This is a genomic window from Rhizobium sp. WW22 (assembly GCF_047041135.1).
Taxonomy (GTDB): Bacteria; Pseudomonadota; Alphaproteobacteria; order Rhizobiales; family Rhizobiaceae; genus Rhizobium.
This window is the reverse complement of the sequence record NZ_CP178198.1, coordinates 2,795,330-2,853,000: the sequence shown is the minus strand read 5'-3', so window position 1 is coordinate 2,853,000 and position 57,671 is coordinate 2,795,330. Positions and strand designations below refer to the sequence as shown.

45 protein-coding genes (1 of these 45 cut by a window edge) are annotated in these 57,671 nt (G+C 57.6%); 24 read left to right on the top strand and 21 right to left on the bottom strand.

The window, feature by feature from the left end:
- Nucleotides 1-52 precede the first annotated feature (52 nt).
- Entirely contained in the window at nucleotides 53-319 is a 267-nt protein-coding gene (locus tag ACK83U_RS14045) for a BON domain-containing protein (protein WP_015341356.1), read from the top strand.
- A gap of 350 nt (nucleotides 320-669) precedes the next feature.
- Here ACK83U_RS14045 and ACK83U_RS14040 read toward each other — a convergent pair whose 3' ends face one another.
- Entirely contained in the window at nucleotides 670-2,502 is a 1,833-nt protein-coding gene (locus ACK83U_RS14040; protein WP_112607739.1) for an AAA family ATPase, read from the bottom strand.
- Between the two features lie 1,597 nt (nucleotides 2,503-4,099).
- Here ACK83U_RS14040 and ACK83U_RS14035 point away from each other — a divergent pair.
- The 4 genes from ACK83U_RS14035 (at nucleotide 4,100) to ACK83U_RS14020 (ending at nucleotide 12,004) form a co-directional block, all read left to right on the top strand.
- Complete coding sequence (locus ACK83U_RS14035; protein WP_412474649.1) at nucleotides 4,100-5,968, top strand: AAA family ATPase; 1,869 nt, start codon at nucleotides 4,100-4,102, stop codon at nucleotides 5,966-5,968.
- 821 nt (nucleotides 5,969-6,789) lie between these two features.
- Entirely contained in the window at nucleotides 6,790-8,331 is a 1,542-nt protein-coding gene (locus ACK83U_RS14030) for a hypothetical protein (protein WP_412474648.1), read from the top strand.
- Entirely contained in the window at nucleotides 8,328-11,306 is a 2,979-nt protein-coding gene (locus tag ACK83U_RS14025; protein ID WP_412474647.1) for a VPA1269 family protein, read from the top strand. The genes ACK83U_RS14030 and ACK83U_RS14025 overlap by 4 nt, the downstream gene beginning before the upstream one ends.
- Before the next feature lie 266 nt (nucleotides 11,307-11,572).
- Nucleotides 11,573-12,004, top strand: a complete 432-nt coding sequence (locus ACK83U_RS14020) for a hypothetical protein (RefSeq protein WP_412474646.1) — start codon at nucleotides 11,573-11,575, stop codon at nucleotides 12,002-12,004.
- A gap of 689 nt (nucleotides 12,005-12,693) precedes the next feature.
- On the opposite strand, the gene ACK83U_RS14015 is transcribed toward ACK83U_RS14020, so the two are convergent.
- Genes ACK83U_RS14015 through ACK83U_RS14005 form a run of 3 tightly spaced genes read right to left on the bottom strand, consistent with a single transcriptional unit; the run spans nucleotide 12,694 to nucleotide 15,400 of the window.
- Complete coding sequence (locus tag ACK83U_RS14015) at nucleotides 12,694-13,869, bottom strand: restriction endonuclease (RefSeq protein ID WP_412474645.1); 1,176 nt, start codon at nucleotides 13,867-13,869, stop codon at nucleotides 12,694-12,696.
- 12 nt (nucleotides 13,870-13,881) lie between these two features.
- Nucleotides 13,882-14,895, bottom strand: coding sequence for a DNA cytosine methyltransferase (locus ACK83U_RS14010; RefSeq protein ID WP_412474644.1), 1,014 nt, complete (start codon nucleotides 14,893-14,895; stop codon nucleotides 13,882-13,884).
- A gap of 7 nt (nucleotides 14,896-14,902) precedes the next feature.
- Entirely contained in the window at nucleotides 14,903-15,400 is a 498-nt protein-coding gene (locus ACK83U_RS14005) for a very short patch repair endonuclease (RefSeq protein ID WP_412474643.1), read from the bottom strand.
- A gap of 109 nt (nucleotides 15,401-15,509) precedes the next feature.
- Between ACK83U_RS14005 and ACK83U_RS14000 the strand changes: the two genes are divergently transcribed.
- Both ACK83U_RS14000 and ACK83U_RS13995 read left to right on the top strand, forming a co-directional pair.
- A complete protein-coding gene (locus ACK83U_RS14000; protein WP_412474642.1) occupies nucleotides 15,510-16,802 on the top strand; it encodes a DNA double-strand break repair nuclease NurA in 1,293 nt (430 codons plus the stop codon).
- Between the two features lie 12 nt (nucleotides 16,803-16,814).
- On the top strand, nucleotides 16,815-18,647 hold the full coding sequence (locus ACK83U_RS13995) for an ATP-binding protein (RefSeq protein WP_412474641.1): 1,833 nt from the start codon (nucleotides 16,815-16,817) through the stop codon (nucleotides 18,645-18,647).
- 8 nt (nucleotides 18,648-18,655) lie between these two features.
- On the opposite strand, the gene ACK83U_RS13990 is transcribed toward ACK83U_RS13995, so the two are convergent.
- The gene (locus ACK83U_RS13990) at nucleotides 18,656-20,695 is read right to left on the bottom strand and encodes an AIPR family protein (protein ID WP_412474640.1); all 2,040 of its coding nucleotides are present in this window, start codon (nucleotides 20,693-20,695) and stop codon (nucleotides 18,656-18,658) included.
- Nucleotides 20,696-21,018: 323 nt separating this feature from the next.
- On the opposite strand from ACK83U_RS13990, the gene ACK83U_RS13985 reads away from it, so the two are divergent.
- Both ACK83U_RS13985 and ACK83U_RS13980 read left to right on the top strand, forming a co-directional pair.
- The gene (locus tag ACK83U_RS13985) at nucleotides 21,019-26,025 is read left to right on the top strand and encodes an AAA domain-containing protein (RefSeq protein ID WP_412474639.1); all 5,007 of its coding nucleotides are present in this window, start codon (nucleotides 21,019-21,021) and stop codon (nucleotides 26,023-26,025) included.
- Nucleotides 26,025-27,449 (top strand): hypothetical protein, encoded by a 1,425-nt coding sequence (locus tag ACK83U_RS13980; RefSeq protein WP_412474638.1) that lies wholly within the window; start codon nucleotides 26,025-26,027, stop codon nucleotides 27,447-27,449. Before ACK83U_RS13985 ends, ACK83U_RS13980 begins: the two co-directional genes overlap by 1 nt.
- A gap of 512 nt (nucleotides 27,450-27,961) precedes the next feature.
- Here ACK83U_RS13980 and ACK83U_RS13975 read toward each other — a convergent pair.
- Nucleotides 27,962-29,122 (bottom strand): M20 aminoacylase family protein, encoded by a 1,161-nt coding sequence (locus tag ACK83U_RS13975; RefSeq protein WP_112607737.1) that lies wholly within the window; start codon nucleotides 29,120-29,122, stop codon nucleotides 27,962-27,964.
- A 195-nt stretch (nucleotides 29,123-29,317) separates the two neighbouring features.
- Between ACK83U_RS13975 and ACK83U_RS13970 the strand changes: the two genes are divergently transcribed.
- A complete protein-coding gene (locus tag ACK83U_RS13970) occupies nucleotides 29,318-30,484 on the top strand; it encodes a D-alanyl-D-alanine carboxypeptidase family protein (RefSeq protein ID WP_112336419.1) in 1,167 nt (388 codons plus the stop codon).
- A 15-nt stretch (nucleotides 30,485-30,499) separates the two neighbouring features.
- Nucleotides 30,500-31,696 (top strand): CobW family GTP-binding protein, encoded by a 1,197-nt coding sequence (locus ACK83U_RS13965; protein WP_112607735.1) that lies wholly within the window; start codon nucleotides 30,500-30,502, stop codon nucleotides 31,694-31,696.
- A gap of 278 nt (nucleotides 31,697-31,974) precedes the next feature.
- Here ACK83U_RS13965 and ACK83U_RS13960 read toward each other — a convergent pair whose 3' ends face one another.
- The 5 genes from ACK83U_RS13960 to ACK83U_RS13940 form a co-directional block, all read right to left on the bottom strand.
- On the bottom strand, nucleotides 31,975-32,208 hold the full coding sequence (locus ACK83U_RS13960; protein ID WP_112607733.1) for a sulfurtransferase TusA family protein: 234 nt from the start codon (nucleotides 32,206-32,208) through the stop codon (nucleotides 31,975-31,977).
- A complete protein-coding gene (locus ACK83U_RS13955; RefSeq protein ID WP_112607955.1) occupies nucleotides 32,201-33,514 on the bottom strand; it encodes a L,D-transpeptidase family protein in 1,314 nt (437 codons plus the stop codon). Before ACK83U_RS13955 ends, ACK83U_RS13960 begins: the two co-directional genes overlap by 8 nt.
- 230 nt (nucleotides 33,515-33,744) lie before the next feature.
- Entirely contained in the window at nucleotides 33,745-34,698 is a 954-nt protein-coding gene (locus tag ACK83U_RS13950; protein ID WP_112336422.1) for an acetyl-CoA carboxylase carboxyltransferase subunit alpha, read from the bottom strand.
- A gap of 63 nt (nucleotides 34,699-34,761) precedes the next feature.
- On the bottom strand, nucleotides 34,762-35,676 hold the full coding sequence (locus ACK83U_RS13945) for a site-specific tyrosine recombinase XerD (RefSeq protein WP_412474853.1): 915 nt from the start codon (nucleotides 35,674-35,676) through the stop codon (nucleotides 34,762-34,764).
- 70 nt (nucleotides 35,677-35,746) lie between these two features.
- Complete coding sequence (locus tag ACK83U_RS13940; protein WP_015341347.1) at nucleotides 35,747-35,914, bottom strand: hypothetical protein; 168 nt, start codon at nucleotides 35,912-35,914, stop codon at nucleotides 35,747-35,749.
- Between the two features lie 161 nt (nucleotides 35,915-36,075).
- Between ACK83U_RS13940 and ACK83U_RS13935 the strand changes: the two genes are divergently transcribed.
- From ACK83U_RS13935 to ACK83U_RS13925, 3 genes are read left to right on the top strand one after another with little or no spacing between them, the layout of a single operon-like run.
- Nucleotides 36,076-36,669: a shikimate kinase gene (locus tag ACK83U_RS13935; RefSeq protein ID WP_112336424.1), complete on the top strand. Its 594-nt coding sequence runs from the start codon at nucleotides 36,076-36,078 to the stop codon at nucleotides 36,667-36,669.
- Nucleotides 36,666-37,796: a 3-dehydroquinate synthase gene (aroB, locus tag ACK83U_RS13930; protein WP_112607729.1), complete on the top strand. Its 1,131-nt coding sequence runs from the start codon at nucleotides 36,666-36,668 to the stop codon at nucleotides 37,794-37,796. The genes ACK83U_RS13935 and aroB overlap by 4 nt, the downstream gene beginning before the upstream one ends.
- Nucleotides 37,796-39,106, top strand: coding sequence for an HlyC/CorC family transporter (locus tag ACK83U_RS13925; RefSeq protein ID WP_015341344.1), 1,311 nt, complete (start codon nucleotides 37,796-37,798; stop codon nucleotides 39,104-39,106). The genes aroB and ACK83U_RS13925 overlap by 1 nt, the downstream gene beginning before the upstream one ends.
- Before the next feature lie 18 nt (nucleotides 39,107-39,124).
- Here ACK83U_RS13925 and ACK83U_RS13920 read toward each other — a convergent pair whose 3' ends face one another.
- Complete coding sequence (locus ACK83U_RS13920) at nucleotides 39,125-39,412, bottom strand: BolA family protein (protein WP_015341343.1); 288 nt, start codon at nucleotides 39,410-39,412, stop codon at nucleotides 39,125-39,127.
- A gap of 107 nt (nucleotides 39,413-39,519) precedes the next feature.
- On the opposite strand from ACK83U_RS13920, the gene ACK83U_RS13915 reads away from it, so the two are divergent.
- From ACK83U_RS13915 to ACK83U_RS13900, 4 genes are all read left to right on the top strand, one after another.
- A complete protein-coding gene (locus ACK83U_RS13915) occupies nucleotides 39,520-40,140 on the top strand; it encodes a J domain-containing protein (protein ID WP_015341342.1) in 621 nt (206 codons plus the stop codon).
- 308 nt (nucleotides 40,141-40,448) lie between these two features.
- A complete protein-coding gene (gene cobS, locus ACK83U_RS13910; protein ID WP_015341341.1) occupies nucleotides 40,449-41,438 on the top strand; it encodes a cobaltochelatase subunit CobS in 990 nt (329 codons plus the stop codon).
- 119 nt (nucleotides 41,439-41,557) lie between these two features.
- Nucleotides 41,558-43,459, top strand: coding sequence for a cobaltochelatase subunit CobT (cobT, locus tag ACK83U_RS13905; protein ID WP_112400538.1), 1,902 nt, complete (start codon nucleotides 41,558-41,560; stop codon nucleotides 43,457-43,459).
- Nucleotides 43,460-43,563: 104 nt separating this feature from the next.
- Nucleotides 43,564-44,568, top strand: a complete 1,005-nt coding sequence (locus tag ACK83U_RS13900; RefSeq protein ID WP_412474637.1) for an esterase-like activity of phytase family protein — start codon at nucleotides 43,564-43,566, stop codon at nucleotides 44,566-44,568.
- A gap of 97 nt (nucleotides 44,569-44,665) precedes the next feature.
- On the opposite strand, the gene ACK83U_RS13895 is transcribed toward ACK83U_RS13900, so the two are convergent.
- Complete coding sequence (locus tag ACK83U_RS13895; protein WP_112607727.1) at nucleotides 44,666-45,301, bottom strand: queuosine precursor transporter; 636 nt, start codon at nucleotides 45,299-45,301, stop codon at nucleotides 44,666-44,668.
- A 117-nt stretch (nucleotides 45,302-45,418) separates the two neighbouring features.
- Nucleotides 45,419-45,718, bottom strand: a complete 300-nt coding sequence (gene rpmB, locus ACK83U_RS13890; protein WP_004107717.1) for a 50S ribosomal protein L28 — start codon at nucleotides 45,716-45,718, stop codon at nucleotides 45,419-45,421.
- A gap of 237 nt (nucleotides 45,719-45,955) precedes the next feature.
- Here rpmB and ACK83U_RS13885 point away from each other — a divergent pair, with 237 nt between their 5' ends.
- Together ACK83U_RS13885 and ACK83U_RS13880 are read left to right on the top strand one after the other, a co-directional pair.
- A complete protein-coding gene (locus tag ACK83U_RS13885; RefSeq protein ID WP_112607725.1) occupies nucleotides 45,956-46,732 on the top strand; it encodes a DUF3108 domain-containing protein in 777 nt (258 codons plus the stop codon).
- 138 nt (nucleotides 46,733-46,870) lie between these two features.
- Nucleotides 46,871-47,770 carry an EamA family transporter gene (locus tag ACK83U_RS13880; RefSeq protein WP_112607723.1) on the top strand — a complete coding sequence of 300 codons (900 nt, stop codon included), beginning with the start codon at nucleotides 46,871-46,873 and terminating at the stop codon, nucleotides 47,768-47,770.
- A gap of 21 nt (nucleotides 47,771-47,791) precedes the next feature.
- On the opposite strand, the gene ACK83U_RS13875 is transcribed toward ACK83U_RS13880, so the two are convergent.
- The 3 genes from ACK83U_RS13875 to gloB form a co-directional block, all read right to left on the bottom strand.
- Nucleotides 47,792-48,949 carry an esterase gene (locus ACK83U_RS13875; RefSeq protein WP_112607721.1) on the bottom strand — a complete coding sequence of 386 codons (1,158 nt, stop codon included), beginning with the start codon at nucleotides 48,947-48,949 and terminating at the stop codon, nucleotides 47,792-47,794.
- A gap of 135 nt (nucleotides 48,950-49,084) precedes the next feature.
- On the bottom strand, nucleotides 49,085-49,510 hold the full coding sequence (locus ACK83U_RS13870; RefSeq protein ID WP_112400543.1) for a cupin domain-containing protein: 426 nt from the start codon (nucleotides 49,508-49,510) through the stop codon (nucleotides 49,085-49,087).
- Nucleotides 49,510-50,280 (bottom strand): hydroxyacylglutathione hydrolase, encoded by a 771-nt coding sequence (gloB, locus tag ACK83U_RS13865; RefSeq protein WP_112607951.1) that lies wholly within the window; start codon nucleotides 50,278-50,280, stop codon nucleotides 49,510-49,512. The genes ACK83U_RS13870 and gloB overlap by 1 nt, the downstream gene beginning before the upstream one ends.
- Nucleotides 50,281-50,333: 53 nt before the next feature.
- Here gloB and ACK83U_RS13860 point away from each other — a divergent pair, with 53 nt between their 5' ends.
- From ACK83U_RS13860 to ACK83U_RS13850, 3 genes are all read left to right on the top strand, one after another.
- Complete coding sequence (locus tag ACK83U_RS13860) at nucleotides 50,334-51,113, top strand: class I SAM-dependent methyltransferase (protein ID WP_112336433.1); 780 nt, start codon at nucleotides 50,334-50,336, stop codon at nucleotides 51,111-51,113.
- A 102-nt stretch (nucleotides 51,114-51,215) separates the two neighbouring features.
- On the top strand, nucleotides 51,216-52,325 hold the full coding sequence (gene hisC, locus ACK83U_RS13855) for a histidinol-phosphate transaminase (protein WP_112607719.1): 1,110 nt from the start codon (nucleotides 51,216-51,218) through the stop codon (nucleotides 52,323-52,325).
- The gene (locus tag ACK83U_RS13850; protein ID WP_246712197.1) at nucleotides 52,322-53,251 is read left to right on the top strand and encodes a prephenate/arogenate dehydrogenase family protein; all 930 of its coding nucleotides are present in this window, start codon (nucleotides 52,322-52,324) and stop codon (nucleotides 53,249-53,251) included. Before hisC ends, ACK83U_RS13850 begins: the two co-directional genes overlap by 4 nt.
- A 64-nt stretch (nucleotides 53,252-53,315) precedes the next feature.
- Here the strand turns inward: ACK83U_RS13850 and ACK83U_RS13845 are convergent, their stop codons facing one another.
- Nucleotides 53,316-54,329, bottom strand: coding sequence for a DUF2125 domain-containing protein (locus ACK83U_RS13845; RefSeq protein ID WP_112413836.1), 1,014 nt, complete (start codon nucleotides 54,327-54,329; stop codon nucleotides 53,316-53,318).
- Between the two features lie 11 nt (nucleotides 54,330-54,340).
- On the opposite strand from ACK83U_RS13845, the gene ACK83U_RS13840 reads away from it, so the two are divergent.
- Nucleotides 54,341-54,913 carry a gamma-glutamylcyclotransferase gene (locus tag ACK83U_RS13840; RefSeq protein ID WP_112400548.1) on the top strand — a complete coding sequence of 191 codons (573 nt, stop codon included), beginning with the start codon at nucleotides 54,341-54,343 and terminating at the stop codon, nucleotides 54,911-54,913.
- A 27-nt stretch (nucleotides 54,914-54,940) separates the two neighbouring features.
- On the opposite strand, the gene ACK83U_RS13835 is transcribed toward ACK83U_RS13840, so the two are convergent.
- The 3 genes from ACK83U_RS13835 to ACK83U_RS13825 all read right to left on the bottom strand — a co-directional run.
- Entirely contained in the window at nucleotides 54,941-55,744 is an 804-nt protein-coding gene (locus tag ACK83U_RS13835; protein ID WP_112607715.1) for a lysophospholipid acyltransferase family protein, read from the bottom strand.
- Nucleotides 55,745-55,886: 142 nt separating this feature from the next.
- Nucleotides 55,887-56,609 carry a YdcF family protein gene (locus ACK83U_RS13830; RefSeq protein WP_183714832.1) on the bottom strand — a complete coding sequence of 241 codons (723 nt, stop codon included), beginning with the start codon at nucleotides 56,607-56,609 and terminating at the stop codon, nucleotides 55,887-55,889.
- A 69-nt stretch (nucleotides 56,610-56,678) separates the two neighbouring features.
- Nucleotides 56,679-57,671, bottom strand: partial view of a cell division protein FtsX gene (locus ACK83U_RS13825; protein ID WP_412474636.1) — the 3' portion only. Its footprint extends 54 nt past the window's final position; the window shows 993 of its 1,047 coding nt (coding positions 55-1,047); the start codon falls outside the window, past its right edge — the gene reads right to left on this strand; it ends in the stop codon at nucleotides 56,679-56,681.

Here is a 57,671-nt window from a genome sequence, read left to right as displayed (position 1 = left end):
ACCAAATGCAAACTGCCGCGTTTTCCGACCACCTGAGTGCGGAGGGCGACGAATGGTTTTCAAGGCGGCAACGTTTCACGGTATGGAGCTCTATCTGGAAAACGAGCAGGCCAGGCGCTCGGCGCTGGAATCCGCCGTTGCCAATGCGCTCGCCGTTGCCGGCGGAATCGATGCTTCCGATGTCACCGTGATCGCGGCAGGCCAGGAAATCCGCCTGCACGGTTCGGTCGCGACTTACCAGGAGGTGAAGCGGGCAACCGCAGTCGCGGAGTCCATTCCTGGCGTGCGGCTGGTGAGGAATAGGATTGCGGTGGGGTGAGCACAAGCCTCAATCATTGTTCGTCCTGCGTCCGGTAGGGATCCGACGCGCATTCCATTGTCGGGGATACAATGCCGCTGCATATTACTCTTGTTATGTTATAACGGACCATCGGGTCAATATCGTGGTCACGTCGCCAATATCGGAGCGCTCGCGGTTTTACACACGCATTGATGCTAAAAGGCTTTTTCCGGCGCGAACGGTTGAGTTTTACAGCTAAGTACTTGCACCGTAGGCATTAGATAGAGCTTCCCAAGCTGATGCTCCTCATTCAGACCTGATTCGCAGAAAGAGCCTTCATCGCCGAACAATAAGCAGCAGATAACCATCTCTGGCCCCTCTAAAAAATGCTAATGCTGGTTGGAAGATACAAGGCCGGCGACGTAGTCTCGAAGTGGCGAAAGCGCGTCGCTGTTGTGTTCAATTATATGCTGAAGAAGAAAAAGAGAGTCATCCTTCTTATTAAACGGTGCCCGATACTCGGACAGTACACCACAAGCATAATCAATGAGATTCGCGGCATCTACGTGTGTGAGCCAATCTACATCACCAATATCATCGGCCCACTCTTTAATTCGAAATTGTTGAGTCTTTGCGGCATCCTCCAAGCTCTGTCGAACGTGAGCAAGCGTCACCTTGCCTTCTGAAACGGGGTCCTTTCGGACTATGAACGCCGCGATTGCTGCGGGGTCGACAAGGTAGCATTCGAGGTGCCGCCTAGGCAGAAATTGTAATAAGCCGCCCGAGTCCCTGCGCATTTTCTCTTTCTCAGAAACTGTGAGCTTTTCCGTGTCGAAGCTAAATGCGACGGACACGATCAAATTGGCAGCCGCAGCGCTCAACCGTTTATATACTTCATACACGATGGCCGGATCGCGCTTATTTGAATTGAAGTCGCCTGTCGCCGCGACCGAGGTAAAGATCGTTCCGCGAGGAAGTGGACCGATGAGCTGCTGATAAAGGTAAGGAAAGCACAATTCTTCCGTTGGGCCCTCTACCCAAATCACCCGTTCGGCCGCAAATACATCAGCCATCGAGACGCCCAGATGCTCCGCTACCTCGCGGAATTTTCCAACTTCTGCAAGATTCAGCCGCTCAATCGACGACTCATACCCTACTCGCTTTACAAGCTGAATCGTCTTCGGATTGGCAAAGCCGATAACTTCCGGAGCATGGGTCGAGATGATATATTGATGATCTGCGTATCGCGCCTGTAGAATTCGAAGAAGGGCCTTAACGGCAGCTGGGTGCAGGAAGCTATTAATTTCGTCGATTATCACAACCGCATTATCCAAAGTCATTATAGCCGTTAGCAAGGCTATCACCTGGGAAACGCCGGTTCCGCTCGAATTGAGAGGGAAGCTTAATTCAACTCGTTCCATTGCCTCGGTTGGCCAAACGCGCACTTCAAGAAAATTATTTTCTGGTTTTGTTCGAGTGCTGATATTTCCGACGGTAGGAAATATCTCACGCAGGTGGTGGATGAGTTGACTAAATGTATCCCCTCGCTCAGCGGCTAGCATAAGCAAAATATTTGGCAGATTGCTCGCATTAGGAACTAGGCGATTTGAATACCCCTGAGGCGCTTCCCCTACGGTCATGCGCTCTGGCGCGAAATAGAACATGTCACGGCTCCAGGCGCTAAAAAGCAACCCTGGCAAAGTGTCAGCATCACTAACTTGGAGCGAGGTTTGGATATCTCCACCTACCGGCGTCGCTACTGCACACAGCCGCGTTCCCCCCGTATTTTGAAAAGCCTCAAAGAGGCCATGGGAGGGGTAGTCCGCTAAAAAGGATTGCTGCGGGCGGTGAGTTACACGCAGGAAAAGATTGTTGCTCTCGAAGATGCGCTTCAATAGGGCGGGTCCATCTGGTGGAGGCGCGCCCTGTCGCACGGGAAGGGGGAAATATTGGGGACCCCCAGAACGCAAGATCCAGTCTTTGATCTCAGGTCCGCTCACATCAAGCGTCAGATTGATCTCAGGGCTTGCTAAAGTGTGTGTCTCGAATCTCGCAGGTGTCCTGTGGCGATCATCAGCGAGGATAGGTAGCAATGCGCGAAGAAGCGCACTCTTACCCGCATTGTTTTGACCTATAATGAGATTGATGCCTCCTTCAAATTCAATATCCCCCGAATCGCTAAATGACTGGAATCCTTTAATCCGAGCTCTGACGAGACGCACGCTTTCCTCCGAACCCTCACGTTGACGTATTGGCAGCAGTTGAACATCGCCGACAATTAAAATCTACAATAACTTGTATCTTGATCGGACGTCTTCGCGGGACGATACCCCAACTTTTTCAAGTCGGTCGCAAATAGGATGCGTCACGCACGCATCCGCAATTGATTGCGGGAGCAGTTCGCTGACAACGCACCCGACATAGCTTAGAAATAACAGAGACCTACGTGAAGCGCACTCAAACGATCTCACGTGAAGGTCACCTCTCACGTTGCGGTTAATCCGCCAGTCTCTGGCAAACGCGACCGGCTGTCTTTAAAATCGCTTGGACACAATTCCAAAAAGCGCGGCGCGCTCTCCGGCAATAAGTCGATTTCATGCGCCAATCATGCGACATCGAATTCCCGCTAACCTCAGAAAATGCCTGAACTGCTGGAATGGCGCATGAAAAGCGGGTCAATAATAATGTAAGTTATTGAAAATAATGGTGATCTCGACGCGATTCGAACGCGTGACCCTCAGATTAGGAATCTGATGCTCTTTTGTTACCGGGAAGAGAGTTACCGCATATTACCGGTAACAATGTTTCCACTACTGAGTTTGCCGTTGTCATGCGGAGCGGCGCGCCCCAAACTAGCGCTGTAGCCGATCCGCATGACTTGCTCAGGCCGTTATTGTTTGGCGGATGTCTAGCGCGGCTTCATGCTTTTATCCACATGCATTGAGACTTGCTCCTAACCGCCCGCGGAAGCGGGCGGCTTTGAGGCGCCGATCGCGCGATCCCTCGCGAGGTAGTTGGTTTCTGTGGCCGAGGCCCAAGCCAACAGCTTGATTGAAAAGTCAGGCGCTACCCTGGCTCTTTCGTTTTTGAACCCTGGCGCGTGGGTGACGCGCAGTTGGCCTATCGTTAATGCTCGTGAAGCAAATACCCCATCCATACGCATCGGTAGGTGGTAGGAAGCGCACGCTCCGGGATTCAATATACTCGATCAAAAATTGGCGGGTTTCGGGTTCAACTGTAGGCTTATCAGCTTCGATTCGTCTGATCGTCATGGTGCCTAGGTTCGCGTCTTTGCCGAGCCCAGCTTGGGAGCGGTCGAGACCTACTCGTGCGGCTCGAATCAGCCGAGCCGGCAGCAACCCTTCAGGTGGCCTCAAGCATTCGATTACGCTCCATCCGGTCGTCAGCTCAGTGGGGGGGAGCAAAAGGATTCCGCGTGTTTGAAAGTGGTCCACGAGTAGCTCCTGCCGGTCTAAGCTGGATGATGGATCACTGGCCTCCACTCTCTGTATGGCGCGCGGGTCAAGACTTAGCTCAGACGCCAGCGCCTTCTGGCTTACGCCAAGAAGCTCCCTAGCAATCCTAAGCATCCGCGGCGGTATCCTCATAAGGACTGAATGTCATCCATGGCGCCCTGAATCAAATCGGTTGACGCCGGGATCGAAACGGCGTCTACAAAGATCGAAAAGACGACATAAAGGAGCGATCTAAAGCGAATCCTTGGCGCCCAATTTTCGAGAACTGCCTGGAGGGCGTGGATGGCGCCTCTGATTCGCTGCCAATCCGGTCGCTCATTTCGCCACTTCAACCGCAAGGGATGTGACAGTGCATCATCAGCTAGATGGCAGAATCTTCGCCGACGTGAAAAGCAATCCGCCAAAGTTCCTTATGCTTTGCGCGCTTCGTCATGCCCTTCGAGCGACCGAGCAGTTTAAGAGTGACGCGAAGGGGATCATCGTTTGCATCGTCGATAAGGCGTGGATTTGGCATGCGAAGGCCGCGGCCAATGTCCTTATGACGGGCGGAAAGGAGCAATCCCTCTACGACGACTTCCGTCGCCCCGTGCACATAATTGGGGAAACACACCGGCGTGCTTCGTCGAAAGGAATCGAAGATGTTGCTGTGTTTCGGCCGGAGCATCAGGTCATATACCTCGCGTCTTCTTTGGACGGCGTAAGACGCTCTCTCCAGCTAGCCGCTGATGTGATTGTTAGGATCGCCCCACCAACGGCGAGGCACATAATCGCCGCGCGTAAGCTGCTAGGGGTGCAGGACATCGATTTTTCTCTTGCAGAATCGATCGCAAACCAGCCGGCGGAAATCGTGATAGGGCTAGCAGTAAGGCACTCCTTGGAGGGGCTGGATGTTTCTACACTGGAAAAGCCTGCAACAGTAGCCTCTATTAATTCTCCCAGCCTTTCAGAACTGCCGGGATTCGGTCCTGCGCGAGCCTGGGTAAACTCGATCAAGCGAGATGTCGCCGATTGGCGAGAGGATGTGATTCCCTGGTCGGATGTCGATCGGGGGATTCTTCTCATGGGCCAACCCGGAACGGGGAAAACTCTATTCGCAACCGCGCTCGCTAACGAGCTGGGGTTCGATCTCGTTTCGACATCAGTAGGGGCATGGCAAGGTTCGAGGAACGGATACCTCGGCGATATGTTGGCCGCTATGTCAAAGTCTTTCGCCGATGCGACGTCGCGGCGCGGCGCCGTATTGTTCGTAGATGAGCTCGATGCAATCGGAGACCGTGCCACCATGCGCGGAGACCACGCCTTTTATGAAGGCAATGTAATCGGCAGATTTCTTGAGCTGACAACGTACGCGCTTGAACAGCCCGGAACAATTGTGGTCGGGGCGACGAACTATGGTCATTTGATCGACGACGCTGTGCTGAGATCTGGGCGCCTCGAAAAACACGTCTACCTCGAGCTGCCGGCGGATGAAGAACGTGCGGAGATTCTCTCTTATCATCTGAACCACAGCATTTCGGTCGAAGATTTACGCGAAGTTACAGACAAGTTGAGGTTGGCTACGCCGGCGGATCTGGAGAAACTCGCCCGTTCAGCAAAACGAGCGGCACGTATCCACAAGCGGCAGGTTACTCTTTCGGACATCGACGCGGCACTTCCAGCGAAGATTCCTCTTCCAGAGGACGTAGTTCTTCGGATCTGTGTGCATGAGGTCGGGCACGCGCTCATGGCAATTGAATCGGGCACTGCTGACATCATAAGCGTCAAGGTGGAGTCTCACATGATCCAGGGCGAGGAGGTGCAGGACGGCGGGCGGCTGCAGTACAAGATGCGCAATGAGGCACTGCCGACTGAAAAAGATTTGCTGGCGAAGATTCGTATCATGTTGGGCGGTACGGCTGCCGAAGAGGTTGTTTTCGGCAATCGATCGATTGGGGCCGGCGGTGTAGAAGGAAGCGACCTCGATCAGGCCACTCGACTGGCCTATCGCTTCGCTGGAAGCTACGGGCTGGGGAAATCGCTGCGGTATCATGTCGGTGCGAAGCGTATTGATGGCTCCTTCCTACCGGCCGTCGAGCTTCGATCCGAGGCCGATGCGATCCTGGCACGCGAGTACCGTGCTACAAAGGAGATCCTCAGTAAAAAACGCGTCCATCTAATGCAGTTGGCTGCGGAACTGGTCGTCGATCGTCAATTGCTCATCGAAAAAGTTTGAAGACGGGCGACGTCGGTTGTGACGAACCCATTCCGCCAACCGGAATACTAGCGACGTCAAAAATTGAGGGAGGTCTGTTTGGATTTCATCGTGTACTGCCATGAGATCATGCCAGGCTCCGAGGTGGGTCTACATTTCGCTCCGACGCTCGAGCAGTCAAAATCCGATTTAGAGGTATATAAGGCTGCCTTCCTGGGGATGAACCCCGAGGGAGAGCCGTTGGGCCACTTAGCGATCTATGAGATAGTTTTGCGGATACCTGACATCGGCCTGATGATTGACATTCTCAATTCCCCTCCGTCTGTCTTCGCGATGTGCCTAAAGAGCAAGAAGCTTGTAGCATAACGCAAAGAGTTGCTCGTGCGCCCCGGATTATCCTGTGGATAACGCCAAATGTTCGTCAACCGGGAGTCCTTCGAAGCCCCTCGGGGAATCCTGTGACAGGCAAGCTTGAGAGCGCCAAAGCTTACTGCGTCCTAGAAAGGACTCAGCGCTAAAACAATCGCGAGCGTTGTCTTCGCCTGCGCCCTGGTAACATGTTGAAATTTTGCTGGAAACGCGTCGCAGAGAAAGGATTCGAGCTGTCACCTACATCACTGCTCGCACTACCCAGTGGAAGCTGAAAATCGTCTTCACGGCTGACCGGCCAACGCTTCGCTCGCGCTCATCTTGACCGTTGAATGCCGCCCTGGTTCCCTCGCGTGCACGGATAGGCGCCAGCAACGCTTGATCCCGAGGACGGGACGAAGAGCGCTGAGGGGCAGTTAACGAAATTTCAGCGGCCACCATTTTCGGTCACGCTCTCAGTCAGGAGAAGACGCATGCGTCGGCGGTCAACGAGGTCAACGGTGGCAATAAGCAGTAAGGGCTTCGAACACACGAGACATCACATCGTGCTGTGGCAGCCGGTCCATTCGTCTTCGAAGAGACGGTATCCAGCGCTTATTATTCTCGAACCGCTCGTCCCAGGAACGCACCAGTTTATCTACGTCGACTTTCTGCTGTTGTATTTTGACGGGAATGACGACCGAAGCTCGGAATGGATGCTGCTCCGATCCAGGATATTGGGGCTACTGATAGATTTCACAATCGAGTTCGCCAGTAACTTGGAGAGGTACGTTCGGCGCTACCCCGATGGCGACGCTAAAAGGTATCTATTAAAGGCATTCGCGAAAGCGCTGGTTCGAGGCGTCAGGTTGCCAGGCCTGACTGATCATGGACCGCTCGTTTGGCGCGGCAAAGGGAAGACCGAAGCTAAGAAGCTCTTAGGCGCCTTGAGCGATTGTCTGAAATGGTCTGAGGGCAGAGGGCACCTCAACGGTTGGTCAGATGCACTAAAGAGTCAACGTTTCCGCGACCCATTGTACGGCGCCCAGTCTGCGCATCAACAAATCAAGAATAACGTCGACCTGCTCTCCTACATCGACAGAGTTCGCGACAAACCGATTGAGAGTTTGGCCGACGATATACCAGCCCAGAAACCGGCACCGAAGTTTAAAGCGTTTCCCGAGGAGTACGTCGTGCAAATGGCCTTTAGCGGAATAGGAGATATCGTAAACAAAGGCGTTACGGCTCTTCTGCTTATGGCCGTGATCATCTTCTTCGGCGGCAAGAGAAAGAGCGAGCCTCTACATCTTTGGACGCAGGACGTGCAGTTCGTAGACGGGATGGTTTGGATCTTCTTCCATGATCCCGCGGAAAGTAAAGTCACTGACAGGCATAATCGATTGCGCTCGCGAGCAGACGTCCTGGGCGACTTTGGTTATGCCCCACGAAACGTAGACGATGGGAGGCTCCACGCCGGCTGGAAAGGCATGGCCGCCGGCGCAACCCTGCAATGGTTGCCATTCCCGGACGACGTCAAAAGGTGGATCTCATCGTTGTTTTGGACGTACCTTTATAAGGTGCGGCCGGCATTAATGAAGCAGCGGCGGGCGCTCGCTCTCCCTGATCATCCCTTTTTGCTCGTGGGTGATGAGCAGTCAGAAGACGTGGGAGGGCCCCTGACTAAACCTGCTTTCGATAGCGCATGGCGATCGGCTGTCAGAACAATCTGCCAGGACACTGGGGATCTCAGACTCACCTACGGCAGGGATTACGGTACGACGCCCCATGGTGGCAGGCATTTCTATGCCCACTCTATCCGAAACTACGACGAAAAAGGCACGCTTCTGCAGCGATGCCTCCATCACCTAAGCCCATTTTCTGGTCTGCCTTATGGCGAACCGACGGCACAAGAGGTTTCGGATGCACTATCAGGCGCCGCTAATAGGGAAAACCAAGCTAGAAGCCGTACGGTAGCAGAGGCGCTCGCTGCGCAAAAAGAAAGAAGCCGTGCCAGATACAGGAGATCGGGCCCATGACGGCGTCACTCTGCGACGAAGGTGCGATTTTAAACAAAGGAGTAAGCCACTTCAATCGCGATCGGAATGGACCGGTCGAGCCGGTTATCCTGGAGGCTATAAATTTTCTTCTCGGACTTGGACGCAATCGGCATCTTGATGATAAGGCGACCGCGGCTATCGATCTGATCGCTTCATCCGGTTGCTGCCTCTCGCCCAACCTTTTTCACAGCAAGCTAGGAGGATTCACCAACGCCGAAGTTGTCGTGCGGCTAGTAAAAGCTTCCTCGTTCGGCCGTAAACTTGTAGCGACGCTTCGGAAGGTCGGGCTGTTCTCTTTCTTAAACTTGGCTACCGATCCGATAAAGAGCGAGCGTCTTCTTCATCGCGTCCTGGCGGTAGCTTGTTTCTCATCAACGGCGCCCAGCCGATCGGAGCATCATCTTTCAGACCTGATGCTAGCGGTCTTGGATTGGTATCGCACGGGAGACGGGCTTCGATTTCGCGCAGAGGTCTGGGGAGCCGACGAGATTGGCCCACAATGCGTCCGAGAATTCGCACGGGCTTGTCACCGTCAATTCGGGGACGTCGCTTTCCTGAGTAAGGCCGTGAATACGCGCCGAACATACGGTGGATCCCGTACCTGGGCCGAGATTGAACGAAATGCAACTGCGAATGAGCGTCAATTACTTTCGCTAATAGAGAAATTTCGCGCGCACGAAGGAATTGGACGGCACAACACCCAGCAATTGGCGATGGATCTCTTGAATTGGCTAAATACCGATTGCCAAGGTGCGTCGATCAAAGATCTGATCTTCGGGTCGCAGACGAAAGGCAAGCGGTTCTCAACTTACCTATGCGACCGGCGAGGAAATGCAACGGATCACGTCCTGAACCAAGTAAACCGGGCAATCCGATTTTCTCAATTCGCGCTGGAACAATTTCAGACACGTGCCGCCGGCCGGATTCTTGTCGACCTCGTTGATCCAGACGAGAGTGACTGGACCAGAAAGAAGCGCGGTAGGCGAAGCACCACAAAGAAACATATTGAGTCGACGTCGAATCCGCTGCCTTCGTTCCTGTTCGATCTGGCCCTCGAATTACTGCAGGAAGGTGAAAGTGGCTGGCCTGGTAGATGTGGCTACTTTAATGAGCGGGTCCTTGTGAATGGCGAGATGCGTTCAATTTATTGCCCGGTCATGCCAAGCCTCTTACTCGCGCTTATGTTTCTCCCGCTCCGTCAAGCGCAGATGAAGCGCCTCGACAGCGGCGAGGGCGACACAATGATGTTCAACGGTGACACTCTTACGTGGAGTGAAAACAACAGCGTACATGCTGGGTACTGGAAGCGTAAGGCTCGCGGAACGAAGGTTAAGCATGTGCCTCATTTTGGTTACGCGAAGCGCTACGAACAGGTGGTGCCAGAGATTACTGGGTTCTCTGTCACCACAAACAAGACCGGCGATCCCTACGACATTCCATGGCAGCATCAGGAACTGCATAAACTTCTCTGGCAACTGCGTACTTGGCAGCAAACTTACAATCCGGTATCCGAGCCGACGCCACCAGAAAAATATGTTGATGACGAAGAGAAGTTGACGCGTTCGGCGCTTGAGAAAATGCCGCCGGCGTTTTTGCTATTTCGTATGCCGGCGAGTAACAGGAGCAAACGATACAACCAACCGCCATCGTCTAGCGTTCTCAGCAAGGCCTGGGCATTTGTGATGTCGGAAGTTGAGCGCCGATGGAATGCTGCCAATCCAGAACATCAAGCTCAATTTGTGTCGTACCAGGAAAGAACCGGGCAGCCTCAGGCGAGCGATTATAACCTTCACGGCCTTAGGGCGCGAGGCCTCACCATCCTTCATGAGCAGAACGTGCCGATCGAAATTATAAGCAAGGTCGTCGCGGGACACGCGTCAGTTACGATGACGATCTATTATCTGCTCTTTCATCCCTCTCGCATCAATGAACTACTTGAAAAGTCTAGGGTGGAGGGCCGCGTGAGCCGGCAAGACGCACTCATTCGAGATATGAAGGTCTTTGGTGTAGAGCAGGCCCGGCGAAATACCACCTCACTTGAGCACGATGCAGTCGAAGCGGCCGTCAACGTTGCCAACAAGCTTCCCTGCTCGCATGTAGGGATAGGCTTCTGTCCGTTCAGTGGAACTCGTTGTAGCGATGGTCGACTTCTGGAAGGCGGCAGCGGAAGGGGCAAAAAATACACCTTCCCGGAAGGCGGTGCACGGAATTGCATTATGTGCAGGCATTTCGTCACAGGACCAGCATGGATCGAGGAACTGATATTTTTCGGTCGACTTCTATATGTGCGACGCGAGAACGCTTGCGAACGTCGGACCGGCTTGCAAAATGAAATCAATGCGCTCTCTGAACAAAAGAAACGAGGGGAGATAACTCGAGAATACCAGCACGCCACATCGCAAGTCTTATATAATAGGATTGATGAGATTGGCGCTGAGATCGAGCTACTTGATAGAGCCAGTTTTAATGTTCAGCGATTGGTAACTGCATGTTTCGCTATCCTTGAGGAAGACGAACACCAACTCTTGAAAGAACCCAGCCTAATTGCGAGTGATCTCACTTCCATGGAAGAATACATATCGCCCATGGAAGATGCCAACGCCCTGGCATTGGCTGCTCGGTGGTATCCTTTGCTTCTTGACGAAAAGGTCGAAAGCAGCAGCCGTAGGTATCTTGATTTAGTCACGAACTGGGCGGGCCAGATCCCCTTGAGCCTGATGGACGACGTCTCTGAGCCGCAGCGACAGCGCGCCTACGATGATCTTCGCAGACTGATGGCGGCGGGGTTGTCTCGCCAGGATATGACCGCGATTTCAGAAGGGAAGCTTCGCGTACGCGACGTACAGCTCGATAAACAGGTCCGAGACCTGATCCAACAAAGCATCATCACCGCTGTCGAAACTGCTCGCTTACCCCGAAAAGCGCAAGCACGTGTCGGAATCGCCACGGCATGACAAAGCGTAAGGAGAATGTCATACAAGCTGCCGTAAGAGAGTCAGACTTGTTGATCGAGAGTCTTGAGCTAGAGTTTGCTAAGAGACAAGGGCCGAGGCGATCCGATAGGCAGATTAAAAATAACATACTCATCCGAGATGTTTGCTTACGCATGCTTATGCGCCGCTCGCCAGTTTATCCAAGTGCCTCAGCTATCTCCGAAGAATGTGGGTTACTGAGTAAGCAGCCGCCGGCGCCCAGGAGCATTAATAACCGATACGCTGGGATGCACCGCATTTGGCGCAATGCTTTCGAGGAACTGCTCTCTGGCGCCACGGCGCCAATCATAAGTGAGACCGGCGATTTTGAAGGATACGACCGGTCCCATATGACAGGAGACGATAGGCGACTTACCGATGACCTGATCCGAGCTAACCATAGTTTGCGGCATAAAAACAACGTGCTCCGCCAATTCATTGCGGAGAACGTGCCATTACGAAAGGCGCCAGAGCATGGGGAGGATGACTTGGTGGACGAAGTTGAACACTTCCTGCAGACTGTACTCATTGCCGGCTTTGAACTCGATGACCTCGCACTTCGTACAACCCGACGAGTTCCTTCGGGCGCAATCGTAATGGAAAGAAGTCTTTTCGACCGCTTGCAGGACATCGTCGACAGCCGCAACAAGGGCTCAAGAGCAGCCAACCTGCTTGATTGACGTCGTGACGATTGGTGTCCACGAGAGGATTCGAACCTCCGACCCCAGGATTCATACCACTTCGGCTTTCGCCGCCGCTTCCGCGTTCGTGGTCTGGACTGTCCCTTCACCATGGGCATCAAGCCGTTAGGTGCCGCCCGTCCAGTCTCTACACACTTCCCCGGATTTCTCTGGGGCTTGGCTCGGGATTGGCATGCTGAAAGACCAGCGAAGCGTCCCCCGACTTTGAGCGGAATGATTGTATAGGTTTCCCAGTACAACCCCCAATTGAGGAATCCTGTGCTCTATCCTGCTGAGCTACGTGGACCCACAGGCATTTTGCTCGACCTGGATAACCGATCCGATGGTGCCGAGCAACTTCAAAATTGAGCTACAAGCTGGCGAAATTGAAAAACCCCGGACGCCCCAAGGGAGGGCGCTCCAGATGCAAACCTACCTGAATCCCAGAATTTCGAAGACCTGCCGGTTTTGATCGCGGTTGTCTTTTATCGCCCGGTCAAGCATTTCGCAGAGACGCTTAACTTCCTTGTGGCTGGCAGATGCAGCTTGTAGGTCATCGAAATCTCCGAGCATGTCGGCTACCGTGACTCGCAGGGCATGCCCGCAGGCACTCACTGTTTGGATTGACAGCTTAAGATTCCGAATCAAGCGTCCAAGCTCGTCTTCCGAAAGCATTTAAGAAGGCCCTTTCATAACGTTGCGGCGAACGATCGCTTAAGCCACGCATCGACCTCTCCAGCCGTTGGGTAGCCTGTACGTACCAGCAACGCTGCGATATCCACCGCAGCGAGCACAAGTATGGGGTGCTGATCGTCCTTGATTTCCTTATAGGCCTGCTGATCGACGTAACCCGTTGTAACGAGGACGCCGAACTGCCGGTGCCTCAGTCTGGAGATTAAACGCGACATATCCCGCACACCTACGGCATGGTTCAAAGCGTAACATTTGGCTTCGATCGCGAAGTCTACGAGGATTGCACTGTCGCCGGAACCGATACGATATTGACCGACACCATCGCGTCCTCCGTCTCTTGAACGCCTTGTCACGTCCAAAGAGGTTACGTCTGGCAGCATCATTCTGACCAGCTCGGCAGCGCAAGATTCGAACCCGTGTGGATCATCAGCAAAGAACCGGTGTATGGCGCCGACAATCTCGATGTGAGCAGCAGTAGAGGGCACTTGTTCCTGACGTCGCCGATGCTGAATCGTCCTGGGCGCGAGCAAAGGGGTTATGCGCCCAGTCTCCACCCATGTCCGCCACTCCGGTGGAGCGTCAGCATCACTTCCGGAGCCGGCGATTATTCCGGCTAGCCATCGTCTCGGGACTGAAGCCACGCGCAAGATTGTGAAGCGTGCACGGTAGTTTTGGAACCTGCGGTCATCACGTGTCCTCCATAGGGCAACCAAGTCCTCCATGCCAGACTGGCCAACAGTCCCAGGGACTGCAAGGCCCAGGAACGTTACATCACGCCTGAAGCCGGCCGACGAGAATACGAGAATTGGGGGAACGCATTCACGACCGGCCCTCCCACGTTCAGCATTCGCAAACACACGCTGCAGGATCTCGTTCCCGAACCGTGGAGTGTCGTGCAGCTCTCGACCAGGAGTTTTGTTATCGCCGTAGTAAGTGTAGATTCCCGTTTCGCGATCCAGGGCGTCCGGCCAGTCTGGATCTCGCTTATTGGACGTTAGCGCAACAAGCTCAAGTCGGTCGAGGCGTCCTCGATAGCGGAAGCCGCCTCCTGTGCTGACGCCTATAAGACTCGGTAGTGGATCGTCCCCCGCGCCGCCGCGCCTCCCTCCCTGGTATGTGGCATCTACAATGAGATCACTGCTCGCTATCTCGTCTACCGTGAAGACCCGCATACATGCATCTCGCTAAGCGGCGAGGTCGATATGCGCGCCGGCCTTGAGGCGCGGGGACCGGTCACCAACTGCTCCGGAGGCTCCATTGACCAGCGACGTCACGACGGCCTGCATTACTGGAGGGCAAACCCCATTTCCAAGGAGCTTGACGCGATCGCGCCTTGAGCCTCGTTGAAGCACCGCCTCGCAAGGGTAGCCCATTGCTCTTCGTAGCTCCGATACCTGCAACATTCGGAAAGTAGCAACTCCATCTACCCACCGAACGAGACCGAACCGGTCTACCGTAGTCAATGTGCGCAATGGCCGGTTTAGCGTCTGCCAGCCTCCGGCGCGATCTGAACCATAATAGACGACAAGGAAGTCCTGCCGTTCCCCAAGCTCCTTCATCCCTCGCGCTACTCTCGCCATTGTGTTTTCAGAGAGGCGTCCTCCGAAGAGATCTCTCGCCTTCCATGCAGAGACGTCGTCGAGTATCTCGAAGGCGGTTGAGCAATCTCCGGATCCCACTATCTTCGCGGGCTTCCTTTGCCTGTCCCCTACGATGAAGAGCCGTTTCCGTGTTTGAGGAACTCCAAAATCTGCAGCATCGAGCATTTGTGTACGGAGGTGGTAATGGAGAGATAGCTCCTCCATAAGCTCCTGGAACCCGTCCCAGCGCTTCATGCCAGAGACATTCTCCAGCACTACCCATCGAGGCTCAAGTTCTCTTACGAACGGCATTACGAACCAGCCTGAGCGTCGACTGTTTTCGTCTCTGGGCTTGGCACCCCTTGCAATTGAGTGATGCGTGCATTCTGGAGACGCGATTAGCAAGTCGACTTTGCCAATTCCTTCGAAGATTTCAGGGCCGGTGCGATCATCCAGGATCGTGTTGACGACCTTGGCGTCCGGGAAATTGTCGCGGTACGTCGAAGCTGCCGTCTCCCATCCGTCGACTGCGCCGACCATTTCGATGCCAGCCGCACGGGCGCCTAAGCTGCTTCCGCCGGCACCACAGAACAGGTCTATCCCTCTGAAACTACTCAAAAATCACCTAAATTGATCCGCCCGAACTCGCTTTTTCCTCGATGTTGCCAGGCTTCCCGCCGTAGGGCAACCCTTGAGCGATTCTTTTCTTGATGCGCCTTATACAGTTCGACGGACTTTTTCTTATTTGGTGCTCCCAAATGCGGAGGACTTGCCAGCCCGCAGCTCTAAGCAGGCGACGGTTCTGGGCGTCGCGGCGGATGTTTTTCTTAATTTTCGCTTCCCAAGGCTCGGACAGCTTCAGACGCCACTCCTTGAAGCGATAACCATGCCAAAAATCACCGTCCACAAAAATGCAAAGCGAATGTTCAGCCAGTACGAAGTCGGGACGTCCAGGAAGCGAGCGAACATGGGAGTCAAAGTTGACGCCGAGATCATTCAACATGACCTCGATTAACCGTTCGGGTCCCGTGTCTCTGCCGCGAATCCTGCTCATGACGCGACTTCGGGTTTCCGCGCTCATGATGTCTCCGCGATGCAGGCGTTGGACTGTCTTCTTCGCCATTCGGTTCTCCGGGATGATTTTCAGGCAAGCAATCGTCTTGCTTGTGAGATGTCTCAAACGCTGGTTGAACTCTTCCAGGAACAAGCTAACTTGCCCGCCAGGGGGAATGATGGCCGAAGAAGAGATAAGAGATCGGATAGAGCTGCGCATCAGTCAGGGCGACTTCCTGGCGAACATGCTTTACGTCGCACGGCATCAATCAGAAGACACCCAGACAGCGTTTGTTGCGAAATTATCTGCAATAGCCACAACCGTCAGGGCTCTACTCGAAAACAACGATCTTCTGCGAAGCATTACATATGATCCTAACACCTACTGGCCAACCAGACGTGGTAAAGCCTATTCCTTCGTCGACGGTGGCGTCGCAAGCATCGACCTGCCTTCTGCGGCGCCGATCGGAATTCGAGTAGGGTCTTACACCGTAAGACCCGGCGATGAGTCGGAGAACCGCGAGCGGTTCAATATCGAGCTCGCCCTGGTCGACGATCTGTTCAGTGATTCGGCGTTTCTGTTCGATGACGACTTCGTTGACGTCGCGAAATTGCGCGATGTTGCAAGAATGGCCAGCGAAATATCGGCTGGCTACCGGCTCGCAAAGCAGACTGGCGGCGAGAAGGTGGATGCGGTGATCCTCCACGGGCCCTTGATCAATCCTGTCGCTCCATATGGACTTGACGACTTTCCAGCATTTGGACTCGAGGCTTGTAACACGTTTCTCGACGATCCGAGCTGGATCGGAGATGAACGCGACCGACAGTTTGTCAGTATTTACCTGAACCTTCTCGAGCGCCTCAGGGCAACGGGGACACCCGTTGTCGGCGCCGTCGAGCGTTCCATCGGCAAGGATCCGGTTCTATTGCGGCGAATCCTTGATCGGCTTCAAGCAGAAAAGGTTTTGAAAGAGCGGGATGCCAGTAGCCTTGAGCTAGAGATCCGGTCCTACGGGCTCAACGACTCTTCCCTTCTCGACGTCGTCTTGCGCGAAGGAGAGTACGTAACGCCTATCCCGGTCATGCGTCAGGGTCCAGAAAGCAAGTGGCCTGAAGGATGGAAGCGGGCAATCCGAGACTACCCGAACGCCCTGACCACCTACCTGAAACCTTCGGAGGCGGTGATGCCTTTCCGCATAGAAGGTTTTGAAGGGGCCAAGGAGTTTGAGGAAGTTGTCGAGCTGATCCTGAATACTAGCCGTCTTCTGCCTTCCTATGGTTTCCCCGTTGGCCTCGACATCGCAGATCGCTTTGCGAAAGTTCCATCGTGGCTTAGCAGGGGGGTCAAGGGTCAGCATCAGGTCGTCTTGCTTCGCAGAGCCATAGAAAGCGGTGATCCTCGGACTATCGCTTTCGCAAAACGTGTGCTTGCAGCCAAAGGCCGCGACTGGTTATTTCGTCCGACGGTTTGAAAAGGTAGATAAATGACAAGCTCCCCAGCATCAGTGGGCGCCAGCACTTGGCCACGCATAGGCACCGTCGTCGGGGAAGCATCGACCGGCCGATACAGTTTCATTCTGAAAAGCATGGAAGCTAAGCTCGGTGACATCGTGGCCACTCGAGTTGAGGTGCCGGTTTCGCGCGCTGGGAATAAGGATGTCGCAACCGTCTGGGGTCGCATCATTTCCATCGATCGCTTCAATCCGTTTTTTCCTGCCGAAGCAGCTCAGGAACTTGCTAATGAAAATATCAGGTTCTTAGACACTGTCCTCTCAGGTAGCCGAGATCATCTGGAGGCAGATGTCCTGATCCTGGGAACTACATTCGGCGACGATCCCGGCGCAGCCCAGTTATCACCACTAACATATCCGGTGAAACCCTCCGCCGAAGTGCTTTATCCGTCAGCCGATGCAATCAGGAAACTGTTGACAGGCGACGACGACAAGACGGACCCGCCTCCGCCAAAACTGCTGGTCGGAAGCCTTATTGCCAGAGCAGATGTCGAGGTAAGCCTCTCCGCTCGCGACATAGTCTCACGTCATCTAGCCATTTTGGCGATGACCGGAGGAGGCAAGACGGTTGCCGCGCGGAGGATTATCCGAGGATTGATCGACCTTGGGTATCCGCTCGTAATTTTCGACCCGCATGGTGACTACTTGGGCTTCTACGAGAAGCGAGACAAATTTCCGAACACGAAGGTGCAAGTACTCTACCCAGTTATTCGTGTCAGGCGGGATAATGTTAGCATTATTTCCGACCTGATCGACAAGATGGGTAAGCGGTTAACCGATGCGCAGCAGCAATTCTATTTTTATCTGCTGAACAGCACACCGCTGAAGGATGGTGAGACGGCGTCGTCATTTTTGAAGCGGATGATTGGCCATGCGGAAGCGGTGTCGGCCAAGAAGCGGGGAAAACAGAAGGACGATCATGAACTTGCGGACGAGCTTTCCGATACTAGGTCTGGCACCATAAACGTCGTAAAGCGCTCGCTTGAATTTGTGCTCGCGAATCTCGGACAAATGGAATCAAACAATTCGCGACTGCGCGAGCAACCAAGGTTTAAAAACTACAGCTTCGAGGAGATGCCTGATCCTTCAGATAGTCCCGATGAGATTGTTGCGCCGCGTACGGTGTCAATATTCTATCTGGCGGGATACGATCACCTAAATCAGTCCGCAATAGTGAGCATGGTGCTTGAAGCGCTCTTTGCGCATCGTTCTACTTTGTCAGGGATTATTCCTCCTTTTCAGGCCATTATCGAGGAAGCGCACAACTTCATTCCGAGCCGGCAGGAAGGCACCGACGAGACGCCTTCGCTGCCGACAATACGCAAGGTCATCACGGAAGGTCGAAAATTTGGTACCGGCCTCATCTTGATTTCACAAAGACCGTCCCGCCTGGATGAAACCACACTAGCTCAATGCAACAGCTTCCTTGTTCTTCGGCTGGTGAATCCGCGTGACAAGAGCTTCGTAAGGTCAGTGATGGAGAACCTGTCGGAGGCTGACGCCAACGTTTTGCAAGCATTCGGACGAGGGCAAGGGATAGTGTCCGGGCAAGCAGTCAGGTTCCCTCTTCTTGTGCAGGTGAGCTTTGACGCCGATCTCGTGAGCGACGCGATTGGGGACGAAGACTTCATCGCTGAGGCGAGCAAATGGAAGCCTAACGCTCGACGCGAAGCGAACGCGACGGCGGTAAAGACCGCGCTGGAGCAGCCTAGCAATCCCACAAAAATCGATGAAACCGGTCGGGGTGCGAGAAAATCTCCACGGACCAGACCTGGTAGACGAAGTGTCATCAAACCCGAATACTAGGGTCGGTATTACGGCAGAACGCCCTCCGCCCTTGCCGCTTGAAGGACTCGAACACCTCGAGCAGCTTGCTTCAATGACGGTTGCTTGACCCAGCCGTTCATTGCGTAGCCACTCAGGGTATGGGCGACTTTTTGATCATAGTCGTCGACGTCTTTAGACGCGGCCGCCCAGGCCATAACCTTCGTCCAGGCAACAGCATCGATGCCCATGCATTCTCGTATGGTGGCCTGCTCATCATCCTCCGGCGGTTCAACAGTGCCTCGCGCGACCGTGGAGGCCTTCGAACGGAACTCGGCGGGCAGCGTTTCGGGAATAGGAAGATGAAGGCCGCTCAGCTCAGCCCAACAGTCTTCCTTCTTGCACCATTCGGTAACATTTCGACTGCCGGCCGTGCTCACAATCTCCGAGTGAACAAGCGGAGCCCAGGAGGCGAGCATAGCTTCCATCTCAGCCGAAACTCGCTGTTCTTCCCAAAGAACGCCAAGGTCGAGGGATTCGCCATGCTGGGCGGCGAGAATTGCAACCATATACGTGACCACATTCGCACCGTAGGAAGGAAGGCGCGCACGCCTAACAACCGTCTGTGCGGCCTTGTACAACAGGGCCTTAGCAACGGTTTCGCGGAAGAAGGTCTTATCGAGCTCTCCCTCCTCTCCGATTTTTTCCCTGACGCCAAACATGAACGCGGAATAATTTTTCTGTGCGCCGCGACTCACGATGTCTGGGTGGCCCCACCAGGTCATGAGGTACTTCGCGATTTCAGTTTTCCCGAAATGCTGACTTTTCGGAAATGTTTTATCGAACTCCCGCCTTCTGGCCGGCGTCGATCCGCTCCGGTTTCGCGCCATCTGATAGGAGCCGCGGGCTCGTTCATAAAACCACCGGCTCTCTTCTCCAGGAGGCCAGACCGACTCTGACAAGGCTTCGAACTGCTGGTGGAAGCGGTCGCTTGCCGAAAGGTCTGCAACCTGAATTGGATTCTGGGTGTTTGCGAACCTAGCAATCAGGGGAACAAACTCTTCTAGGTTTTCCGGGGGCACCAAGGTCAATTTCATAGACACGGCAATGTCGTCGAGTGGAGTCTTGTCGACCTTCAACGCTCGGTGAATCGACGCCGTCGTCTGGGCGCCGTTGACGATCTGAAGGCCTTTCAGGCTATTGATGACCGTTTCGCCATGCCAAGTTGACACAACTATCTCATCAGCGGTTGCAGTAAGCCCATTGTTGTAGGCTAAGAAACGGCTTGGCTCATCCTTAATGGTCTTTTGAATGCCCCGGTTCACTGCCCCCTTTGCCTGCAGGAACGACCGGACGTTGAACTCGAACAATTTAGCGCCATAGAGGTCAAAAAGGTCGAAAATGGCTTTTCCCGGTAAGATGACAAGATACGTCTCGTAGTCCGCAGGTCGAGGGCGCATTTCCAAGCAAGCTAAAGGTCGTCCCAGAAGTTTGGTAAAATCCACTTCGATTCTGTCACGGGTAATGTCCTCGCCTGCTGCCCTATAAAGGCGCTCTATATCCCAAACCTCGGTGGCGACTGGGCGGCCGAATATAGTTATCTCATCGACAGCCCGATCGCGCACCCTCGCATCGGTAAGAACGTGGACCCGCACTTCCTGAATACGCGAGAGTTGTGATCTGATGGTTTCCGCAGCTTCGAGCACCGGCTGGAAGCTGCTGAAGCGAGCATGGTCGCCCTTTGCGGCGTACTCAAAAAAGCGGGCGGCCCAACCTGACAGCCGCGCTATATCTTTTCGTGCAAGGACGGGGTCGACGCTCCTGCCCTGGCTGGTGAAGAGTTCAAGCCTCGATGAATCTTCCGGAAGAGAATAGCCGATTATCCGGCACGGCCGATGTCCAGCCTGATCCTGATGGGGGCACAGATCGTGCTCGCTTATGGCTCCCGATTCCTCAAGGTATCCAAGAACGACCTCGGTAAGCGCGACCTCATCCCGTAAGGGTAAGTTCTCGGAAAGCTCCAAGAGTTTGTCCTCGGCGTCATCGCGTAGAGATCTTCCAAATTCAATCAGTAACTGCTCTTCCAGCACTTGCTAACCTTCGACGGGTATGAGAAATCGACTTGAAGCAATCGCCAAAATTGCAGGTGCTTGAAAATAAAGCAACTGTGCTGCTTGCTCCAGCGTGTAGCCCGCGGATGTTACCAGCAAGATCGATAGTCCATCATAGACGGGCTACGGCCGGCAGGACCTCACCGAACCGCGCTGCCTGTAAACCCCACTGTTATATCGGCTGCCTCCTCCTAGCGCTCATGCTCAACGAGCAGAAAGCAGTAATAGGTGACAGGTTTTCTTTTGCTCCCATAGCGCGAATCCTTTAGTTGATTACGTCATAAATCGGGGGATTGCTCTTCATGGAAATCAGGAATTGCGGCGACGGTGTGCATCCGCGCGAAGTGGCAGGGGTTGAGCGGTTCAAGGCTGAGCTTCCTCACGGTTGGTATGCATTCACTAATCTCGACTTGGTGCTCGGGGCCGGCAAGGCCCGCGAAATCGACATGATCCTGGTCACAGAACACCGAATATTTCTGATCGATATCAAGGACTGGCATGGGAAAATCGAAGAGCGCGGCGGTCGCTGGATCCAAAATGGAAAGGACAAAGACAGCTCACCTGTCCAGAAGATCAATGGCATCGCTCGCGACATCACGAACCGGTTGATGGCGGAATTAAAGAAGCGACCAGAAACGAAGACTCAGCCGACGCCTCTGATCATCGGCCTTGTTGTATTGACAGCGAAACCAGACATAAGTTCGCTTGGGGGGCTCGAGGCTTCGAAGGTGCTCTACATTGACGAGTTCATCAAGGCGTCGCGATCAGAGGCGAAGTTGAAGGAGCGCTTCGGCGAGGCCTATTATCTTTCGAAGCCCCTTACGGACCCTTTTTGGAAGGACAAACTAAGTCGGTTTTTCAACACCGGCACCAACTCGCCGTTCAAAGGCGGGCGAAAGCGTTTTCAGCGTTTTCTCGCCGAAGAGCATGAGGCGTACGTTCACCCAAGTGAGATCTATCGAGAGTTCAACGCCGAGGAGGAAGGCAACAAGGCGAGCCTAGGCGTCGTGCGTATGTGGGACTTTGCGAAGGCGCCAGACGGGCGATTCCAAACGAAAGAGGGCAGGCTCGAGATCGCCGGGCGGGAGCAGCAGGTTTACCATTGGCTTCGAGACCGTAACGGGCAAATTGAGCGTTCGCTCGTCGCTCCGCGAGCCGACGATCCTGATAGAGGACCGGACTACTGGGAGGTTTACGACCGGCAGCGACGCACCAAACGATTGGGCGATTTCGTAGCGAGCGAAATACCCCGGCTTCTTCTGAGCGAGCGCATTGAACTTGCACGACAGCTTCTCCGTGCGGTCTCGGGCATGCATGAACAAAACAGTTCCCACCTGGACCTCGGCTCGCACAGTATCTGGCTTGAACTTCCTACTTCTGTTCGCCTTTCGCATCTCATGTCCGCCCGCTTCCCCGAAGGCAAGTCGCTTGGGTCCTCGAGATATCAATTCCTTTCAAGCTCCGCTGTGCCCGAAGACATTTTTGACATGGATCAGGGCCCCAAGAGGAGAGATGTCTACCTCCTTGGTCTCGCTGTTCACCGGCTAATATTTGGCATGGCTGCCAGTGGCGAGCCCGCAGAGTGGCGATCCGACATAGATGCGGAGGGAAAGGTCTCCGTGTTACACCCGTGGTTCGCATCAGCTCTCGCTCTCGACCCCTTAGATCGCTTCGAAGATGCCACCCAGGCACTCGCGACTTTCAATAGGCTTACTGCTTCGAAGCCAAGTTCGACGGCGTCTCTTGCGCGCCTGGAAACGTACCGAGGTCTCATCAAGTCTCAAAGGGAGTTCTTTAGGGCCTATCCTGAAGAGGGAGAACTCCTGTCTGAGAGTGGTCGGTTGGACGCTTGGCGCACGACGACCGATGCCGGACAGGCGGTTGCAAAGCTTTGGAAGCAGCCAGCCTGGGGCGACATTTCGCGAGAATGTGGATCGGTCGAAGCCTTCCTTCGACGCGCACGTGCGCTACAAGCAGATAGCCTCCCAGGACTCGCCACGGTTCGGGAAGCGCTTTGGCTCGGCGACGCCGTCGGTATTGTCCAAGACTGGGTGGATGGGCGCAGTCTGAACGAAGAGCTTGCTGATGTCGCCGAAGCATGGCCGGCAGAGAAAGCCCTTACGCTTGTTCAACGCATTTTGCGAAATGCGCAGACGCTCCACGACCGAGGTTTCGCGCATGGCGATCTAAAGCCAGCCAACATCGTGCTAAGTCACGGCGCCGAACCGGTCTTGATCGACGCGCTAGATTACTCCCCCTCAGTCGACGGCGAGATGGTCACGTCCGAATATGCCCCTGAGATTGGAACAGCATATGAGCGTGACCGCTTTGCGCTCACTAAAATTACCGAAGAAGTCCTGAGTAAGTCTGATATTGCACCTCAACTCGCGGCTGATATTGCCAATGCGATAGAGGAGATCCGCGAAAAAGCGCCCACCTTGTCGACACTCGCTCCGCTTGCTGAGAGCGTTGAGCGGGCAATAGCGACGTTAATGACCCCCAGTCCCGGCGAACTAGAGCGGCAGACCATTTCCATATCATGCGTGGGCGCGAAGCTTGGTGAGCTCGAACCTGACGAAGGCTATTTTTTCCTTCGATTTCACCGCGATCGAGCCGGCCGGCTGATCTTTGCCATACGAGGAGCCGCAGAGGAATTGTCTTTCAGGTTGGACATTGATGGGCGCCCAGTCATAGGGCGCCGTTCAGAACTTGAGCAAGGTTTCATTGCAAGGATTTCAAAGTTCGAGTTCCACATGATCGAAGACGGCTTGGTCGTTACCGATGATCGGACGAACGATTTCTCCCATATCGAGGCACTGCTCGCAGACGCCGATATTGCGGCGCGACTAGAAGGGGAGCTCGCCGGGCAGGGGCCCGCAAATTCTCCGGCAGAGGTAGCGGCGGAGAATGGCGAGCTGCCACCCCAGGGTGACGAGGCTGAGGACGGGCTTGCCGAAGAAATCGGCGGTGAGGCAAGCGATGAAGAGCTTCCGATCGACGTACCCACGCTTTGGAAAGCGTTGATGGACGCCGAGCAGGAGCTAACGACAGAGGGCGCCGCCACTCTCGACAGCGTCTACAACCGGACGACAAACAGACATGCCGTAGCCATTCGTCTCGATGCCGGCGATTTTGAATTTTCTCGAGAGGACAAGGTTGCTGTCGAGCGCCTGGACCGAAAGGGCAACTGGCGCCGCATCGGCCGGCTCGATCTTGATCGGTCCAAGCCTGATTACGCCGTGATACTTGCAGACGAGGCGTCGTCATTTCACGATGGAAGATTGGTTGAGGACGGCCAGCGGCTTCGCTTTCTGAGTCACTTCGAGGTTCAAAGTTACAAGCGAAGATCGAGCGCAGTAGAGCGGGTGCTCGAGGGCCTCGCGCGAGCGCCAAACCTTGTGTCTGTTTTCGACACCCGTACAGGCATACTGCCAACGGAGACGTCGATCGACATTTCTGACGAAGACCTCAACCTCTATGGATTTAACGACGACCAGCTCGCAGCCTTTCGAAAAGTCGTCTCGATGCGTCCGATTGGGTTGCTCCAGGGGCCACCCGGAACCGGAAAAACAAGGTTCATTGCGGCGCTTACCCATTTTGCGCTGACAAGAGGCCTTGCGCAGAATGTTCTCTTGTCAAGTCAGTCTCACGAGGCTGTAAACACTGCTGCAGAGGCGGTCCTAAAGCTTTTCAGGAGTACCGGAGTTCAGCCCGATTTGCTTCGGATCGGCATGAGCGACGGCCAAGTTTCGGAACCTCTTCGACCTTATCACACCGCACATGTCGAGCAAGGATACAAGGATCGCTTCAGCGCGATGTTCGCTGAGCGGATGGGAATAGCGGGCGCGTCGCTTGGGCTGCCACGAGAGCTCGTCGCGGAGGTGGTCGTGCTCGAAAGCCAAGTACATCCCCTCATCCAGGGTCTCGCGGACATTCTCGACAATGATGAGGGAGATACTCAACGTATTAATAGCTTGATTGAGACATTGCGGCAGCAACTCCTCGCGCTCGACCTTGAGATCGAATTTCCTAGCAGCAACGGAACAGGGCTGGAGTGGCGAAATCTTACGGGCCGACTTGCTTTGGCGCTCTCGCGGAGGGCCACGAAGCTTTATGGCGTCGGCCCGGACAAGGTGGAAAATCTCCGCACCGTGGCGGGCATTGCGAGAGATTTCATCGGAAGTGTATCCCGCGTAAATCGCAGCTTCGATACCTTCCTAGCTGGAACCCGTCAGATTGTGGCCGGCACCTGTGTTGGCCTTGGACGAAGCTCATTAGGTCTCACAACTACGCCCTTCGATTTAGTCATCGTTGATGAAGCGGCGCGCTGTACCGCGGGCGAACTGCTTGTCCCGCTGCAGGCGGCAAGGTGGGCAGTTCTTGTCGGGGATCAAGCTCAACTCGAACCCCAGCACGACGTAGACGTCGTTACCATGGTCTCGAACCGCACGGCGATCCAGAGGGCCGAGATTAAGCGAAGTGACTTCGAGCGCGTGTTCAACTCGGCCTATGGAAGGGCTGCCGGTGCCAAGCTTCAGATGCAGTACCGCATGCTGCCGCCCATCGGTCAGCTAGTATCCGAGACGTTTTATGGAGATCTCAAACTCTCTGCAGGCCGAACGGCGCCGGAAATCCCACCTGACGTGCTGCCGCGCACCCTGGCTTCCCCATTGACATGGATTTCAACAGACGCTCTCGGGAACCACGGTTTCGAGAAGTCGGCGGCTAGCAGCAAGCAGAACCGGGCAGAGGCTGATGCGATCGTCGCCTCAGTCGAAGATTGGTTGAACCATGAATCCTTCCGGGAGTGGCTTACGACGCAGACTACTTACCCGATCGGTATCGGCATCATCTGCATGTATGCTGCACAGCGCGACCTTGTCGAAGCCAAGCTTAGACAGTCCTTGGCCGCTCAGTTCCTAGACCGCCACATCAGAGTTGGTACGGTCGACAGCTACCAGGGCAAGGAAAACCCCATCGTGGTCGTATCGCTGGTTCGAAATAATCTTGACGGCCGCGAGAACGCGGCCGGTCGAAGGACTATTCGAGATGGCTTTCTCAAGATCCCGAACCGGATAAACGTCGCGGCAAGCCGAGCTATGGATAGGCTGGTTTTCGTCGGAGCGTATCGAAATTGGCATGCCGAGGGACCAATGGGGCGTCTTGTCGCAAGCTTTGCTGACCAGCTTAGCGCAGGGGAGGCGCGAACGCTTGATGCGGAAGAAATCATCGAAATGTCCAAGAGGCCAGCCGAAGTCTCGCAGCAAGCATCAGAGCAAAAGCCGAAAGCTGGTAGGAGGATGAACTGATGAGCTCAGAAAAGCGATCGACGTTGACGCTGCCTCCACGTGATCAGAGAGTTTCAGAACTAGCAACGACCGAAATACGCGTCGAGATTGGGACCATCGACGTTTTGCTTCCATGCCGCACTTTTGACATCGCATACAAGGTCGCCGAGCTTGGGGTTGTTAGCCCCACTCTCGAGTTCTTGCTAAGACTGGTGAAAGTCGTGCCGGGCCTTGAAGAGGCAGAGATCGCGCAGTTCTTTGGTTTCAGTCTGAACGATTTGAGCTACGTGCTTAATGAGGCGACTGAACCCGGTTACATTGAGCGACGTAATGGACGCGTGTGGTTGAGACCGTCAGGAGAAGAGCTGTTTCGCGGGGACAGTGACGAACCAAAAATATTCTCCGTACAGGAGCGTCGTCGGGTGGTCGGGTTCGATCTTATGTCCGTCGCACCTCAGACGCAACGTAAGCTGGATAATGTCGAAATGGCGCTGCCCGAATTAGCACTCCGAGATGGTGCCGGCCGCGCCAGCGAAAAGGTCCGCGACAGGTTCAGGCTATTCTTCCGTCAGATAACTGAAAGATCTGACAGATCCCGTAGCGACGAAGTTGACTTATATTCGATCGATCGAATTACTCCCCATGCGCGATTTCGAATGCCTGTGCGGATTCGGCTACATTCCACCCTTGAAGATCCAAACTCAGCGGATATTGATCTCTCGTCCTGGCGAGATGCTCATGAAGTTGCTGATCGCAGAGAGGTAGAAAGCGCAGCCGCAATTTTCGCCAAGACATGCGAAACCACAACTGCGGCCTCTGAGGCGCCGTCGGCCTACGATCTTCTTGTCGAATTCGCACCGGATTTCCTCAGGGAGTACACGACACGTAATGGCCTGTCGGTGCGCCGGTATTGGCGAGAGGCGGCAACGCGTGCCGGCGAAGCTCGCGTCGACCGCAAGACGATTCCGATCGTTGGTGCACTTCATCTCCGGGAGAATGCAGAACGTTTGCTCGCTATGCTCGACTACGGCATGCGAGAGAATCCGTCCGATCAGAAACAAATTGTGGTGGTTGCGCCGCAGGTCGAACATTGGGGCGCAACGTTGGAAAACCGCGAACTGCTCGAGGTTTTGAAGACACGGCTCAAGGACGCCGGCGGTGACGAACCGCGTTCCGTATGCATGGCAGCAGGAAGGCCACCGTATTACATTCGACGGACCTTCGACGAGCTGGCATGTGCCGACAATCCACCCTATCCGAGGGCCGTTGAGATACTACTCATTCCTGGGACGATGTGTGCAGTGGTAGTACATTCGCCTATAGGTGATGCGGCAGGATATCCTGTTCCGCTCGGGTTTGGGTCGTTCGATCAGAAGGTCGTTCAGGTGGTGACCGACCATGTTGAGGAACGCGAATTGAAATATGCTAAGCAGGATGCAACTTAGAAAGAGAGTGAACGGACGCGGCCCACCTTGGTTGGAGCCGCGGAATGCGTCCCCGGCAGCGCTATGGCTTGCAGTCGGCTGCAATATGGTCCTGAAGAGACATAGCGAGCGCCAGCGTGGCGAACCTGTGTACCGAAATCTCGTCCCTTAGCTCGTCTTCGGAAAGAACGGCTGGAGGTGAACGGTGCTTCATCGGGGACGTAGCCCATAACCTCATTTCTTCGACTTGCGCAGACAACGCACAGCCGTAGTCAAGCGGGCGTCTATACCGATTGCTTAGCCTTGAGTGGTGCCATTCCCACACGGTAAGTGGCTGAACACGCTACGTTAAAATGTTATCGGTAACAAAGCTGGTATTAAAAGCGCTCTATCCTGCTGAGCTACGAGACCACTCGGCATGATCCATACAAAAGCAAAGGCCGGAAGCCAAGCCCTTTTGCGTTGCGGAGACAATCTGTCTTGAGCGTGCGCCCCGTGCGGCTTGGAGGCTGCGCGGGGCACTTGTGGAAGCCTCAGGCGTTGAGGCGCTGTTCGGCGAGGCGCACCCAATAGGAGATGCCGTGGGCGATGGCTTCGTCGTTGAAGTCGTAGGCCGGGTTGTGCAGGCCGGCGCTGTCGCCGTTGCCGACGAATATGAAGGCGCCGGGGCGGGCGAGCAGCATGTAGGAGAAATCCTCGCCGCCCATCATCGGGTCTATATTCGGGATGACATTGCCCGCGCCGGCGATTTCCTCGGCCACTGCAATCGCATGATCGGTCTCGTCGGCATGGTTGAAGGTGACGGGGTAGTTGCGATGGAACTCGATCTCGGCTTCGGCGCCGTGGCTCGTCGCGATGCCTGTCACGATCTGCTTGAAGCGCTGCTCGGCAAGGTCGCGCATCTCGGGGTCGAGCGTGCGGACCGTGCCGGCGAAGCTCGCATCGTTGGGAATGACGTTATGCGCATTGCCGGCATTGAACGTGGTGACGGAAACCACCACCGATTTCAGCGGGTTGGCGCTGCGCGAAGCGATGAGCTGCAGGTTGGAGACGATCTGCGCGCCGATGGCGATCGGGTCGATCGTCTTGTGCGGCATGGCGGCGTGGCCGCCGACCCCTTTGATGGATACGGTGAATTCATCCGTCGCCGCCATGATCGCGCCCTTGCGGATGGCGAAGTGGCCGACCGGCAGGCCCGGCATATTGTGCATGCCATAGACTTCGGCGATCTGGAAACGCTCCATCATGCCGTCCTTGACCATGGCGTCGCCGCCGGCACCGCCTTCTTCGGCCGGCTGGAAGATGACGGCGATGTTGCCGTTGAAATTGCGGTTCTCGGCGAGGTATTTCGCCGCGCCCAGCAGCATGGCGGTGTGGCCATCATGGCCGCAGGCATGCATCTTGCCAGGCGTTTGGGAGGCATAGGGCTTGCCGGTGATTTCGGTGAGCGGCAGGGCATCCATGTCGGCGCGCAGGCCGATCGTGCGCCCTTCGCCCTTGCCGCGGATCAGCCCGACGACGCCGGTGCGGCCGATACCGGTCACCACCTCGTCGACCCCGAAGGCGCGCAGCTTCTCGGCTACGAAGGCGGCCGTATTCTCAACGGCATAGAGGAGTTCGGGATGCGCATGGATATGGCGGCGCCACTCGGTTACTTCGCCCTGGAGTTCTGCGGCTCTGTTCAAGATCGGCATATGCTGATTTTCCTGCTGCTCAATATCGATTCTGGTTCAACCTGCGGGTCCTTGGCACAGCCTTGGCGGGCTTATCGCGGCCCTTGCGGCGTGCCATCGGGAAATAAAGTCGTCAATCGCCTTTGCCTTCTCCTAGCCATATAGGTTAAATAGGCGAAGCTTTCGAGAAAATTCCGGACTTCTGAAGGATAGATCGTGCCGACGAAGCAGAATCGTTTGTATGCCGCCCTGCGGCTCGTTCCTATGGCCGCAGCAGCATCCATGCTTTTCCTGTCGACCGCGCAAACGGCCGGAGCCAATCCGCATATTCTCGTCGATGTCAGCACGGGGCGCGTTCTCGATCAGCAGGAGGCGTTTCGCCGCTGGTATCCCGCCTCGCTCACCAAGCTGATGACGACCTATGTGACCTTCCGAGCCATCCAGTCCGGTCAGATCAAACTTGATACGCCTGTCGTCATGTCGAAGCTGTCAGCCGCACAGCCGCCGGCGAAGATGTACTTCAAGCCCGGGCAGAAGATGACGCTCGACAATGCCTTGAAGATGATGTTGGTCAAATCGGCAAACGATCTTGCCATGGCGGTTGCCGAAACGGTCGGCGGCTCGCAGCAGGGCTTCGTGGCTCGGATGAATGCGGAAGCTGCGCGCCTCGGCATGCGCGACTCGCATTTTATCAATCCGAACGGTCTTCCCGGCAAGGGGCAATATACGACGGCGCGTGATCTTGCCATTCTTAGCGTGGCGCTGCGCCGCGAATTTCCGCAATATGCCGGCTATTTCTCGCTCGAGGGCTTCACCAACGGTGTGAAGCAGGTGCCGAACATCAATATGCTCATCGGCCGCTTCGACGGCGCCGATGGCATGAAGACTGGTTTCATCTGCGCGGCCGGCTTCAACCAGATCGCCTCGGCAACCCGCAACGGCCGCACGCTGATCTCGGTCGTTCTCGGCACCGACAGCCTGGCGGCGCGCGCCGACGATTCCGCCAATCTCCTGGAAAAGGGCTTCCAGAACCAGCTGTCCACCCGCGATACGCTGGCGACCCTTAGGCCAGATACGCCGGTCACGGCCGATGTCGCCGATGTCACGGCCGACATCTGCAGCACCAAGGGCGCGCAGGCGCGCAGCGAAACTCGCGATCCCTTCGGCCGCACCAAGGTACAGTCGCCCTATATCCACGAAATGGATCATGAGCCCAATTTCGTCTATGCCGGCCTGATCGGCGGCCAGGACATCGCGACGGCCGCCAAGGGCGACAAGGATGATGTTACGGCTAGAGGCGACAAGGCGACCAGGGACAATAAGATCGCCATCTCCGGCGGCGCGTCCAATGTGCCGGTCCCGATGCCGCGGCCCACTTTCTAATATCGGACAGGAATCATGAGCGTTTCGCAGCAAAGAGTGCCGGTTGCCATCCTGACCGGTTTTCTCGGTGCGGGTAAATCGACCCTGCTCAACCGCATCCTCAAGGACGAGGACATGCGCGACGCGGCCGTCATCATCAATGAGTTCGGCGATGTCGGCATCGATCATCTGCTGGTGGAAAGCTCCGGCGATTCCATCATCGAGCTTTCCGATGGCTGCCTTTGCTGCACGGTGCGCGGCGAGCTGGTGGATACGCTGGCGAACCTGATGGACGCGATGCAGACCGGGCGTATCCGGCCGCTGAAGCGGGTGGTCATCGAAACGACCGGCCTTGCCGATCCCGCTCCGGTCATGCAGTCGATCATGGGCAATCCGATCATCGCCAACAATTTCGATCTCGATGGCGTCATCACCGTCGTCGATGCAGTCAACGGGCTGCAGACGCTCGACAATCACGAAGAGGCGCGCAAGCAGGTGGCAGTTGCAGACCGCCTGATCGTGTCCAAGACTGGGATTGCCGGCGCCGCCCCGGAAGCGCAGCTGGAGAGCCGGCTGAGGGCGCTCAATCCGCGCGCGCAGATCCTGAATGCCGACAGCGCCGAGGCGGGACGCGCCGCCATTCTGGTTAACGGCCTCTACGACCCGGCTTCGAAGATCGCCGATGTCGGCCGCTGGCTGCAGGATGAGCTTGAGGCGGACAACGATCATCACCATCACCATGATGACCACGACCATGACCATGACCATGATCATGACCACCATCATGGTCATCATCACCATCATGGGCACCACCACGGTCATCGGCATCAGCACGCTCATGACGTCACCCGCCATGACGGGTCGATCCGCTCCTTCTCGATCGTCGAGACTCAACCTATCGATCCGATGGCGCTCGAAATGTTCATCGATCTCCTTCGTTCGGCGCATGGCGAGAAGCTCTTGCGCATGAAGGCGATCGTTGCAGTATCGGACCGGCCGGAGCGTCCCGTCGTGCTGCATGGCGTGCAGAATATCTTCCACGCGCCGGCGCGCCTGCCGGCCTGGCCCGATCCCGAAGACCGGCGCACGCGCATGGTCATCATTACCAAAGATCTGCCCGAGGATTTCGTGAAGGGCCTGTTCGACGCCTTCCTCAGCAAGCCGCGCGTCGATACGCCCGACAGGGCGGCGCTGGAGGACAATCCGCTGGCCGTGCCGGGGATGAAGTTTTAGTTTCAGCCTTCGATATCTGGCAACTCGCCTCGCTCTGGAAGCTCCTTCTCCCCGCTGGGGAGAAGGTGGCCCGAAGGGCCGGATGAGGGGGCTTTCCGATTTGAATTCATGGACTTTCGTGCTCGTGGCGGATACCCCCCCATCCGCCTGACGGCACCTTCTCCCTGCTGGGGAGAAGCGGTGTGCGGCAGCGTGCCTGCCTCATGTGCAATTGCCTTCATGGTGAGGCGGGAGCGTAGCAACCCTCGAACCACGACGATGGCCCCGGTCGCAGATGGTCATCCCTTGCGGATCACGAAGCGATGGCCGCTTTCCGTCTTCTCGCTTGTGAGAAGCGTGTGGCCTTTCTCGTTGCAGAGATGCGGGATGTCGATGACGGCAAGCGGATCCGTGGTTTCCACGGTCAAGGTCGTGCCGCTTGCCATGGCGCGCAGGCGCTTTTCCGTCTTGATCGCCGGATAGGGGCATTTCAGGCCGCGCAGATCGTAGATCTCGGTATCCGGGCTACTCACTCTTCGCCCAGAACTTCCAGAAAGGCGGCTTCTTGGCCTCGGTCTGCGCGGTCTCGACGGCCGGGTTCGGTGCGTAGGCGAGCGCATTGAGGCCGGGGTTCATCGGGTTTGCCGCGGGGATCGGCACGTTCGCGGGAACATTGGCCGCAACGACCGGGCCGGCTGCGGGCTGCTGCGCGGTCGTCAACGGGGCGCCTGCCGCAGGGCTTGCTGCCGCCACGCGAATACTCGCCGTCGTCGGGTTGCCCGTCGGGCTGGCAACGGTGCCGCCGCGCGCGATTTGTTGTGCCGACTGGTTGGACATCATCGATTCGAGGTCGGCAACCTTCATCATCTTGCCGGCGGCAAGGGCGGTACCTGTGGGAGCATAGGCGAGATCATGGCCCTTGCGCTGCTTGGCGACGACGGCCTTGCGCTCTGCCTCGGTCGGATCGTACCAGGCCATGCCGTCGAACTTCTTGGAGGCCATGGCATAGTCAGCCTGGTACTGCTTGTCATAGGTCGCAAGCGCCATCTGCAGAGCAGGCGGCGTGGTCATGACCGGGCATTTGCCGCCGGCGTTGAAGGGGCCGCTGGCCTGCTGGTTGAAGACGTATTTCTTCTCGCAGACCTCGACCTCGGGCGGGCGCTTGGTGACTTCGAAATTGTCGTAGCCGACCTTCAGCATCTTCCAGAATTCGATATTGGGGCTGAGGCGGTGCTTCCACATGTTTTCCGCCGTCATGCGGAAGGGGAAGGCTTCGAGCTGAACGGCCTTCTGGCCACCCTTGAAGGCGTCGCGCGCGAAGGCATAGATTTCCAGTACCTGCTGGTCGGTCATCGAATAGCAGCCGGACGACGAGCAGGCGCCATGGATCATCAAATTGTTGCCAGTGCGGCCATTGGCGGCATCGTAGCGGTTCGGAAAGCCGGTGTTGATCGCGAGGTAGTATTTCGAATTCGGGTTCAGGTTGGCCGGCGTCAGCATATAGAAGCCTTCCGGTGCCTGCCGGTCGCCTTCCTTCACCTTCGGGCCGAGACGGCCGGACCAGGCGCAGATCTTGTAATCCGCGATGACTTCGAAACGGTTGCTTTGGTTCGCCTTCAGGATCTCCATCACGCCTTCTTCCTTGAAGATGCGGATCATGATCGGCGAGTTGCGGTCCATGCCCTTCTTGGCCATGTCGGCGAGGATATGGCTCGGAAGCGGTTGTTCGACCTTGTTCTTCACCTTCGAGAGGTCGATCGACGCGGTGTCCAGCGCGTCGTTGCAGCCGGCGAGCGCCAGTGCCATCAGGGAAACATAGGCAAGGTGACGAATGCGCATTCTGACTTGGTCCATAAATGCGAAGAGTGGCAGCTCGATCTGTTTCGCCACTCCCCTCGAAGCATGAAACGGAATCATAGACGGCTTATACTTGAAAATTCCTTACCAGCCTATGACGTGCCCGCAGCGCGTCGGCAAGCTTTTCTTTGCCATAATAGCTTCGATAACGGAAATGTGGCCAAGGTTTGGCCTCATTTCCGTTTTTCGCGATCACTTTTTCTGAAAACAGCTTAGAGATTGCGGCCGATGTTGAGGAATTTCTGGCGGCGGTCGTTGCGCAATTGTTCACCTGAACGGCTGGAAAGCTCTGCAAGCGCGTTCGCAATCGTTTCGCCGGCCGCGCTTATCACCGCGTTCGGATCGCGATGCGCGCCGCCGACAGGCTCGGAGATGATGCCGTCGATCACGCCGAGACTTTTCAGATCATCGGCAGTTATCTTCATATTGGTGGCGGCTTCCTTCGCGCGCGTTGAATCGCGCCATAAGATCGAGGCCGCACCTTCGGGCGAAATCACGCTGTAGATCGAATGTTCGAGCATATAGACGCGGTTGCCGACGGCAATCGCAATGGCGCCGCCCGAACCGCCTTCACCGATCACGATGGAGACGATCGGCACCTTCACGCCGAGACACATCTCGGTCGAGCGGGCAATCGCTTCGGCTTGGCCGCGTTCTTCCGCCCCGACGCCCGGATAAGCGCCGGCCGTGTCGACCAGGGTGATGACGGGCAACTGGAAGCGGTCGGCCATTTCGAGGATACGGATCGCCTTGCGGTAGCCTTCGGGCCGGGCGCTGCCGAAATTATGCTTCAGGCGGCTCTTGGTGTCGTTGCCTTTTTCCTGGCCGATGAGGGCGACGGGCTGACCGCGGAAGCGGGCAAAGCCGGCCTGGATGGCGGCATCCTCGGAAAATTGACGATCGCCGGCAAGCGGCGTGAATTCCGTAAACAGCGTACTGGCATAGTCGACGAAATGCGGGCGCTGCGGGTGGCGGGCGACCTGCGTCTTCTGCCAGGCGTTAAGCTTGGAATAGATGTCGACCATCGCCTCGCGGACGCGGCTTTCAAGCCGCCCGACTTCCTCGGACGTATCGATGCTTTCGTCTTCGCTCGCCAGTTTCTTGAGCTCGTGAATCTTGCCTTCGAGATCCGAGATGGGTTTTTCGAAGTCCAGATAATTGTGCATGAGGTGCGTTTCCGATCCTTTTGCCCGTGACGAGAGATGGCGGCTTGAGCCTGTATGCCGGTCCTAATCCTGTTTTTTTGCCTGTTTGGCAAGGGGGTGATGCGTTTGGACCAGCTGATGAAGGCGTTCTTCCAGCACATGTGTGTAGATTTGTGTCGTCGAAATGTCCGAATGACCGAGAAGTTCCTGCACCACGCGCAGGTCTGCGCCGTTGGCGAGAAGATGGCTCGCGAAGGCATGGCGCATCACATGCGGCGAAATCATCGAAGGCGTCAGGCCGGCCCGGATGGCAAGATCCTTGAGATCACGCGCAAAGACCTGCCGCGGCAGATACCCCTGCCTGGACGCGGCGGGGAAAAGCCAGGGGCTTTCCGGCAGCGGCTGCTTGGCGTTGGCTGAAATGGCGGCCTGTAGGCGCCCATAGGCCTTCAGGGCCGAAATGGCCGTCTGCGATAGCGGCACCAGCCGCTCCTTGTTGCCTTTGCCGCGGATCATCAGGAAGCGTCCTTCCTGATCCAAGACTTTCGCCGGCAGGGAGACGAGCTCGCTGACGCGCATGCCGGTGGCGTAAAGCATTTCCAGAAGCACCAGCATGCGCAGGCGCTGCAGCTGATCGGGCCCTTCGACCGCCGCTTCCCGCTCCGCCTGGCTCAGAAGCTTCGTCACCTCATCGACGCCCATCGTCTTCGGAAGGGCCCGGCCTTTCTTCGGCGCATCGAGAATTCCGGTGGGATCGTCCGTGCGCAGACCTTCGGCATAGAGGAACTTGTAGAACTGCCGCATGGCGGAGAGGCGACGTGCCTGGGAGGATGGCTTGAAGCCCTGGCTCGACAGGCTGGAAAGATAGGCGGCCAGATCACCGGGGCTTGCCTCCGTCAAGCGGACGCCCTGCCCGGAAAGAAAGGAATGGAGATCGTCGAGATCGCGCTCGTAGGATTGCAGCGTGTTGACGGCAGCACCCCGCTCGGCGCTCATCATCTCCAGAAAGGCTTCCAGATGCACTCGCCCCAGATCTCTCTTGCCCGCTCTATATTCTCAGCTGGCGCGCTCATGGTTTTAGCGCGCCTGTCGTCGGTGGATTGAGGCGCTCGGGGGCAATGCGGATCGTCACATCGCGTGGCTGGGGATCGACGAAGAGCACGAGAGCCCACATCGCTCCATATATCGATCCGGCGATGACCGCGCAGATGACAAGGAAGCGAAACAGGGTGGGCATTCGAAGACTCTCCTTCGCCATTCAGTGGCGCGGCGATGCGCTATAATTATATTCCTTCAAGAGTTAGCCGAAGGATATTGCAGACATGTTTACGGCAGCGGCGTCTTGACGCTACCGGCGCATTTGACGATACCGTTTCCAAAGAAATTGTGAATGGGCCAATGAGTGAACAAGTCCTGACCCTTGCCGAGAGCTTGAGAGACAAGGCGCGCGCAGCGTTGGGTCAGCGCAATCTTGTCTTCGTGGGATTGATGGGAGCAGGAAAATCCTCGATCGGCCGGCCCGTTGCGCAGCAGCTCGGCCTACCCTTCGTCGATACGGATGCCGAAATCGAGCGCGTGTCGCGCATGACGATCGCCGAACTGTTCGCCGCTTACGGCGAACAAGAGTTCCGGGCGCTGGAGACGCGCGTCATCAAGCGGCTCCTCAAGGGCGGCCCGCGTGTCGTCTCAACGGGCGGCGGCGCGTTCATCAACGAAAGCACGCGGCTGCATGTCAAGCGCGGCAGCCTTTCGGTCTGGCTGAAGGCCGATCTCGACGTGCTGTGGGAGCGGGTAAACAAGCGCGATACGCGCCCTCTGCTCAAGACCGAAAATCCGAAACAGACCCTCGAGAACCTGATGAATGCGCGCTATCCGATCTATGCGGAAGCCGATATCACGGTTCTCTCCCGCGACGTAAACAAGGATATCATGGTCAGGGAAGTCCTTGCCGCCATCGCCGAGGGAAAGAAAACAGAAAGCAAAATGCCATGAATGCGATGACACCGGCTTCCGCAGAGCGTCTTGTGCGCGTGCCTCTCGGTGAACGTGCCTATGACATCCTGATCGGTCCCGGCCTGATCGCGCGTGCGGGCCAAGAGATCGTCGCGCGGCTGAAAGGCCGCAAGGCCGCCATCATCACCGATGAAAATGTGGCGCCGCTCTATCTCGGGGCGTTGGTCGCCAGCCTGGAAGCTGCGGGCATCCAGGCTTCCAGCCTCGTCTTGCCGGCCGGCGAGAAGACCAAGAGTTTCGAGCACCTGATCACCGTTTGCGATGCGGTGCTGACTGCGCGTGTGGAGCGCAATGATGCGGTGATCGCGCTTGGCGGTGGCGTCATCGGCGATCTCTCGGGCTTTGCCGCCGGCATCGTGCGCCGCGGCGTCCGTTTCGTTCAAGTGCCGACATCGCTGCTGTCGCAGGTGGATTCGTCCGTCGGCGGCAAGACCGGTATCAACACTCATCACGGCAAGAACCTCGTCGGCGTCTTCCACCAGCCCGACCTCGTGCTGGCCGATACCGATGTGCTGAATACGCTAAGCGAACGTGAATTCCGCGCCGGCTATGCCGAAGTCGCCAAATACGGCCTGATCGACAAGCCGGATTTCTTTGACTGGCTCGAGGCCAATTGGAGAGAAGTCTTTGCCGGCGGGGCGGCCCGCATTGAGGCTATCGCTGCAAGTTGCCAGGCGAAATCCGATGTCGTCGTTGCCGACGAGCGTGAAAACGGGGCGCGTGCCTTGCTCAATCTCGGCCACACCTTCGGCCATGCGCTCGAAGCGGCAACCGCCTATGACAGCCGCCGGCTGGTGCATGGCGAGGGTGTTGCGATCGGCATGGTGCTGGCGCATGAATTTTCTGCGCGCCTCAATCTGGCAAGCCCGGATGATGCCAAGCGTGTCGAGACGCATCTGAAGGCCGTAGGCCTGCCGACGCGGATGGGCGATATTCCGGGCGAGCTGCCGCCGGCCGAAGTGCTGATGGATGCGATCGCGCAGGACAAGAAGGTCAAGAGCGGCAAGCTTACCTTCATCCTCACGCATGGTATCGGCCAGTCCTTCGTTGCCGACGATGTGCCGTCTTCCGAAGTCCTGAGTTTCCTGAAGGAAAAACATCGCTGATGACCGTCGAGGGCACGCTGGCTGTATTGCTCGAATATTGGCCCGAGATCATCTCGATCATCGTGCTCGTGTTGGTGTCGGCGTTTTTTTCAGGTTCGGAGACGGCACTTACCGCCGTCTCGCGCACCCGCATTCACACGCTGGAGGCTAACGGCGATGAAAGCGCCGGTATCGTGCGCCATCTCATCGAGCGTCGGGATCGGCTGATCGGCACCTTACTCATCGGCAACAATCTCGCGAATATCTTGGCGTCTTCGCTGGCGACCAGCGTTTTCCTCGGTCTGTTCGGCAATTCGGGGGTGGCGCTGGCAACGGCAGCCATGACCGTCATTCTCGTCATCTTCGCTGAAGTCCTGCCGAAGAGCTGGGCGATTTCGACTCCGGATCGCTTTGCGCTCAATGTGGCAGCGCCGGTGCGGCTGTTTGTCGCGATCGTCGGCCCGGTATCGAGTTTCGTCAACGCCATCGTGCGCTGGATCCTTGGGCTGTTCGGCATCAACCTCTCCAAGGAGGTGTCGATGCTGTCGGCGCACGAGGAGCTGCGCGGTGCTGTCGATCTGCTCCACCGCGAGGGTTCGGTCGTCAAAGCCGACCGCGATCGCCTCGGCGGCGTGCTCGATCTCGGCGAGCTGGAACTGTCCGACATCATGGTGCACCGCACGGCGATGCGAGCCATCAATGCCGATGACCCGCCCGAGGTGGTGGTACGCGCGATCCTCGACAGCCCCTATACGCGCATGCCGCTCTGGCGCGGCACCATCGACAACATCATCGGCGTCGTGCATGCCAAGGACCTGCTGCGGGCGCTGGCGGAACGCAATGTCGAGCCGGAAAATCTCGATATCGTCAAGATCGCGCAAAAGCCCTGGTTCGTGCCCGACAGCACCAATCTCGAAGACCAGCTGAACGCCTTCCTGCGCCGCAAGCAGCATTTCGCCGTCGTCGTCGACGAATATGGCGAGGTGCAGGGCATCGTCACCCTGGAAGACATTCTGGAGGAGATCGTCGGCGATATCGCCGATGAGCACGACCTCGATATCCAGGGCGTGCGGCAGGAGGCCGACGGCTCAATCGTCGTTGATGGCGTCGTACCGATTCGCGACCTGAACCGCGCGCTCGACTGGCACTTGCCCGACGAGGAGGCGACGACGATTGCGGGTCTCGTCATCCACGAATCGATGACCATCCCGGAAGAGCGCCAAGCCTTCACCTTTTATGGCAAACGCTTCATCGTCATGAAGCGGGAAAAGAACCGCATCACCAAGCTGCGCATCCGCCCTGCCGAAACGGAAGAGGCAAAGCCGGAGTAGTTCCGGGTTGCAGCCAACCTACCAACGGACCGCCTCGCCGGGGGCCGCAGGCTCCACGGCCAGCGCGTGCAGGCCAGCGTCCAGTTCCGGCTTCAAAAGCTCGTTGATCGCCCTGTGGCGCGCAAGGCGCGGCATGCCCGAGAACTTGGCGGAAACGATTCGAATTCTTATATGGGTTTCGCCGGTTCCGGTCATGTCAGGCTGATGGCCCGCATGAAGGTGGCTTTCATTGATGACGGCAAGGCGCTCGGGCGCGAAGGCGTCGGTGAGCTTCCGCTCAATGCGGGATTGCAGTGTCGTTTCCATATTCCCGCGTCGACCTCGCTTGCGAAAAAAGGCTCCCACAAAGCCTATAACATTCCTGTTTGTCAATTCTTGTTGTGGGGTATCCAAGGCCCCATAATTAGGACGCCATGAGACTTGATTCAAAATATTTCGATCGCATTCGCACCCGCCGCAAGCGCGCGCAGGAACCCGAACAGGGTCCGCCGACGTGCCAGTGGGACGGCTGCGACAAACACGGCACGCATCGCGCCCCTGTCGGGCGCAATGCGGAAGGGCAGTTCTTTTTGTTCTGCTTCGAGCACGTCAAGGAATACAACAAGGGCTACAATTATTTCTCCGGCCTCTCGGATGGCGAGATTGCGCGTTATCAGAAGGAAGCCATCACCGGCCACCGTCCGACCTGGACGGTCGGTGTCAACAAGGCTGCCAAGAACAGTCCGCTTCAATCGGATATCCGCTCCGGCTCCTATTCCCGCGTTCGCGACCCATTCGGCTTCGTTAGGGAAGGCGAGGGCCAAGGTCGGGGACCGCGTTTCCCGCAGCAGCGTAAGCTGAAAACGCTGGAGGCGAAGGCCTTCGACACGATGGGCCTCGACGCCAATGCCGCGGCCCCGGAAATCAAGCGCCGCTACAAGGAATTGGTGAAAATGCACCATCCCGATGCCAATGGCGGCGATCGCGGCTCGGAAGAGCGTTTTCGTGCGGTCATTCAAGCCTATCAATTATTGAAACAGAACGGTTTTTGTTAATTCCCGTCCTTGCTCTCCGCCTTCAATCAGGTATGGTCCAAATCGGCTGAAGCTGCGGGCAACCGCGGTAGGGTGCGCATTTGGCTGGCTGCACCTCGGTCAACTTTCCGGACGCGGCGTTTCTTGTCCGGGGACTCTGTTCAAGGATGCTCGCAAGCGATCATATATCGCGCCGAGATTTTGCTTTAGTCCCGGAGAAGTATCGCCGCTGTTCAGACCGAACGGATGCGGGCAACAAGCTGCGGCGTTTCGGAAAAATCGGCTGAGTTTGATATGGCAGGGTGAGAGCCACCCGCCCTGGAGACATGATGAGCAAGATTGACCTTGATATTTCCGAGATCCCCGATACCACCGTTTCGGTCCGTGAAGTCTTCGGCATTGATTCCGACATCCGCGTTCCGGCCTACAGCCAGGGTGGCGCCTACGTACCCGATCTGGATACGGACTACCTCTTCGACCGCGAGACCACGCTCGCCATTCTCGCGGGCTTTGCTCATAACCGCCGCGTGATGATCTCGGGCTATCACGGTACCGGCAAGTCCTCCCACATCGAGCAGGTCGCTGCGCGCCTCAACTGGCCGTGCGTGCGTATCAACCTCGACAGCCATGTCAGCCGTATCGACCTCGTCGGCAAGGATGCCATCGTCGTCAAGGATGGCCTGCAGGTCACCGAATTCAAGGACGGCATCCTGCCTTGGGCCTATCAGCACAATGTCGCGCTCGTCTTCGACGAATATGATGCCGGCCGGCCCGACGTGATGTTCGTCATTCAGCGCGTGCTGGAATCGTCGGGACGCCTGACGCTGCTCGACCAGAGCCGCGTCATCCGTCCTCACCCGGCCTTCCGCCTGTTCGCAACGGCCAACACCATCGGTCTCGGCGACACGACTGGCCTCTATCACGGCACGCAGCAGATCAACCAGGCGCAGATGGACCGCTGGTCGATCGTGACGACGCTGAACTACCTGCCGCACAACAACGAAGTCGATATCGTGCTGGCAAAGGTGAAGTCCTTCCGCAACGACAAGGGCCGCGACACCGTCTCCAAGATGGTTCGCGTTGCCGACCTGACGCGTGCGGCTTTCATGAACGGCGATCTGTCGACCGTCATGAGCCCGCGTACCGTCATCACCTGGGCCGAAAATGCGGAAATCTTCGGCGACGTCGCCTTTGCCTTCCGCGTCACCTTCCTCAACAAGTGTGACGAGCTGGAGCGGCCGCTGGTCGCCGAGCACTATCAGCGCGCCTTCGGTGTCGAGCTGAAGGAAAGTGCCGCCAACATCGTGCTCGAAGCCTAGAACATTTCCGCTTTTCTTCGAATCGCGAAAACGTTCTATCTTTTTGTTTTGACGCAATTCCGGATAGAAAACTGCTATGCATTTTTCCTGGAATTGCTTTAGGGAAAAGCCGATACATCATGTCAGGTCGCGGAGATAATTCCAAAGCGAAGCCGGGTACACCGGTGGACATGGAGCCGTTGCGCCGGGCGATCACCGGCTGTGTTCGCTCGATCGCCGGCGATGCCGAGGTCGAGGTGGCCTTTGCCAACGAACGTCCGGGAATGACCGGCGAGCGCATTCGCCTGCCGGAACTTTCAAAACGGCCGACGGCGCATGAGCTAGCGGTGACACGCGGCCTCGGTGATTCGATGGCCCTGCGGCTTGCGTGTCATGATGCCCGTGTCCACGCCGTGATGTCGCCCCAGGGTGCCGATGCTCGCAGCATCTTCGATGCCGTCGAGCAGGCCCGTGTCGAATCGATCGGCTCGCTGCGCATGAGCGGCGTTGCCGCCAACCTCAATTCCATGAATACGGAAAAATACGCGAAGGCGAATTTTTCCGGCATCGAACGGCGCGAGGATGCGCCGATCGGTGAGGCCATGGCGATGATTGTGCGCGAGAAGCTGACCGGTCAGAAGCCGCCGGAAAGCGCCGGCAAGGTGCTCGACCTATGGCGCCCCTTTATCGAGGAAAAGACCGGCGGTCAGCTCGAGAACCTGTTGTCGTCGATCAACGACCAGCAGAGCTTTGCCCGTGTCGTCCGCAACATTCTGACGGCCATGGAAATGGCTGAGGAATATGGCGACGAGCAATCCGAGCCCGACAGCGAAGAGCAGCCGAGCGAAGAAGACAAGCCGAACGGCGAAGACCAGGATAACGACGACGTCAAGGAAGATGAAGGCTCTGACGCCGCTCCCGCCGAGGATAGCGAAGCCTCCGACGAACAGATGGAAGACGGCGCGACCGAAGACGGTGGCGAGATTTCCGACGATGACATGAGCGAAGAAGGCGAGGAAGATTCGGAAACGCCGGGCGAAACCCGCCGTCCGAACACGCCTTTCGCCGATTTCAACGAGAAGGTCGACTATCACGTCTATACGGAGGAGTTTGACGAGACCACGACCGCACAGGAGCTGTGCGATGTGGCCGAGCTTGAGCGTTTGCGTGCCTTCCTCGACAAGCAGCTTGCGCATCTGCAGGGCGCCGTTGGCCGGCTCGCCAACCGTCTGCAGCGTCGCCTGATGGCGCAGCAGAACCGCTCCTGGGACTTCGATCTGGAAGAGGGTTATCTCGATCCGGCCCGTCTGCCGCGGCTGATCATCGACCCGACGCAGGCGCTGTCCTTCAAGATGGAGCGCGACACGCAGTTCCGCGATACGGTCGTGACGCTGCTGATCGACAATTCCGGCTCGATGCGCGGACGACCGATCACGGTTGCCGCCTCCTGCGCCGATATCCTTGCCCGCACGCTCGAGCGATGCGGCGTGAAGGTCGAGATCCTCGGCTTCACCACCAAGGCGTGGAAGGGCGGCCAGGCGCGCGAGAAGTGGCTCGCCAGCGGCAAGCCGCAGACGCCCGGTCGTCTGAACGACCTGCGCCACATCATCTACAAGTCTGCCGACGAGCCCTATAGACGGTCTCGCAGCAATCTTGGCCTGATGATGCGCGAAGGCCTGCTCAAGGAGAATATCGACGGCGAGGCGCTGATCTGGGCGCATAACCGCCTGCTCGGTCGCCGCGAACAGCGCCGTATCCTGATGATGATCTCGGACGGTGCGCCGGTCGATGATTCCACGCTGTCGGTCAATCCCGGCAATTATCTGGAGCGGCATTTGCGCGCCGTCATCGACCAGATCGAGACGCGTTCGCCGGTGGAACTGCTGGCCATCGGTATCGGCCATGACGTCACGCGCTACTATCGCCGCGCCGTCACCATCGTCGATGCCGACGAGCTTGCTGGTGCCATGACGGAGCAGCTTGCCTCGCTGTTCGAAGATCAGACGAGCATGCCGCGCTCGCGCATGCGCCGCGCCAGCTGAGCCCGCTCAGGCTTCTCTTAGCATCGGCCTTGCGGCCGGTGCCTTTTCTGCTGGAAGGGTCCACTTCCTCTGGCCTTGATCTGCGCCGGCCGAAGACGGTCCTATTGGCAGCAGTTTTTGCAACGCTGCTTGCCGGCTGCAGCTCCGGCGATAATGGCGAGAAAGGTGGTCCGGCAGATATCCGCGCGACCGTGATTTCCACCTTTAACCCCGGTTCGAATGAAACACGGTTCGGCGCGCTGGAATTTGTCGGTGGCCTTGAACTCAGCTCGGACAATGTGCTTCTCGGCGCCATCTCCGCTATTCGCTTCCGTCCCGATCAACGCCATTTCATTTCAGTGCTGGATACCGGCCATTGGCTGACCGGCGCGATTGAGCGCGACCAGGAGGGCCGGCTGAAGGGTATCAGCGATGCGCGCATCACGCCGATGATCGACCGCCATGGCGGCACAGATGCCGGCAAAGGAGATATGGATGCTGAAGGCTTAGCGCTGCGCGGCAATCACGTCCTCGTCAGCTATGAACAATACCACCGTGTCGATGCCTATCCCGATCCGGGTTTCGAAATTTCGCCGCCCGATGGCACAATGCCCATTCCCATCCCGAGATCGGAGCTGCGTTCCAATCGCAGCCTCGAGGCGCTGATGATCGCGCCTCAGTCGAGCCCGCTTGCCGGCAGTGCGGTGATCGTTGCCGAAGACAGCCTGGACGATCAAGGGAATCTGCTCGCCGCAATTCTGGACGGGCCGTTGAATGGCCGCTTCACCGTCCGGCGCCATGGCGACTTCAATGTCAGCGACGGCGTCTTTCTGCCCGATGGAGATCTATTGCTGCTGGAGCGGCGCTTCGAGCTGATCCATGGTCTCGGCCTGCGTATCCGCCGCATCGCCGGTGCGGATATAAAACCCGGTGCCGTCGTGGACGGCAAAGTGATCTTCGCGGCCGGATCGGCGGATCAGATCGACAATATGGAGGGCCTGGATGTCTTCCGCGCAGCCGACGGCTCCCTGCATCTCGTCATGGTCTCGGATGACAATCATTCCATTCTGCAGCGCAGCCTGATGCTGGAGTTCAAGCTGCATGACGACAATATCGTCAGCCAGAATTGAGAGTGGCGAGCGGCCTTATTCTCGGCCGCTGCCATCCTTCTTTGTCAGGAAATGGTGCCGCGCGTCACATGGGGTCGCGCGGCGGATCCTTTGGCCGTCAAGCCGTCGGAGCCTGCGGCATCGGCTTCAACATGTTCATCAGCGCGCCGTAGGGCAGCAGCATGACGAGGCCGACGGTGACCTTGACCGAGAAATCGCCGATCGCCCAGGAAATCCAGCGCGGTGCCGAGGTGTAGAACGCGCCAAGGATCGGCGCCCATTCGATCGCGAAGGGATCGTTCGGCCCGAAGAAGACGAAGAAGGGCGCGAAGGCGAAGGAGAAGAAGATCAGCGTGTCCAGCATCGAGCCGATAAGTGAGCCGAACAGCGGCGCGCGCCACCAGGCCAGGCGGCGCAGGCGGTTGAAGACCGAGATATCGAGCAGCTGGCCGGCGAGATAGGCCGATCCGGAGGCGATCGCGATGCGTGGCTGTGCCGTGTAAAACGACAGGGCGACACCAACGACGAAGCCCGCAAAGACGACCTTGCGCGCGGCCTTCGGGCCGAACTGGCGGTTGGTCAGATCTGTGATGAGGAAGGCGACCGGATAGGTGAAGGCTCCCCAGGTGAGGATATCCGCGAGATTGATGCCGGCGAGCGTCACCTGCAGCGGATACTGCACGAGGATGTTGGAAGCGACGACGACCAGCGTCATTAGCAGAACGTAGATAAGGGTATGACGTATCGTCAGCATTTTTTTATCCTGGGAGATGCCACCAGTTGAAAGAAACCGGACATGGAAAAAGGCTTGTCCGGACATGATCCGTGCAAGCCTCTTAGCCGGTATGAAATCGCGAAGTGCTAGTGCTGCTTAGGCAGCAACGGCAGCTTCAGCGGACTTCTTGACGATCTGGCGACGCAGCAGGCGAGCGCGCATGCTGAGTTCGTTTTCGCTTGCCTTGATAAGGAAAGCGTCCAGACCACCGCGATGCTCGACCGAACGCAGCGCTGCAGCGGAAACGCGCAGACGGTAGCGCTGGCCGAGAACGTCGGAGATCAGCGTGACCTGGCAGAGGTTCGGCAGGAACCGACGCTTGGTCTTGTTGTTGGCGTGGCTAACGTTGTTGCCCACGAGGACGGCCTTGCCGGTCAATTCGCACATGCGGGACATGGTACACCTACTTTTGTTTTTCTCGGCCATCGAATAGACATGTCGGGCAAAACCCGACGTGCAATCCAACAGGCCATAATTGGAAAGTTGCGGTTCTATAGTCAGAGAGGCTGGCCGCGTCAAGCCAAACCTTGTGTTTTCCCGCAATTCCGTCAAAAAGCTGCTGTTGTCTGACGCTCGCAGCAGGCGAGCAAAGCAACTATATAACTTGCCTGATCCTCGTTGAAGGCCTTGATCATGGTTCAAATTCGGAAGTGGCTTCTCATTTCAGCGATCGTTGCGTCGATGCCCTCCATGGCATTGGCCGATGTGCTGCGGCATGAAACGCGCTATCGCGTTTCGCTGGCCGGCCTGCCGATCGCCAGGGCGGATTTCAAAACCGAGGTCACCGGCAAGCAGTTCACCATTCGCGGCGACATCACCTCGGCAGGCCTTGCAGATCTCGTCACCTCGATCGATGCGAAAACCGATGTGACCGGCGTCGTCAATGACAGCAAGCTGCAGGCGACGCATTACACGCTCTTCTACAAGAGCGGGAAGAAAGAGCGCACCTATGATGTCGCCTATACCAACGGCAACGTGACGTCGAACACGATCACGCCCGAGCCGAAACGGCCGGACACCTGGGTTCCGGTCACGGAAAGCGACCTGAAATCCGTGCTCGACCCGATATCGGGTATGATCTTTCCGATTTCGCCCAGCCTTAACCTCTGCAATCAGACGCTGGCCGTCTTCGACGGCGAGATGCGGATGGATCTGAAGCTGTCGCCGAAGGGATCGCACCCCTTTTCGACGGAAGGTTTCAAGGGCAAGACCATCGCCTGCGGCGTGCGCTTCACGCCGAAGGGCGGCTATAAGAGCACGCGCAAGGATTATCTCTACCTCGCCAAGAGCGACAATATGGAAATCTGGTTCGCCAAGGCGGATACCATGAATGTCTACGCTCCTGTCTACGTCCGTATTCCGACGCAATACGGGACGGTGACGATCACGGCCGTAAAGTACGGCAGCTAGACCGGGCAATTGCTTCACGGAAAATCTTGACGATTCCCATAGTTATTTCTACGCAATTTTCAGTGGAAAATTGCTATGCATTTTCGTCAAATTGCTTGAGCGGGCTGGGGCGTCCGCGGCAAGGGGCTGGGGACAGAGATGAAATTTCGCGCGACGCTGACAGGCTTTTCAGCCATTTTGATGTGGTCGTTTCTGGCGCTTTTGACCGTCGCTTCCGGGAAGATGCCACCCTTCCAGCTGCTTGCCGTCTGTTTTGCGATCGGCAGCATTCCGGGCATCATCGTTCTTCTGCTGAGGCCCGAACGGCTGCAGCTGCTGCGCCAGCCCGCCAAGGTCTGGGCCACAGGCATTGCCGGTCTGTTCGGCTATCATTTCCTCTATTTCACCGCATTGCGCCATGCGCCTGCGGTGGAGGCTGGCCTGATCGCCTATCTCTGGCCATTGCTGATCGTCGTCGGCTCGGCGCTGCTGCCGGGAGAGCGGCTGCGTTGGTATCATATTGTCGGTGCGCTGATGGGGCTTGCGGGCACGGTTCTGATTGTCGGCCGCAACGGCTTTCATTTCGAAGGCGCCTATGCCGTCGGCTATGGCGCGGCGTTCCTTTGCGCCTTCACCTGGTCCGGCTATTCCTTGATAACGCGTCGTTTCGAGGCTGTTTCCACCGATGTGGTCACCATCTTCTGCCTGGCAACATCGATTCTCTCCTTTTTCTGCCACCTTGGTCTGGAGGAGACGATCTGGCCGGAGAATATGGCCCAGTGGATCGCGGTGCTCGGTCTTGGCCTTTTTCCGGTCGGGGCCGCCTTCTATGGCTGGGATTACGGCGTCAAGAACGGCGATATCCAGATCCTCGGCGCGGCGAGCTACGCCGCACCGCTGCTCTCGACGCTGATCTTGACGTTGTTCGGTTTTGCCGAGCCTAGTTGGGGCATAGCGCTTGCCTGCCTGCTCGTGACTGGAGGCGCGGTGTTGGCCGCCCATCGCATGATCCTGCGCCGGGACGATACGGCTCGAACGCAGGCGGAAGCGGCGGAGTAGCTCCGCCGTCCCCTCTGCCATTTATTTCTTGAAGACTTCTTGCAGGAAGGCCACGAGCGACGGCCGCCAGACATCCATTTCATGCTGGAGATCCGGATATTCGTGGTATTCGTGCTTGATCTTCTTGTCGTCGAGCGTCGCCTTCAAGCCCGCGACATCCTTGCCGACGACCTGGTCCTTGCTTCCAACCGTCACCGTGAAGTTGTGCAAGGCCTTGTTGATCTTCTCCGGCTCGTTCAGCACGGCCTCGACGGTCTTGTTTGGGACGGTCGTGGTGCTGACGCCGCTGAAGGTTGCGACCCAGCCGAAGGTATCCAGATGTGAAAGACCGGATACGAGAGCCTGATAGCCGCCCTGAGACAAGCCGGCCACGGCTCGGCCGCTCGTCTCGTTTTGCACCCGATAATGCTTCTTCATGTACGGGATAAGGTCTTCGGTCAGTTCGCGATCTGCCGCCTCGGCGTTCGCCGGATAGAAATTCGCGCGGCGATCGGCGGCGGGGAAGTTTTCGGCGATCGCGTTCGGCACGTCGGTTTCCGTATCCGGGATGACGACGATCATCGGCTCGATCTTCTTGTCAGCAAGGAGGTTGTCGAGGATCTGCGGTGCGCGGCCCTGGAGGACCCAAGATCCCACAGTATCGCCGAAACCGTGATATAGGTAGAGCACGGGCAGCGGCTTGGAGGAATCGGTGTAGCCGGGCGGTGTATAGACATACATTTGCCGTTCCGAATCGAGCGCCTTGGAATGCAAGGTCACCAGCCGCAGATCGCCGTGGGGCACATTGCGGATATCGAGAATGCTGCCGGGCACCAGGATCAGGCTGGTATTGACCTGTCGCTGCGGCTTGGGCGCATTGGTGCCGGGATCGATGCTGCGGAAACCGTCGATGTTGAAGTAATATTCGTAGAGATTCGGCTTGAGCACCTCCGTCTTCGCACTCCAAGTGCCATCGTCGTCGCGCAGCATGGTGATGGGATCGCGCGAGCCCAAGGTGACGGAAACCGCTTTTGCAGCCGGAGCATAAAGGCGGAAGGTGATCGAGCCATCCTGCTCGACCGAGGTCACGAAGTTTTTCAGGGGCTGGCTGGCCGGCGGCGAGGCCGGTGCATCAAGAGCAAAGACAGGGGCGCTCATGACAGAGCCTGCCATGACGAGCAAAGGAAACAACAAACGCACGAAAAAACCTCCTCCAGATGAATCAATTTTCACTCTCCCCGTGTAAAGCTGACACAGCGCACAGCTTTTTCAAGACCATCGCTGCGCGCTGTCTGGCCGCACCCTGCTTGATGTCGATGAAAGGTAAAAAGAGGTTCAGTCTAAGGCTGGCTTCCAGTCCGGCGGTGCCATCTCGAAGCTCGAAAATTCGAAGCCGGGTGCCACCGTACATCCGACAAGCGTGAATTGCCCGAGGCTTTCGGCTGATTGCCACCAGTTGGCTGGAATGATCGCCTGCGGGCGCTCGCCCTTTGCCAGGTCGAGGCCCAGCATGAGGGTTTCGCTGGTCTTGCCGTCGGCGGAACGATGTAGGGCAAGCGGGGCACCGGCATAGTAGTGCCAGACTTCGGCGGCATCGTGCACCCGATGCCAGTGCGAGCGTTCGCCGGTTTCGAGCAGATAGTAGATCGCCGTGGAATGGCCGCGGGCGCCGCCGTTTTCGTCGCGAAAGGTCTGCACGTACCAGCCGCCTTCCGGATGCCGCTGCATGGAGAGCGTTTCGATGATCTCCTTTGCCTGCATCAGAAATTATCCTTGCGCTTGCGGATCTCGGCAAAGACCTCGTCGTTACTGCGGCTTTCCATCAGCAGGTTGCGGCGGATCGCGGGATCGGCGGCGCGCAGGAACGGGTTCGTTTCCTTCTCCAGCGCCAGTGTCGTCGGGATGGTGAACTTGCCTTCCGCCCGCAGGGCTTCGATATCTGCGGCGCGTGCCTTCAGCCGCTCGTTGTCGGGATCGATGGTCAGAGCGAAGCGCGCGTTGGAGAGCGTATATTCATGGCCGAAATAGACGGCTGTTTCGTCCGGCAGCACGGCAAGCTTCTGCAGCGAGGCCCACATGTCGACTGGTGCGCGCTCGAACAGGCGGCCGCAACCGAGCGCAAACAGGGTATCGGCGGCAAAGAGCAGCTTGTCGTCGGCAAAGTGATAGCAGACGTGTCCGGCGGTGTGGCCGGGCGTTTCGATAACATTGACCGTATGGCCGGCAAATTCGAACGTATCTCCATCGCCGACCGCGCGATCGAGGCCCGGAATGGCGACGGCCTCGTTGATCGGGCCGATGATCTCCAAGCCGAACTGTTCCTTCAGCGCCAGATTGCCCTCGACATGATCGGTGTGATGATGCGTGGTCAGGATATGGCTGATCGTCCAGCCGCGACGATCGGCCGCCTTCAGGATGGCATCCGCCTCCGGAGCGTCGATCGATGCCGTCAATCCGGTTTCGGGATCATGGACCAAGACGCCGTAATTGTCGGAACGGCAGATAAAAATCTCTAATTCCAATGGTTTCATGATCGAAATCGTCCTCATCTTTTCCGTGAGTAGAGAATGTAAGCCGTTCGGCCTTGAAGTCCAACGTTCGGCTGATAACATTTGTTTCGATGCATACCGATATCGTCGATCTCCGCCAGTTTTATCATTCCGAGCTCGGTCGCTTGGCGGAGCAGTCGATTGCCATGGCGCTGTCCTCCATCTGGGCCCGCATGCCGGAGGAGAGGCTTGTCGGCCTTGGCTATGCGGTGCCTTATCTCGACCGCTTTCGTGCCGACACCGAGCGCACCTTCGCCTTCATGCCGGCCGGTCAGGGCGCGGTGAACTGGCCGATGGGGTCGGCCTCGGCGACGGCCCTGGTCTTCGATGAAGAACTGCCGCTGCCCGACAGTTCGATCGACCGCGTGCTGATGGTGCATTCGCTGGAATTCGCCGAAAGCCCGCGGGAGACGCTCAAGGAACTCTGGCGCGTTCTGGCGCCCGGCGGGCGGCTGGTCATCGTCGTACCGAACCGCACCGGCGTGTGGGCGCGCATGGAACATACGCCCTTCGGCTCCGGCCGGCCCTATTCGCGCGGCCAGCTCACCTCGCTTCTGCGCGAAACCAATTTCACCCCCGGTGCGACCGCGGAGGCGCTGTTCTTCCCGCCTTCGAAGCTGCGTACAGTGCTGCGGCTGCGCCGCGCCTTCGAGCGGATCGGCCGAACCCTATGGCCGGCTTTTTCCGGGGTCATCATCGTCGAGGCGCAGAAGCGGCTTTATCAGGGCCTGCCTGTTGCCGTCCGCGCCTCGCGCCGCGTCTTCGTGCCGGTGCTTGCACCGCGCGGCATACCGACGACGCGCGATGGCGCGTGACGCTTTCGCCGTAGCGCTGACACTCGACAAATTTATCAATCCGCTTTAATGCGACGGGGTGTCACAAACCGGAATTTTCCGGCGCTTCCCAAGGTCGATCCCATGAGCATGGAAATGAGCAAGCCCGTCCCGCGTCCCGGCATTCTCGATATAGCCGCCTATGTGCCGGGCAAGGAGCATGCACCGGGCGTTGCGCGCGTGTTCAAGCTCTCCTCGAACGAGACGCCGCTTGGCGCCAGCCCGAAGGCCATCGAAGCCTTCCGCGGTGCTGCCGGCAATCTCGAGCGCTATCCGGACGGGCAGGCCAAGGAACTCCGCCAGGCGATCGCCGATGTGCATGGGCTGAATGTGGCCAATATCCTTTGCGGCGCTGGCTCGGACGAATTGCTCGGCCTGCTCTGCCACACTTATCTCGGCACCGGCGACGAAGGCATCATCACCGAGCACGGCTTCCTGGTCTACAAGATCCAGATCATGGCCGCCGGCGCGACACCGGTTACGGTCAGGGAGAAGGATTGCACCGTCGATGTCGACGCGATCCTCGCGGCCGTTACGGAGAAGACCAAAATGGTCTTCATTGCCAATCCGGCCAATCCCACTGGAACATACGTGCCAGTCAGCGAGATCCGCCGCCTGCAGGCAAGCCTGCCCAAGCACGTCATTCTCATCCTCGACGCTGCCTATGCCGAATATGTCCGCCGCAACGACTACGAGGCTGGCCTTGAGCTCGTTTCGGCAAACCAGAATGTCGTCATGACGCGTACCTTCTCCAAGGTTTACGGCCTGGCAGCCCTTCGTATCGGCTGGATGTATGCCCCGGTCGATATCGTCGATGCGATCAACCGCGTGCGCGCTCCGTTCAACCTGAACAGCGCGGCCATTGCTGCCGGAGCCGCTGCCATTCGCGATCAGGCTTTCACGGAAAAGGCGATCGCGCATAACACGCTCTGGATCGAGAAGATGACGACTGCGCTCGAGGCTCTCGGCCTCAAGGTGACGCCGTCGGTTGCGAATTTCGTCCTGATCCATTTCCCTGACAGCGACGGCAAGCGTGCTGCAGAGGCCGACGATTTTCTGACGAGCCGCGGTTATATTCTGCGCGCCGTCCGGGCCTATGGTTTCCCGAATTCGCTGCGCTTGAGCATCGGCACCGAAGAGGCCAATCTCGGCGTCATCGACGCTCTGGCCGAATTTATGGGACGCAAGGCATGAGCAACATCCAGTTCGACCGCATCGCCCTTATCGGCATCGGCCTTATCGGCTCCTCCATCGCCCATGATCTCAAGCGTCTCGACCTGGCCAAGGAAGTGGTGATCTCGACACGCAGCGCCGAGACGCTGAAGCGTGCCGAAGAGCTGAAGCTCGGCGACCGCTATATGCCGTCCTCGGCCGAAGCCGTGAAAGACGCCGATCTCGTCATCGTTTCCGTGCCTGTGGGCGCTTCGGAGAGCGTCGCCAAGGAAATCGCTGCGCATCTGAAGCCGGGCGCCATCATCACCGATGTCGGCTCCACCAAGGCATCGGTGATCGCACAGATGCAGCCGCATATGCCGCCCAACGTGCATTTCATTCCAGGCCATCCGCTCGCAGGTACGGAGAAATCCGGTCCGGATGCCGGTTTTCCGGGGCTGTTCAAGGGGCGCTGGTGCATCTTCACGCCCGTTCCGGGCACCGACGAGACCGCGATCAAGACGCTGCGCACCTTCTGGGAAACACTCGGTTCCCGTGTCGACGAGATGGATCCGGAGCATCACGACAAGGTGCTGGCCATCGTCTCGCATCTGCCGCATCTCATCGCCTACAACATCGTCGGCACCGCTGATGATCTGGAGACGGTGACCGAATCGGAAGTCATCAAATATTCGGCATCCGGTTTCCGCGACTTCACCCGCCTTGCCGCATCCGATCCGACCATGTGGCGCGACGTCTGCCTGCACAATCGCGATGCCATTCTGGAGATGCTGTCGCGCTTTTCCGAGGATCTGGCATCGCTGCAACGTGCGATCCGCTGGGGTGACGGCGACAAAATCTTCGAACTGTTTACCCGCACTCGCGCCATTCGTCGCTCGATCGTCGAAGCCGGCCAGGATGTCGACGTGCCGGATTTCGGCCGTCATGCGCTGGATGCGAAGGAATAGCTACTCTTCCGCCTTCTCCCCCTCGGGGAGAAGGTGCCCGATAGGGCGGACGAGGGGCAGCCTCTCAGATCGGTGGGATCTTGCCGAGCGGGATGAAGCCGCTGAGCGAGAGACGGCCGCGATCGGCGGTGAGATCGACGGAAACCTTATCGCCGCCGTTGGCAAGCGCCTTCAGCATCTTCGTGGCCGTCTTGATGATGTTCTTGGCGGCAGGAAGCGTCGTGGTCAGGCTATCGCCCCAAGGCCCGATCTGATTGATCTCCAGCTTGAACTGGCCTGATAGAAGACCCTCATCGTCGAAATTGAAGGGGCCGGAAAGCGTCATGATGCGACCGTCGCCGATATCGATGACGGCCTGATGCAACACGCCTGCCGAGCCGCGAAGCCCCTCTCGGTCGCTGCCGTCGAGCAGGCCGGCCTTGCCTGATAGCGTCACGTTGGCGCTCGTGGATGCGGTCGGCAGGACCTGGGGGAAATCCTTGATCACGGCATTGGCATTTTCAACGCCGATCGCGAAATCCAAGTCGCTGCCGTTCTGGCTGGCATGCATCTCCGTGTGGGCGGCTGTGACATTGACACTCTGGCCGGTGACGGAGGAGACGACGCCCGCCTTCAGCCCATTGATGACAGTCTGTGTCTGCGCCACGCCGCGGCCCTTGGCGACGAGGTTCGATTGCAGGTCGGCCCATTCTGCCGATACGGCTAGGCCCTCCGTCGTCCGCAACTCGGCAGGAGATTTCAAGCTCCAGCTCACATGGTTGGGCTGGAAGACCGGTGCGGAGGCGCTGAGCCTGTCGAAACTGGTGGAGACGCCCCGCGTCTGGTTGTCGACCGTCACCGTGTCGCAGGTCAGGCCGATGGAGAAGGGGAAGCCGTTGAAGGCCATGTTCTCGCATTTGCCGGCAATGCCGGCGCTGTTCTGCTGGCCGAGCGCCTTCAGGACATTGGTTCTGACGAAACCGGTCGCATAGTACCAACCGCCGGTGTAAAGACCGGCCAGAACCACCACCAGTCCAAAAAGGATGAGCCACAGACGTTTGCCTCGACCGGTCGTTACGCTCTGGCTTGACGCTGCCATGTTGTTCTCCAATGGTTGGACTGAAGCTTCACAGTGATTTGGCGTTGGATATGGACGAATTTTGGGTGTTTGGCTACGGATCCCTCATGTGGAATCCGGGCTTTGATTATGACGAGCGGGCCGAGGCCCTGATTTTTGGTTATCGTCGCTCGCTCTGCGTCCGTTCCTGGGTCCATCGCGGCACGGAAGAAAATCCCGGCCTTGTCCTCGGCCTCGATCGCGGCGGTTCCTGCCGCGGCATGGCCTTTCGGGTTGCCGACGTCGATTGGGATGAGGTGCTGACCTATCTGCGCGAGCGCGAGCTCGTCACCAACGTCTATCTGGAAAAGACCCTGCCGATTCGGCTCAGCGACGGGCGGCGTGTGACCGCCGTCGCCTATGTCGTCGATCGCAACCACAGGCAATATGCCGGCTCGCTGGATGCGATCGAGGCGGCGCATGTGGTGGAAGCTGCCAATGGGCGTTCCGGCCCGAACGATGCCTATCTCTTCAATACGCTGACGCATCTGCGCGACATGGGCATTCGCGATCACTGGCTGGAGCAGGTCGCCGGCGAGGTGGAGCGGATGCGAAAGGCATCCTGATTCTATCGCATAGAATCGAGAGCTCGCTCAGACTGCGGCGGTGACCGGCTTTGTCTTGCCGATTTCGGCCAGGCGCTGGACTGCGGTCGGAGGAAGCGGCAGATGCGGATTGTTGGCGACCGTCTCGACCAGCAGCTCGTCGCTCGCTCTTTCCGTTTCCTCGATCAGGCGCGCGAAAAAGGCATCGGGATCCATGCCGGGCTCGATCGGTGGCAGGATGCGCACCTTGATATGGCCGGGATATTTGCGGAAGGTGCGGCGCGGCCAGAAAAGACCTGGATGCATGGCGACGGCGACGACGGGGATACCGAGGTCGCGATACATCCGGGCGATGCCGTATTTGTAGACGGGTTCCGCACCTGGCGGGCGGCGTGTACCCTCAGGGTAAATGATGAGCTGGCGGCCGGTAGCAAGTTCCTCGCGTGTGCGCTTCAGGACATCGAACATGACCTTGCCGCGGGCGCTGCGATCCACCGGGATCATGCGTTGCTTCTTCGCATACCAGCCGAACAGCGGGATCCACAAAAGCTCGCGCTTCAGGATATAGACCGGATCGTCGAGATAGGGCAGCAGCGCGAATGTATCCCAGAAGGATTGGTGCTTAGGCGCGAAGATGAAGCTGCCCTTGGGGAGATTTTCAAGACCCTCGATCTCGAAGGTGGTGCCGACGATCTTCTCCATCAGCCAGGTGCTGGATTTCGCCCATGCCTTCGGGATCGCGTAGGCCGCCTTGCGCGGCATGAGGAAGTAAATCGGCGTCAACACGATCATGCGAATGATCAGATTGGCATAAAAGGCCGTGTTGAACAGGATCGAACGCAAGATAATCATCGAGGCTTTTCCAATGCACCGGCTTGCGCCGGCATCTGAAGGTTTGCCTACACGATTACAGCGTCAATAAAAAGTCGATCTTTGCGTGGTTTCGCGCCTTCAAGCGCGTTGCCTCTCCGAGATTCGGCCTTTGCTGCGAGCCTCAGTCGTCGTCTTCAGCCGGCTGCCGCGAGCGCAGGCCTACCGGTCGGCCGAGGCCGGTCAGGTTGCGGGCACCGGCGAGGAGGACCTTCGCATATTCGGAGATCATCGTCCGCAGCGCATTCGGGTCCGTGAACCAGTTCTTGGCCTTCAGATCGGAGTTGACGACCGGATAGGGAATGAAATCGGTCGAGGGGTCGACATATTTCAGTTCGGCGAGGCTGCGGGGCATATGGTAGTTGTTCGTGACAACGAGAACGCTCTTGTAGCCCCTGGCGTGGATCCACTTTGCCGCTTCGCGGGCATTGCCGATCGTATCGAGTGCGTCGTAGCCGATGTCGACGCAGCAGCTGAACAGGCTGGCGGAACTCTGCGTCAGCTTGCGGATTTGCGTCGGCGTGGTGGTCGGATGTGCGCCCGAGATCAGGAGACGGTTTCCGGCGCCGGTCCGTAGCAGCTCCACCGCCTGATCGATCCGCTGATAGCCGCCCGTCAGCACAACGATAGCATCGGCCTTCGGCTCGAGCGGCGGTTTCAAGGTAGTGATCGAATCGGCAAAATGCAGGAAGCCGCCGAAAACGATGGCGGCGAGGAAGATGAAGGCGAAGCCGCCCCAGCGCAAGAGACGCCGGAACAGGCTGCGGCGCACGGGTCTATCGCCGCTGGGGCGTGTCCGCAGCGACTGCAAACTTATGGTCTTGCGAGTCGTCAGATCCATGCTCATGATTCGCTATTATACGCCAATTGCGGCAAGGAACGGGCTGGCACACGGTAAAAAAACATCGCTGAAGCGTCAATTCGGTACGCTATCCGTCCGCCCGGGATCGGAACGAACCAGATCGATCTCATAGATCGTGTGCATGACGGTGAAACGTGCCGTCAGCGTCGTCAGCAGCGCGATGATGATCATGGTGGCGAGAATGCCGATATAGCCGAGCGCGCCGACGGAGAAAGTCCCGAACAATGCGGTTGCCTGATCGGTCTGCGGTGTGGCGATCGTATGGCTCTGCAGGAGGCCGGCTGTCGCGAAGAACAAGGCGGCGAGCGCGCTGCCGGCTCCCGAGCCTTTGAGGCTGATCTTCAGGAAATGCTTCTGGAATTCATTGGCGACGAAGGTGCTTTCGGCACCAACGAAATGCAGGACTTCGACAATATGGCGGTTGCCCGACAATGCGCCGCGCGTGGCGAAAACCACCGTCAGGACCATGGCGGTGAAGACGAGCAGCAGGACGCCCGTGCCGATGAGAACGGTGGTGTGCGCCATCGACACGAGCCGGTCGACCCAGGTGCGGTGGTCGTCGAGCGTTGCCTGCGGGATCTGCGCCTTGAGCAATGCGCGCATCGCTTCGAAGTCAGGCGGATGCGTCTCATCGATGGTGATGATGACGAGGCGAGGGACTGGCAATTCCTTGATATCGAGGCCGGCGCCAAGCCACGGTTCGAGCAGGCGCGCGGTTGCCGCTTCATCGACGATCTGGCCCGATTTGGTGCCGACGAAGCTGAGCGCGATATCGCGGGCGCTCGCGAGCGCCTTTTCCATGTCGAGATTGTCGTCCGGCTTGATCTGGATGGTGATCTCGCGGGAAATCTGGCTTTCCCAGCTTGCCGCTGTCGAGCGCACCATGCTGACCGCACCGAGCGTCAAGCAGGCGAGAAAGGCCATAATGGCGATAACGACGATGAGCGCATTGCCCTGTATGTTCGAGGACGGCACGATCGGCCCCGTCGGGCGCACGCGCATCTCCGGGCGCTTGCGTTCTGCAGGCGGTGTGCCGGGCGCTTGGCG

What these genes read in the sequence shown, in the direction of transcription:
- ACK83U_RS13950 (WP_112336422.1), bottom strand. Translation starts at nt 34,698, where the DNA reads ATGCACAATTATCTGGACTTCGAAAAACCCATCTCGGATCTCGAAGGC.
- ACK83U_RS14030 (WP_412474648.1), top strand. Translation starts at nt 6,790, where the DNA reads ATGCGTCGGCGGTCAACGAGGTCAACGGTGGCAATAAGCAGTAAGGGC.
- ACK83U_RS13880 (WP_112607723.1), top strand. Translation starts at nt 46,871, where the DNA reads ATGAAATTTCGCGCGACGCTGACAGGCTTTTCAGCCATTTTGATGTGG.
- ACK83U_RS13925 (WP_015341344.1), top strand. Translation starts at nt 37,796, where the DNA reads ATGACCGTCGAGGGCACGCTGGCTGTATTGCTCGAATATTGGCCCGAG.
- ACK83U_RS13840 (WP_112400548.1), top strand. Translation starts at nt 54,341, where the DNA reads ATGGTTGGACTGAAGCTTCACAGTGATTTGGCGTTGGATATGGACGAA.
- ACK83U_RS13850 (WP_246712197.1), top strand. Translation starts at nt 52,322, where the DNA reads ATGAGCAACATCCAGTTCGACCGCATCGCCCTTATCGGCATCGGCCTT.
- cobS (WP_015341341.1), top strand. Translation starts at nt 40,449, where the DNA reads ATGAGCAAGATTGACCTTGATATTTCCGAGATCCCCGATACCACCGTT.
- cobT (WP_112400538.1), top strand. Translation starts at nt 41,558, where the DNA reads ATGTCAGGTCGCGGAGATAATTCCAAAGCGAAGCCGGGTACACCGGTG.
- rpmB (WP_004107717.1), bottom strand. Translation starts at nt 45,718, where the DNA reads ATGTCCCGCATGTGCGAATTGACCGGCAAGGCCGTCCTCGTGGGCAAC.
- ACK83U_RS13895 (WP_112607727.1), bottom strand. Translation starts at nt 45,301, where the DNA reads ATGCTGACGATACGTCATACCCTTATCTACGTTCTGCTAATGACGCTG.
- ACK83U_RS13985 (WP_412474639.1), top strand. Translation starts at nt 21,019, where the DNA reads ATGGAAATCAGGAATTGCGGCGACGGTGTGCATCCGCGCGAAGTGGCA.
- ACK83U_RS13945 (WP_412474853.1), bottom strand. Translation starts at nt 35,676, where the DNA reads ATGATGAGCGCCGAGCGGGGTGCTGCCGTCAACACGCTGCAATCCTAC.
- ACK83U_RS13995 (WP_412474641.1), top strand. Translation starts at nt 16,815, where the DNA reads ATGACAAGCTCCCCAGCATCAGTGGGCGCCAGCACTTGGCCACGCATA.
- ACK83U_RS13955 (WP_112607955.1), bottom strand. Translation starts at nt 33,514, where the DNA reads ATGCGCATTCGTCACCTTGCCTATGTTTCCCTGATGGCACTGGCGCTC.
- ACK83U_RS14020 (WP_412474646.1), top strand. Translation starts at nt 11,573, where the DNA reads ATGCACCGCATTTGGCGCAATGCTTTCGAGGAACTGCTCTCTGGCGCC.
- ACK83U_RS13845 (WP_112413836.1), bottom strand. Translation starts at nt 54,329, where the DNA reads ATGGCAGCGTCAAGCCAGAGCGTAACGACCGGTCGAGGCAAACGTCTG.
- ACK83U_RS14015 (WP_412474645.1), bottom strand. Translation starts at nt 13,869, where the DNA reads ATGCGGGTCTTCACGGTAGACGAGATAGCGAGCAGTGATCTCATTGTA.
- ACK83U_RS13830 (WP_183714832.1), bottom strand. Translation starts at nt 56,609, where the DNA reads ATGAGCATGGATCTGACGACTCGCAAGACCATAAGTTTGCAGTCGCTG.
- hisC (WP_112607719.1), top strand. Translation starts at nt 51,216, where the DNA reads ATGAGCATGGAAATGAGCAAGCCCGTCCCGCGTCCCGGCATTCTCGAT.
- ACK83U_RS13915 (WP_015341342.1), top strand. Translation starts at nt 39,520, where the DNA reads ATGAGACTTGATTCAAAATATTTCGATCGCATTCGCACCCGCCGCAAG.
- ACK83U_RS13885 (WP_112607725.1), top strand. Translation starts at nt 45,956, where the DNA reads ATGGTTCAAATTCGGAAGTGGCTTCTCATTTCAGCGATCGTTGCGTCG.
- ACK83U_RS13940 (WP_015341347.1), bottom strand. Translation starts at nt 35,914, where the DNA reads ATGCCCACCCTGTTTCGCTTCCTTGTCATCTGCGCGGTCATCGCCGGA.
- ACK83U_RS13870 (WP_112400543.1), bottom strand. Translation starts at nt 49,510, where the DNA reads ATGCAGGCAAAGGAGATCATCGAAACGCTCTCCATGCAGCGGCATCCG.
- ACK83U_RS13980 (WP_412474638.1), top strand. Translation starts at nt 26,025, where the DNA reads ATGAGCTCAGAAAAGCGATCGACGTTGACGCTGCCTCCACGTGATCAG.
- ACK83U_RS13965 (WP_112607735.1), top strand. Translation starts at nt 30,500, where the DNA reads ATGAGCGTTTCGCAGCAAAGAGTGCCGGTTGCCATCCTGACCGGTTTT.
- aroB (WP_112607729.1), top strand. Translation starts at nt 36,666, where the DNA reads ATGAATGCGATGACACCGGCTTCCGCAGAGCGTCTTGTGCGCGTGCCT.
- ACK83U_RS13975 (WP_112607737.1), bottom strand. Translation starts at nt 29,122, where the DNA reads ATGCCGATCTTGAACAGAGCCGCAGAACTCCAGGGCGAAGTAACCGAG.
- ACK83U_RS13920 (WP_015341343.1), bottom strand. Translation starts at nt 39,412, where the DNA reads ATGGAAACGACACTGCAATCCCGCATTGAGCGGAAGCTCACCGACGCC.
- ACK83U_RS13835 (WP_112607715.1), bottom strand. Translation starts at nt 55,744, where the DNA reads ATGATTATCTTGCGTTCGATCCTGTTCAACACGGCCTTTTATGCCAAT.
- ACK83U_RS14005 (WP_412474643.1), bottom strand. Translation starts at nt 15,400, where the DNA reads ATGGCGAAGAAGACAGTCCAACGCCTGCATCGCGGAGACATCATGAGC.
- ACK83U_RS13935 (WP_112336424.1), top strand. Translation starts at nt 36,076, where the DNA reads ATGAGTGAACAAGTCCTGACCCTTGCCGAGAGCTTGAGAGACAAGGCG.
- ACK83U_RS14000 (WP_412474642.1), top strand. Translation starts at nt 15,510, where the DNA reads ATGGCCGAAGAAGAGATAAGAGATCGGATAGAGCTGCGCATCAGTCAG.
- ACK83U_RS14045 (WP_015341356.1), top strand. Translation starts at nt 53, where the DNA reads ATGGTTTTCAAGGCGGCAACGTTTCACGGTATGGAGCTCTATCTGGAA.
- ACK83U_RS14025 (WP_412474647.1), top strand. Translation starts at nt 8,328, where the DNA reads ATGACGGCGTCACTCTGCGACGAAGGTGCGATTTTAAACAAAGGAGTA.
- gloB (WP_112607951.1), bottom strand. Translation starts at nt 50,280, where the DNA reads ATGAAACCATTGGAATTAGAGATTTTTATCTGCCGTTCCGACAATTAC.